This is a genomic window from Streptomyces sennicomposti (genome assembly GCF_019890635.1).
Classification (GTDB): Bacteria; Actinomycetota; Actinomycetes; order Streptomycetales; family Streptomycetaceae; genus Streptomyces; species Streptomyces sennicomposti.
Window position 1 is genome coordinate 1 of the sequence record NZ_JAIOAB010000030.1, and the last position, 57,006, is coordinate 57,006.

The 57,006-nt window shown below is 73.0% G+C and carries 51 protein-coding genes (1 of these 51 only partly in view); 29 read left to right on the top strand and 22 right to left on the bottom strand.

What is annotated here, in order from left to right:
- The first annotated feature begins 101 nt into the window (after positions 1 to 101).
- From rimM to K7787_RS18015, 14 genes are all read left to right on the top strand, one after another.
- Positions 102 to 716 carry a ribosome maturation factor RimM gene (gene rimM / locus K7787_RS17950; protein WP_043261345.1) on the top strand — a complete coding sequence of 205 codons (615 nt, stop codon included), beginning with the start codon at positions 102 to 104 and terminating at the stop codon, positions 714 to 716.
- Positions 716 to 1,549 carry a tRNA (guanosine(37)-N1)-methyltransferase TrmD gene (gene trmD, locus K7787_RS17955; RefSeq protein WP_009190872.1) on the top strand — a complete coding sequence of 278 codons (834 nt, stop codon included), beginning with the start codon at positions 716 to 718 and terminating at the stop codon, positions 1,547 to 1,549. The genes rimM and trmD overlap by 1 nt, the downstream gene beginning before the upstream one ends.
- A gap of 133 nt (positions 1,550 to 1,682) precedes the next feature.
- Positions 1,683 to 2,033 carry a 50S ribosomal protein L19 gene (gene rplS / locus K7787_RS17960; protein WP_009190873.1) on the top strand — a complete coding sequence of 117 codons (351 nt, stop codon included), beginning with the start codon at positions 1,683 to 1,685 and terminating at the stop codon, positions 2,031 to 2,033.
- A 45-nt stretch (positions 2,034 to 2,078) separates the two neighbouring features.
- Positions 2,079 to 2,888 carry a signal peptidase I gene (gene lepB / locus K7787_RS17965; protein ID WP_247721026.1) on the top strand — a complete coding sequence of 270 codons (810 nt, stop codon included), beginning with the start codon at positions 2,079 to 2,081 and terminating at the stop codon, positions 2,886 to 2,888.
- Entirely contained in the window at positions 2,881 to 3,975 is a 1,095-nt protein-coding gene (lepB, locus tag K7787_RS17970; protein WP_223002147.1) for a signal peptidase I, read from the top strand. The genes lepB (K7787_RS17965) and lepB (K7787_RS17970) overlap by 8 nt, the downstream gene beginning before the upstream one ends.
- Complete coding sequence (gene lepB / locus K7787_RS17975) at positions 3,863 to 4,873, top strand: signal peptidase I (RefSeq protein ID WP_169435638.1); 1,011 nt, start codon at positions 3,863 to 3,865, stop codon at positions 4,871 to 4,873. The genes lepB (K7787_RS17970) and lepB (K7787_RS17975) overlap by 113 nt, the downstream gene beginning before the upstream one ends.
- A gap of 109 nt (positions 4,874 to 4,982) precedes the next feature.
- Positions 4,983 to 5,759 (top strand): signal peptidase I, encoded by a 777-nt coding sequence (gene lepB, locus K7787_RS17980; RefSeq protein WP_223002149.1) that lies wholly within the window; start codon positions 4,983 to 4,985, stop codon positions 5,757 to 5,759.
- The gene (locus tag K7787_RS17985; protein ID WP_223002151.1) at positions 5,749 to 6,273 is read left to right on the top strand and encodes an NUDIX hydrolase; all 525 of its coding nucleotides are present in this window, start codon (positions 5,749 to 5,751) and stop codon (positions 6,271 to 6,273) included. The genes lepB (K7787_RS17980) and K7787_RS17985 overlap by 11 nt, the downstream gene beginning before the upstream one ends.
- A gap of 56 nt (positions 6,274 to 6,329) precedes the next feature.
- Positions 6,330 to 6,638 carry a DUF2469 domain-containing protein gene (locus tag K7787_RS17990; RefSeq protein WP_009190879.1) on the top strand — a complete coding sequence of 103 codons (309 nt, stop codon included), beginning with the start codon at positions 6,330 to 6,332 and terminating at the stop codon, positions 6,636 to 6,638.
- A 76-nt stretch (positions 6,639 to 6,714) separates the two neighbouring features.
- Positions 6,715 to 7,116, top strand: coding sequence for a YraN family protein (locus K7787_RS17995; RefSeq protein ID WP_164388063.1), 402 nt, complete (start codon positions 6,715 to 6,717; stop codon positions 7,114 to 7,116).
- The gene (locus K7787_RS18000) at positions 7,116 to 8,744 is read left to right on the top strand and encodes a YifB family Mg chelatase-like AAA ATPase (protein ID WP_223002153.1); all 1,629 of its coding nucleotides are present in this window, start codon (positions 7,116 to 7,118) and stop codon (positions 8,742 to 8,744) included. Before K7787_RS17995 ends, K7787_RS18000 begins: the two co-directional genes overlap by 1 nt.
- Positions 8,745 to 9,196: 452 nt before the next feature.
- Positions 9,197 to 10,450, top strand: a complete 1,254-nt coding sequence (gene dprA / locus K7787_RS18005) for a DNA-processing protein DprA (protein WP_247721027.1) — start codon at positions 9,197 to 9,199, stop codon at positions 10,448 to 10,450.
- Positions 10,451 to 10,758: 308 nt separating this feature from the next.
- On the top strand, positions 10,759 to 11,601 hold the full coding sequence (whiG, locus tag K7787_RS18010) for an RNA polymerase sigma factor WhiG (RefSeq protein WP_009190889.1): 843 nt from the start codon (positions 10,759 to 10,761) through the stop codon (positions 11,599 to 11,601).
- Positions 11,602 to 11,689: 88 nt separating this feature from the next.
- Entirely contained in the window at positions 11,690 to 12,247 is a 558-nt protein-coding gene (locus tag K7787_RS18015; RefSeq protein WP_009190890.1) for a TetR/AcrR family transcriptional regulator, read from the top strand.
- 97 nt (positions 12,248 to 12,344) lie between these two features.
- Here the strand turns inward: K7787_RS18015 and K7787_RS18020 are convergent, their stop codons facing one another.
- A complete protein-coding gene (locus K7787_RS18020; RefSeq protein ID WP_247721033.1) occupies positions 12,345 to 13,058 on the bottom strand; it encodes a murein hydrolase activator EnvC family protein in 714 nt (237 codons plus the stop codon).
- Positions 13,059 to 13,449: 391 nt separating this feature from the next.
- Between K7787_RS18020 and rpsB the strand changes: the two genes are divergently transcribed.
- From rpsB to K7787_RS18065, 9 genes are all read left to right on the top strand, one after another.
- Entirely contained in the window at positions 13,450 to 14,376 is a 927-nt protein-coding gene (gene rpsB / locus K7787_RS18025) for a 30S ribosomal protein S2 (RefSeq protein WP_223002155.1), read from the top strand.
- A gap of 162 nt (positions 14,377 to 14,538) precedes the next feature.
- Positions 14,539 to 15,375, top strand: coding sequence for a translation elongation factor Ts (gene tsf, locus K7787_RS18030; protein ID WP_009190893.1), 837 nt, complete (start codon positions 14,539 to 14,541; stop codon positions 15,373 to 15,375).
- A 207-nt stretch (positions 15,376 to 15,582) separates the two neighbouring features.
- Positions 15,583 to 16,341 carry a UMP kinase gene (gene pyrH / locus K7787_RS18035; protein WP_009190894.1) on the top strand — a complete coding sequence of 253 codons (759 nt, stop codon included), beginning with the start codon at positions 15,583 to 15,585 and terminating at the stop codon, positions 16,339 to 16,341.
- Between the two features lie 209 nt (positions 16,342 to 16,550).
- Positions 16,551 to 17,108 carry a ribosome recycling factor gene (gene frr / locus K7787_RS18040; protein ID WP_009190895.1) on the top strand — a complete coding sequence of 186 codons (558 nt, stop codon included), beginning with the start codon at positions 16,551 to 16,553 and terminating at the stop codon, positions 17,106 to 17,108.
- 131 nt (positions 17,109 to 17,239) lie between these two features.
- Positions 17,240 to 18,481, top strand: coding sequence for a phosphatidate cytidylyltransferase (locus K7787_RS18045; protein ID WP_169435677.1), 1,242 nt, complete (start codon positions 17,240 to 17,242; stop codon positions 18,479 to 18,481).
- A gap of 126 nt (positions 18,482 to 18,607) precedes the next feature.
- Positions 18,608 to 19,714, top strand: coding sequence for a dual-specificity RNA methyltransferase RlmN (rlmN, locus tag K7787_RS18050; RefSeq protein ID WP_019983143.1), 1,107 nt, complete (start codon positions 18,608 to 18,610; stop codon positions 19,712 to 19,714).
- Positions 19,715 to 19,982: 268 nt separating this feature from the next.
- Positions 19,983 to 21,059 carry a thiamine ABC transporter substrate-binding protein gene (locus K7787_RS18055; protein ID WP_223002157.1) on the top strand — a complete coding sequence of 359 codons (1,077 nt, stop codon included), beginning with the start codon at positions 19,983 to 19,985 and terminating at the stop codon, positions 21,057 to 21,059.
- A gap of 47 nt (positions 21,060 to 21,106) precedes the next feature.
- Positions 21,107 to 22,711, top strand: coding sequence for an ABC transporter permease (locus K7787_RS18060; RefSeq protein ID WP_247721028.1), 1,605 nt, complete (start codon positions 21,107 to 21,109; stop codon positions 22,709 to 22,711).
- Positions 22,711 to 23,730 carry an ABC transporter ATP-binding protein gene (locus K7787_RS18065; RefSeq protein ID WP_223002161.1) on the top strand — a complete coding sequence of 340 codons (1,020 nt, stop codon included), beginning with the start codon at positions 22,711 to 22,713 and terminating at the stop codon, positions 23,728 to 23,730. The genes K7787_RS18060 and K7787_RS18065 overlap by 1 nt, the downstream gene beginning before the upstream one ends.
- Positions 23,731 to 23,861: 131 nt before the next feature.
- On the opposite strand, the gene K7787_RS18070 is transcribed toward K7787_RS18065, so the two are convergent.
- From K7787_RS18070 to K7787_RS18095, 6 genes are all read right to left on the bottom strand, one after another.
- Positions 23,862 to 24,590 (bottom strand): LAETG motif-containing sortase-dependent surface protein, encoded by a 729-nt coding sequence (locus K7787_RS18070; RefSeq protein ID WP_223002163.1) that lies wholly within the window; start codon positions 24,588 to 24,590, stop codon positions 23,862 to 23,864.
- A 354-nt stretch (positions 24,591 to 24,944) separates the two neighbouring features.
- Positions 24,945 to 25,352, bottom strand: coding sequence for a VOC family protein (locus K7787_RS18075; RefSeq protein WP_223002165.1), 408 nt, complete (start codon positions 25,350 to 25,352; stop codon positions 24,945 to 24,947).
- Positions 25,353 to 25,484: 132 nt separating this feature from the next.
- Complete coding sequence (locus tag K7787_RS18080; protein ID WP_223002167.1) at positions 25,485 to 26,885, bottom strand: hypothetical protein; 1,401 nt, start codon at positions 26,883 to 26,885, stop codon at positions 25,485 to 25,487.
- Positions 26,867 to 27,610 (bottom strand): ABC transporter ATP-binding protein, encoded by a 744-nt coding sequence (locus tag K7787_RS18085; protein ID WP_043261355.1) that lies wholly within the window; start codon positions 27,608 to 27,610, stop codon positions 26,867 to 26,869. The genes K7787_RS18080 and K7787_RS18085 overlap by 19 nt, the downstream gene beginning before the upstream one ends.
- Before the next feature lie 332 nt (positions 27,611 to 27,942).
- Complete coding sequence (locus K7787_RS18090; RefSeq protein ID WP_027758274.1) at positions 27,943 to 29,322, bottom strand: aspartate aminotransferase family protein; 1,380 nt, start codon at positions 29,320 to 29,322, stop codon at positions 27,943 to 27,945.
- Positions 29,307 to 29,831, bottom strand: coding sequence for an Lrp/AsnC family transcriptional regulator (locus K7787_RS18095; protein WP_009190909.1), 525 nt, complete (start codon positions 29,829 to 29,831; stop codon positions 29,307 to 29,309). Before K7787_RS18095 ends, K7787_RS18090 begins: the two co-directional genes overlap by 16 nt.
- A 170-nt stretch (positions 29,832 to 30,001) precedes the next feature.
- Here K7787_RS18095 and K7787_RS18100 point away from each other — a divergent pair, with 170 nt between their 5' ends.
- Positions 30,002 to 31,441 (top strand): gamma-aminobutyraldehyde dehydrogenase, encoded by a 1,440-nt coding sequence (locus K7787_RS18100; protein WP_164390099.1) that lies wholly within the window; start codon positions 30,002 to 30,004, stop codon positions 31,439 to 31,441.
- 312 nt (positions 31,442 to 31,753) lie between these two features.
- Positions 31,754 to 32,968 carry a polyamine ABC transporter substrate-binding protein gene (locus K7787_RS18105; protein WP_223002168.1) on the top strand — a complete coding sequence of 405 codons (1,215 nt, stop codon included), beginning with the start codon at positions 31,754 to 31,756 and terminating at the stop codon, positions 32,966 to 32,968.
- A gap of 82 nt (positions 32,969 to 33,050) precedes the next feature.
- On the opposite strand, the gene K7787_RS18110 is transcribed toward K7787_RS18105, so the two are convergent.
- The 12 genes from K7787_RS18110 to K7787_RS18160 form a co-directional block, all read right to left on the bottom strand.
- On the bottom strand, positions 33,051 to 34,721 hold the full coding sequence (locus tag K7787_RS18110; RefSeq protein WP_223002170.1) for an NADase-type glycan-binding domain-containing protein: 1,671 nt from the start codon (positions 34,719 to 34,721) through the stop codon (positions 33,051 to 33,053).
- A complete protein-coding gene (locus K7787_RS18115; protein ID WP_009190913.1) occupies positions 34,718 to 35,293 on the bottom strand; it encodes a phage tail protein in 576 nt (191 codons plus the stop codon). Before K7787_RS18115 ends, K7787_RS18110 begins: the two co-directional genes overlap by 4 nt.
- On the bottom strand, positions 35,293 to 37,254 hold the full coding sequence (locus K7787_RS18120) for a putative baseplate assembly protein (RefSeq protein WP_019983130.1): 1,962 nt from the start codon (positions 37,252 to 37,254) through the stop codon (positions 35,293 to 35,295). Before K7787_RS18120 ends, K7787_RS18115 begins: the two co-directional genes overlap by 1 nt.
- Complete coding sequence (locus tag K7787_RS18125) at positions 37,254 to 37,697, bottom strand: GPW/gp25 family protein (RefSeq protein ID WP_019983129.1); 444 nt, start codon at positions 37,695 to 37,697, stop codon at positions 37,254 to 37,256. Before K7787_RS18125 ends, K7787_RS18120 begins: the two co-directional genes overlap by 1 nt.
- Positions 37,698 to 37,758: 61 nt before the next feature.
- Positions 37,759 to 39,666, bottom strand: coding sequence for a VgrG-related protein (locus tag K7787_RS18130; RefSeq protein WP_223002172.1), 1,908 nt, complete (start codon positions 39,664 to 39,666; stop codon positions 37,759 to 37,761).
- Positions 39,666 to 40,391, bottom strand: a complete 726-nt coding sequence (locus tag K7787_RS18135; RefSeq protein ID WP_009190917.1) for a CIS tube protein — start codon at positions 40,389 to 40,391, stop codon at positions 39,666 to 39,668. The genes K7787_RS18130 and K7787_RS18135 overlap by 1 nt, the downstream gene beginning before the upstream one ends.
- 41 nt (positions 40,392 to 40,432) lie before the next feature.
- Positions 40,433 to 40,855 carry a phage tail protein gene (locus K7787_RS18140; protein ID WP_009190918.1) on the bottom strand — a complete coding sequence of 141 codons (423 nt, stop codon included), beginning with the start codon at positions 40,853 to 40,855 and terminating at the stop codon, positions 40,433 to 40,435.
- 137 nt (positions 40,856 to 40,992) lie between these two features.
- Positions 40,993 to 41,115, bottom strand: coding sequence for a hypothetical protein (locus tag K7787_RS32135; protein ID WP_019983127.1), 123 nt, complete (start codon positions 41,113 to 41,115; stop codon positions 40,993 to 40,995).
- A 3,633-nt stretch (positions 41,116 to 44,748) separates the two neighbouring features.
- Positions 44,749 to 44,907 carry a DUF6760 family protein gene (locus K7787_RS18145; protein WP_019983125.1) on the bottom strand — a complete coding sequence of 53 codons (159 nt, stop codon included), beginning with the start codon at positions 44,905 to 44,907 and terminating at the stop codon, positions 44,749 to 44,751.
- On the bottom strand, positions 44,904 to 45,401 hold the full coding sequence (locus K7787_RS18150) for a hypothetical protein (RefSeq protein ID WP_164387430.1): 498 nt from the start codon (positions 45,399 to 45,401) through the stop codon (positions 44,904 to 44,906). The genes K7787_RS18145 and K7787_RS18150 overlap by 4 nt, the downstream gene beginning before the upstream one ends.
- Positions 45,401 to 45,844, bottom strand: a complete 444-nt coding sequence (locus tag K7787_RS18155) for a phage tail protein (protein WP_009190922.1) — start codon at positions 45,842 to 45,844, stop codon at positions 45,401 to 45,403. The genes K7787_RS18150 and K7787_RS18155 overlap by 1 nt, the downstream gene beginning before the upstream one ends.
- A gap of 55 nt (positions 45,845 to 45,899) precedes the next feature.
- Positions 45,900 to 47,519 (bottom strand): phage tail sheath family protein, encoded by a 1,620-nt coding sequence (locus tag K7787_RS18160; protein ID WP_164387431.1) that lies wholly within the window; start codon positions 47,517 to 47,519, stop codon positions 45,900 to 45,902.
- Between the two features lie 275 nt (positions 47,520 to 47,794).
- Here K7787_RS18160 and K7787_RS18165 point away from each other — a divergent pair, with 275 nt between their 5' ends.
- From K7787_RS18165 to K7787_RS18175, 3 genes are all read left to right on the top strand, one after another.
- Complete coding sequence (locus tag K7787_RS18165; protein ID WP_223002174.1) at positions 47,795 to 49,420, top strand: peptidoglycan-binding domain-containing protein; 1,626 nt, start codon at positions 47,795 to 47,797, stop codon at positions 49,418 to 49,420.
- A gap of 164 nt (positions 49,421 to 49,584) precedes the next feature.
- Positions 49,585 to 51,048, top strand: coding sequence for an RICIN domain-containing protein (locus K7787_RS18170; RefSeq protein WP_223002176.1), 1,464 nt, complete (start codon positions 49,585 to 49,587; stop codon positions 51,046 to 51,048).
- 1 nt (position 51,049) lies between these two features.
- On the top strand, positions 51,050 to 52,477 hold the full coding sequence (locus tag K7787_RS18175) for a ricin-type beta-trefoil lectin domain protein (RefSeq protein ID WP_169435661.1): 1,428 nt from the start codon (positions 51,050 to 51,052) through the stop codon (positions 52,475 to 52,477).
- Between the two features lie 55 nt (positions 52,478 to 52,532).
- Here K7787_RS18175 and K7787_RS18180 read toward each other — a convergent pair whose 3' ends face one another.
- The 3 genes from K7787_RS18180 to K7787_RS18190 all read right to left on the bottom strand — a co-directional run bounded on the left by K7787_RS18180 (position 52,533) and on the right by K7787_RS18190 (position 56,118).
- Complete coding sequence (locus K7787_RS18180) at positions 52,533 to 54,578, bottom strand: ATP-binding protein (protein WP_223002178.1); 2,046 nt, start codon at positions 54,576 to 54,578, stop codon at positions 52,533 to 52,535.
- Complete coding sequence (locus K7787_RS18185) at positions 54,575 to 55,273, bottom strand: Pvc16 family protein (RefSeq protein ID WP_223002180.1); 699 nt, start codon at positions 55,271 to 55,273, stop codon at positions 54,575 to 54,577. The genes K7787_RS18180 and K7787_RS18185 overlap by 4 nt, the downstream gene beginning before the upstream one ends.
- A 176-nt stretch (positions 55,274 to 55,449) precedes the next feature.
- Positions 55,450 to 56,118, bottom strand: coding sequence for a helix-turn-helix transcriptional regulator (locus K7787_RS18190; RefSeq protein ID WP_027758579.1), 669 nt, complete (start codon positions 56,116 to 56,118; stop codon positions 55,450 to 55,452).
- Positions 56,119 to 56,487: 369 nt separating this feature from the next.
- Here K7787_RS18190 and K7787_RS18195 point away from each other — a divergent pair, with 369 nt between their 5' ends.
- A protein-coding gene (locus K7787_RS18195; RefSeq protein ID WP_223002182.1) for a helix-turn-helix transcriptional regulator crosses the window boundary here: on the top strand, positions 56,488 to 57,006 show its beginning. It continues 2,895 nt past the right edge of the window; the window shows 519 of its 3,414 coding nt (coding positions 1-519); its start codon is at positions 56,488 to 56,490; its stop codon lies off the right edge, out of view.

The window sequence follows — 57,006 nt, forward strand, 5'->3', positions numbered from 1 at the left end:
GGCCGCGATGATCTCCCCGCGTGAGCACACGGCCGTCCCCGGCCCGAGCCGTATCAGTGGGAAAGTCGCACGAGCAGGATGACGACAGGAGAATTGGACACGTGCAGCTGGTAGTCGCACGGATCGGCCGTGCCCATGGCATCAAGGGCGAGGTCACCGTCGAGGTGCGTACCGACGAGCCGGAGCTGAGGCTCGCGCCCGGCGCCGTACTCGCCACCGATCCCGCATCCACGGGCCCGCTCACCATCGAGACCGGCCGGGTCCACAGCGGCCGCCTCCTGCTGCGCTTCGAGGGCGTGGGCGACCGCACCGCCGCCGAGGCGCTGCGCAACACCCTGCTCATCGCCGAGGTGGACCCGGAGGAACTGCCCGAGGACGAGGACGAGTACTACGACCACCAGCTGATCGACCTCGACGTGGTCACCGAGGACGGCACGGAGGTCGGGCGGATCACCGAGATCTCGCACCTGCCCTCGCAGGACCTGTTCATCGTGGAGCGCCCCGACGGCAGCGAGGTGATGATCCCGTTCGTCCAGGAGATCGTCACCGAGATCGACCTGGAGGAGCAGCGGGCCGTCATCACCCCGCCGCCCGGCCTGATCGACGACCGCGCCGAGATCGCCTCCGCACGCGACGCCGGGCAGGAGGCGCACGAGGCGGGACGGGAATCGCGCCAGGCGGACCAGGAAGCCCGCGGGTCCGGGGACGCGTCCTGATGCGCCTCGACGTCGTCACGATCTTCCCCGAGTACCTCGAACCGCTGAACGTCTCCCTCGTCGGCAAGGCACGCGCGCGTGGCCAGCTGGACGTGCGGGTGCACGACCTGCGCGCCTGGACCCACGACCGGCACAACACCGTCGACGACACGCCCTACGGCGGCGGCCCCGGCATGGTCATGAAGACCGAGCCCTGGGGCGACGCCCTGGACACCGTCCTCGCCGACGGCTACGAGGGCGGCGCGCACGCGCCCGCGCTGATCGTCCCGACCCCCAGCGGCCGGCCGTTCACCCAGGAACTCGCCGTCGAACTCTCCGAGCGCCCCTGGCTGATCTTCACCCCGGCCCGCTACGAGGGCATCGACCGCCGGGTCATGGACGAGTACGCGACCCGGATGCCCGTCTACGAGGTCTCCATCGGCGACTACGTCCTGGCCGGCGGCGAGGCGGCCGTCCTGGTCGTCACCGAGGCGGTGGCCCGCCTGCTGCCCGGCGTCCTCGGCAACGCCGAGTCCCACCGCGACGACTCCTTCGCCCCCGGCGCCATGGCGAGCCTGCTGGAGGGCCCCGTCTACACCAAGCCGCCGCGTTGGCGCGGCCGGGAGATCCCGGACGTGCTGCTCAGCGGCCACCACGGGAAGATCGCCCGCTGGCGCCGCGACGAGGCCCTGCGGCGCACCACCGCCCACCGGCCCGACCTCATCGAGCGCTGCGAGCCCGGGGCGTTCGACAAGAAGGACCGTGAGATGCTCTCCATCCTGGGCTGGGCCCCGGACCCCGAGGGCGAGCCGTACGGGCGATTTTGGCGCAGGGCCGACGACGTGGAAGAATAGGCCGCTGTTGTGCGCCGTCCGGCGTGCGCCCCTGCCACAGGGGGACACGACGCCCGCCCCGATCAGCACAGCACCGTCCCAGAACCTCTAGTTCCGTTGATGACCTGTGGCATCAACGAGGAAAGCAGACGAAATGTCTCACCTGCTCGACACCGTCGACGCCGCGTCGGTCCGCGACGACATCCCCGCCTTCCGCCCGGGCGACACGGTCAACGTGCACGTCCGCGTCATCGAGGGCAACCGCTCCCGTGTGCAGCAGTTCAAGGGCGTCGTGATCCGCCGCCAGGGCTCGGGCGTGCGCGAGACCTTCACGGTCCGCAAGGTCTCCTTCTCCGTCGGCGTCGAGCGCACCTTCCCGGTGCACACCCCGATCGTGGAGAAGATCGAGCTCGTCACCCGCGGTGACGTCCGTCGCGCCAAGCTGTACTACCTCCGTGAGCTGCGCGGCAAGGCCGCGAAGATCAAGGAGAAGCGCGAGAACTGAGCGCCTTCCGGGGTTCATGGCCGGGGCGGATAGCATTCCGCCCCGATGGACACCGAAGCACAGTCGATGGAGCGCGACCGCTCCTGCCGCCCCTGCGACGCCGGACCCGATGAGGCTCCGGACGCACAGGGCCGACAGGGGCGGTCGCGTTCGTCGTTGCGGGCGCGGCTCACCGGACGGCTCCCGGGCGGGCGGATCACCCTGGCCGCGCTGCTCTGCCTGGCCCTGCTGCTCCTGCTCAACACGTTCGTGGCCCAGCCGTTCCAGATCCCGAGCGGTTCCATGGAGCCGGGATTGAGGATCGGCGACCGCGTTCTCGTAAACAAGTTGGCGTACCGTTTCGGAGCCGGGCCGCGCCGCGGCGACGTCGTCGTCTTCGACGGCACCGGGTACTTCGGGGACTCCGACTACGTCAAACGCGTCGTGGGCGTGGGGGGAGACCACGTGGTCTGCTGTGACAAGGAGGGCAGGATCGAGGTGAACGGCCGGCCGGTCGACGAGTCGACGTTCCTGCACCCCGGCGACCGCCCCTCGGCGGTGCCGTTCGACGTCGTCGTGCCCGCGGGGACCCTGTTCCTGCTCGGCGACCACCGCGACGACTCCAGCGACTCCCGCGACCACCTCGGCTCGCCGGGCGGCGGCATGGTCCCGGTCGGCAACGTCGTCGGCCGCGCCGACTGGATCGCCTGGCCCCCCGGCCGCTGGACGCGCATCACCCGCCCCGACGCGTACGCGCGCGTGCCCGAGGCCGGTGCCTACGCGCGCGTGCCGGTGACCGGTGTCCACGCGCGCGTGGACGCGGTCGGCGCCCGGGACGGCGGGGTTCCCGCTGCGGACGGCGGCGTCCATGGGTAGCCGCGGCCGGCCACGCGGCGTCCCCGCGTCGGACGCCGCCGCGGGCCTGCTGCCCACGGGGGCCCGGCGCGCCTCCGGCCCGGCCGGCGGGCGCACCCGCGCCGAGCGGCGCAAGCTGCAGCGCAAGGTCAAGCGCAAGCGCAGGCGCTCCGCCGTGCGGGAGATCCCGCTGCTGGTCGGCGTCGCCGTGCTCATCGCGCTGGTGCTGAAGACGTTCCTCGTGCAGGCGTTCGTGATCCCGTCCGGCTCCATGGAGCAGACGATCCGGATCGGCGACCGGGTCCTGGTCGACAAGTTCACCCCGTGGTTCGGCTCGAAGCCGCAGCGCGGGGACGTGGTGGTCTTCCACGACCCGGGCGGCTGGCTCAAGGACGAGCAGCCGGCCAAGAAGAACGACCCCGTCGTCGTCAAGCAGGTCAAGGAAGGGCTCACCTTCATCGGCCTGCTGCCCTCCGACAACGAGAAGGACCTCATCAAGCGGGTCGTCGGCGTCGGCGGCGACCACGTCAAGTGCTGCGACGCGCAGGGCCGGATCACCGTCAACGGCGTTCCCCTGAACGAGCGGGACTACATCTTCCCGGGTGACGCCCCCTCCGACGAGCCGTTCGACGTCACCGTCCCGCAGGGGCGGCTGTGGGTGATGGGCGACCACCGCGGCAACTCCGCGGACTCCCGCTTCCACCAGGACTCGGCCTACAAGGGGACCGTCTCGCTGGACTCGGTGGTCGGGCGGGCCATGGTGATCGGCTGGCCGCTCGGCCACTGGAGCACGCTGAAGGAGCCCACGACCTTCGCCTCCGTGTCCGACGCGGCGGCCGGGTCGACCGCCGCCGCCCCGCTGTCGCATAGGGTTGCCCCCTACGATCCCAAGAGATCGGTCCAACTCCCGAGCCCTGCGGAACTCCCGCTCGTTATGGGAGTGGTGGGCCTGCACCGCGCATGGGGCAGGCGGCGGCACGGAGTGAGGAGTTGGCGTGGGGGATGTGGCGGTTGGCGCACGGTCCGGAGGCGACGGCGAGGAGCACCGCCGGCGCCCGGTGGGAGCGGCGGCCCCCGCCGCGGACGGCGCCGTGCCCTCCGGGAGTGACAGCGAAGCAGCCGAGGACGGCACGGTGACGGAGCACAGCCAGAGCGAAGAGCAGGGGACCGGCGGCGGCTCCCCGGAACCGAAGAAGCCGCGCTCCTTCTGGAAGGAGCTGCCGATCCTGATCGGTATCGCGCTGGTGCTGGCGCTGCTGATCAAGACCTTCCTCGTGCAGGCGTTCTCCATCCCGTCGGACTCGATGCAGAACACCCTCCAGCGGGGCGACCGGGTCCTGGTCGACAAGCTGACCCCGTGGTTCGGCTCGGAGCCAGAGCGCGGCGAGGTCGTCGTCTTCCACGACCCGGACGACTGGCTGGCCGGCGAGCCCACGGCCAAGCCCAACCCCCTGCAGAAGGTCCTCAGCTGGATCGGCCTGATGCCGTCCGCCGAGGAGAAGGACCTGATCAAGCGCGTCATCGGCGTCGGCGGCGACACCATCGAGTGCAAGAACTCCGGCCCCCTGCTGGTCAACGGCAAGGCGCTGAACGAGCCGTACGTCTACCCGGGCAACACCCCGTGCAGCGTGGACGACCAGGGCGGCCAGTTCAAGGTGACGGTGCCCAAGGGCTACATCTGGGTCATGGGCGACCACCGGCAGAACTCCCGCGACTCGCGCTACAACCAGACCGACGAGCACCACGGCATGGTGCCGGTCAAGGACGTCGTCGGCCGTGCCATCGTGCGCGCCTGGCCGATCAACCGCTGGGGCACGCTGCCGGTTCCCGACACCTTCGACCAGCCGGGCCTCGGCGAGCAGTCCTCGGCGGCGGGCGCCCTGACGGTCGCCCCGACCGGTGTGGCCCTCACCGCGGTCGTGCCGGTGGCGGTGTGGCGCCGCAGGCGCTCGATGAAGGCCCTGAACGGCACGGGCGCCACCACGACGCCCACCGGCGGCCGCTGAGCCGTCCGACGCGCCCCCGAGGGCCCCGTCCGGGGCCGTCGGGGGCGCGCGCGGTTGCGCGAAGAAGGGGGCTGCCCCGTTCCGGTACCGCCGGGTAGGGTGCGGGTCCATGGGTGGCGAGAGCACGACGCGTACGGCCCCGCTGAGCGGCGGCACGGGCAGGGCCCCGGCGGGCGGCAGGACGGGACAGCGGCTGTCCGGGCTGGCCGTGGCGCTGGGACTGGTGCTGTTCCTCGGTGGCTTCGCGTGGGCGGCCGTCGTCTACCGCCCGTACACCGTGCCCACCAGTTCGATGTCGCCGACGATCGGCATGGGCGACCGGGTGCTGGCCCAGCGCGTGGACGGCGACGAGGTGCGCCGCGGTGACGTCGTCGTCTTCCGCGACAAGACCTGGGTGGCCGACGCCCCCGTGGTCAAGCGCGTGGTGGCCGTCGGCGGCGACACCGTCGCCTGCTGCACCGACGGCAAGCTGACCGTCAACGGCAAGGAGATCGACGAGCCCTACCTCAAGGGCGGCGTCGCCGAGATCCAGGGCTTCCCCACCGTGAAGGTGCCCGAGGGCCGGCTGTTCCTGCTCGGCGACGAACGCCAGGGCTCCCTGGACTCCACCGCCCACCTCACCGACGCCGCCAAGGGCACCGTCTCCCGCGGCGACGTGAGCGCGCGCGTGGACGCCGTGATCTGGCCCGCCAAGGGCATGCTGGAGCGCCCCACCGGGTTCCAGGCGCTCGGCGCCCTCTCGCAGCCGGGCCCGCTGCGCACCGTCGTCGCCCTGATCGTGGCCGGCGCCGTGCTCGTCCTGGCCGGCGGCGCCTACGGCCCCGTCGCCAAGCTGCTGGGCCGCTCCCGCACCCGTGCCCGGACGGAGCCGGCCGGTGCCCGCTGAGCCCCGGGACGCGGGCGCGGACACCTACGCGGGCGGGCTGCGCAAGGTGGCCCGGGTGGTGCTGCTCGACCCGGCCGACCGCGTCCTGCTGCTGCACGGCCACGAGCCGGACGATCCCGCCGACGACTGGTGGTTCACGCCCGGCGGCGGCCTGGAGGGCGACGAGAGCCGTGCGGAGGCCGCGCTGCGGGAACTCGCCGAGGAGACCGGCATCACGGACGTGGCGCTGGGCCCGGTCCTGTGGCGGCGCCGGTGCTCCTTCCCGTTCGCCGGCCGCCGGTGGGACCAGGACGAGTGGTACTACCTGGCCCGCACCACCCGGACGGCGACCGCCGCGACGGCCCTGACCGAGCTGGAGCGGCGCAGCGTGGCGGGCGCACGCTGGTGGACCTGTCGGGAACTGGCCCGGACGCATGAGACCGTGTATCCGACCAGACTCGCCGGGCTGCTGCGGACACTGCTCGACGAAGGTCCTCCGGCCGAACCCGTGACCCTGGACACCGAAATCGTCTAGGGGCGCACGGGACTGGCGCACAATGGGGGGACCGTACGGCTGAAGGGGAACATGCCATGAGCGCCGAGGACCTCGAGAAGTACGAGACCGAGATGGAGCTGAAGCTCTACCGGGAGTACCGCGATGTCGTCGGTCTGTTCAAATACGTGATCGAGACCGAGCGGCGTTTCTACCTCACCAACGACTACGAGATGCAGGTCCACTCGGTCCAGGGCGAGGTGTTCTTCGAGGTGTCGATGGCCGACGCCTGGGTGTGGGACATGTACCGGCCGGCCCGGTTCGTCAAGCAGGTGCGTGTCCTCACGTTCAAGGACGTGAACATCGAGGAGCTGAGCAAGAGCGAGCTGGAGCTGCCGGGCGGGTGAGGTCCCCCGTGTGGGTGACGGAGTTGTCCACAACCGCCGAGTAACCCACCAAGATCCACTCGGTGGGCGCGGATGCGTGACGGTGGGCGCCGGAGGTGGTGCCGACATGAACACCCATCAGGCACGCAGCGCACTCGGCAGGTACGGCGAGGGACTGGCCGCGCGCCGGCTGGCCGCGGCCGGGCTGACGGTCCTGGCGCGCAACTGGCGCGACGGCAGGACCGGGGAGATCGACATCGTGGCCCGGGACGGCGACGTCCTGGTCGTCTGCGAGGTGAAGACCCGCAGGGCGGGCGGCTTCCAGCACCCGATGGCCGCGATCACGCCCGAGAAGGCCGCGCGGCTGCGCGGCCTCGCACAACGCTGGATCCAGACCCACGGCGGGGCCCCGCCCGGCGGCGTTCGCATCGACCTCGTCGGCGTCCTGCTGCCCCGGCGCGGGGCGCCGGTGGTCGAGCATGTGCGGGGGGCGGCCTGATGGGATTCGCACGCACGTGCTCCGTGGCCCTCGTCGGGGTGGAAGGCGTGGTCGTCGAGGTCCAGGCCGACCTGGAACCGGGCGTCGCCGCCTTCACCCTGGTGGGCCTGCCCGACAAGAGCCTGACCGAGAGCCGGGACCGGGTCCGGGCCGCCGTGGTCAACTCCGGCGGCGAATGGCCGCAGAAGAAACTCACGGTCGGACTCAGCCCCGCCTCGGTGCCCAAGGCCGGCAGCGGCTTCGACCTCGCCGTCGCCTGCTCCGTGCTCGGCGCGGCCGAACGGATCGACCCCCGGGTCCTCGCCGACATCGTCATGATCGGGGAACTCGGCCTGGACGGCCGGGTGCGCCCCGTGCGGGGCATCCTGCCCGCCGTGCTCGCCGCCGCCGACGCCGGCTACGAACAGGTGGTCGTCCCCGAGTGCGCCGCCGCCGAGGCCTCGCTCGTCCCCGGCGTCTCCGTGCTCGGCGTACGCAGCCTGCGCCAGCTGATCGCCGTGCTCACCGACGAACCCGTGCCCGAGGAGGAACCGGACGAGCAGGGCCGCCCGGACCCCCTGCTGGCCGGACTGCGCCTGCCCGGCGCCGGCTCGGCCACCGGCATGCACAGCGTGGGCGCCGCCCAGCACGACCAGGGACACGACCTCGCGGACGTGATCGGCCAGGCATCCGCGCGCACCGCACTGGAGGTCGCCGCGGCCGGCGGCCACCACCTGTTCCTGGAGGGGCCGCCCGGCGCCGGCAAGACCATGCTCGCCGAGCGGCTGCCCGCCGTCCTGCCCCCGCTCGCCCGGCAGGAGTCGCTGGAGGTCACCGCGATCCACTCGGTGGCCGGACTGCTGCCGCCGGGCAAGCCGCTGATCGACCTCGCCCCCTACTGCGCCCCGCACCACTCGGCGACGATGCAGGCGCTCGTCGGCGGCGGCCAGGGCATCGCCCGCCCCGGAGCCGTCGCCCTCGCCCATCGCGGCGTGCTCTTTTTGGACGAGACCCCCGAGTTCAGCAGCCACGCCCTGGACGCCCTGCGCCAGCCCCTGGAGGCCGGCCACGTGGTGATCGCCCGCAGCGCCGGGGTGGTGCGGTTCCCGGCGAAGTTCCTGATGGTCCTCGCGGCCAACCCGTGCCCCTGCGGCCGGTTCTCGCCGCGCCGCGACAACCTGTGCGAGTGCCCGTCCTCGGCGATCCGCCGCTACCAGGCCCGCATCTCCGGCCCGCTCCTGGACCGGGTGGACCTGCGGGTGGAGGCCGAACCGGTCACCCGGGCCGAGCTGGCGCTGCGCGGCGCCCGCGGCGAGTCCACGGCGGCCGTGGCCGGGCGGGTGCGGGCCGCCCGGGAGCGCGCGGCGGCCCGGCTCGCGGACACCCCCTGGCGGACCAACGCCGAGGTGCCCGGCCACGAGCTGCGCACCCGCTGGCACGCCGCGCCCGGCGCGATGGACGAGGCCGAGCGCGGCCTGGAGCGCGGGGTGCTGACCGCCCGCGGACTCGACCGCGTGCTGCGGGTCGCCTGGACGATCGCCGACCTGCGCGGCCACGCCCGCCCCGACGCGGGCGACGTGACGCTGGCGCTGCAACTGCGCACGGGAGTGCCGCGGGGCGTGCCGATGGCCATCGGGGCACCGGCATGAAGGGGGAGCGCGCCGAGCCACTGGAACGCCGGGGGCGCGTGGAGCGCGCCGAGCTTTTGGAGCGCCGGGGCGGCGTGGAGCGCGCAGAGCTTTTGGAGCGCCGGGGCCGCGCGGAGGGCACCGGGTTCCCGGAGCGCCAGGCTTGTGCCGAGCGCGCCGAGCCTCCAGAACGCCGGGACTGCGCGGAGCGCGCCGAGCTTGCGGAAGGCCGGGGCTGCGGGCAGCGCCCCGAAACCCCGGAGCGCCCCGAACCCCCGGAGCGCCGCGATCGCCCGGAGCGCGCCGAGCTTTCGGAGCGCCAGGGCCGTGCGGAGGGCACCGGGTTCCCGGAGTGCCAGGGCCGTGCCGAGCGCGCCGGGCTTCCGGTCCCGTCCCAGTCCAGGGACTTCTCTGATCTCCCGGAGCGCCGGGGCCGTGCCGAGCGCGCCCGGCTTGCGGTCCCGTCCGAGTCCATGGAGTTCTCTGATCTCCCGGAGTGCGCGGAGCGGCCGGAGCTTCCCGAACCGCCGCCCGAGCTTCCCGAGCCCTCGGAGCGCCCGGGCGGGGCCGGCGGGCGCGTGGCGGCGGGCTCCGAGCTGTCGGCGCGGGCCTTCCTCACCCGCGTCCTCGAACCGGGGGACGCGACCGGTGGCCGGTGGGTGCGGGAACTGGGGGCCGTGACGGTGGCCCGGCGGCTGCGCGACGGCGGGCCGCGCCTGGCCGGGGTCTCGGACAAGCGATGGGCCGGACTGTGCGCCCGGGCCGCGCAGGCCGACCCCGCACGGGACCTCGCCGCCGCCCGCGAGGCCGGCGTGCGGTTCGTGTGCCCCGGCACGCCCGAGTGGCCGGCCCAGCTCGACGACCTGGGGGACGCCCGCCCCCTCGGCCTGTGGGTGCGCGGCAGACCGAGCCTGCGGCTGTGGGCGCTGCGCTCGGTCGCCGTGGTCGGCGCGCGGGCCTGCACCGAGTACGGCGCCCATATGGCCGCCCACCTCGCCGCCGGTCTCGCCGACCGCGGCTGGGTGGTGGTGTCCGGCGGCGCCTACGGGGTCGACGGCGCCGCCCACCGCGGTGCGCTCGGCAGCTCCGGAGCCACCGTCGCCGTACTGGCCTGCGGCGTCGACCGGCCCTACCCGCGCGGCCACGCCGCCCTGATCGACCGGATCGCCGAGCAGGGCCTGGTCGTCGGCGAACTGCCGCCCGGCGACCATCCGACGCCGAGCAGGTTCGTCGTCCGCAACCGGGTCATCGCGGCGCTCACCCGGGGCACCGTGGTCGTGGAGGCCGCCTACCGCAGCGGATCGCTGGTCACCGCCCGCGCCGCGCAACGACTGGGCCGCCACACCATGGGGGTGCCGGGCCCGGCCACGAGCGCGCGCTCGGCGGGCGTCCACGAACTGCTGCGAGGCGGGGCGACGCTGGTCACCGACGCCGCGGAGATCGTCGAACTCGTCGGCGACATGGGCGAACTGGCCCCGGCCCGGCACGGCCCCGTCCTCCCGCGCGACCTGCTGGAGCCGGACGCCCGCGAGGTCCTGGCCGCACTTCCCGCGCGCGGTGCGGCGACCGCGGCCGACGTCGCCCGGGGCGCCGGGACGACGACGGACGACGCGATCGCGAGACTGTACGAACTCCGATCGCTTGGCTACGTCGAACGACACGGCGAGGGATGGAAGTTGACACGCCGGGCGGTGATCTCGGCGCGCGCGGGCCAAGGCGGTTGCTGACCGAGCGTGTTCGGCCGTCCGGGGGAACGCCGAAGGCTGCGGAAATTCCGGCAGTTGAGCGACCAGATCATCACTCACAGTAATCGAAGTGACCCGGTGGAGCGCGGTGCGGAACGAATCTGCGCACGCCCCACGCCTCGCCGTTCGCGCACCGCGACACTCCAGTCACGCTACGCTCACGGGGTTCCGACGCTGAGACCGACGAAAACCGGACCAGAACCGACCGAGACCGACGACTCGCCCAGGCGACCAGAAACCCCAGAAACCCACAAGCCCGCACTCCACGGCAGAACGGCACAAGGCGACGAATGCCCCAGCACACCTCCGGGTCCGACCGGGCGGCGCTCCCCCCAGCCGCCCGCGACGGTGGCAGCGTGCGGCCGCCCGCTCCCTCGACGCTCGACGAGCTGTGGCGGTCGTACAAGGCGACGGGGGACGAACGGCTGCGGGAGCAGCTCATCCTGCACTACTCGCCGCTGGTGAAGTACGTGGCGGGACGGGTCAGCGTCGGCCTGCCCCCCAACGTGGAGCAGGCCGACTTCGTCTCCTCGGGCGTCTTCGGGCTGATCGACGCGATCGAGAAGTTCGACATCGACCGGGAGATCAAGTTCGAGACGTACGCGATCACCCGGATCCGGGGCGCGATGATCGACGAACTGCGCGCGCTGGACTGGATCCCCCGCTCGGTGCGGCAGAAGGCGCGCAACGTCGAGCGGGCGTACGCGACGCTGGAGGCCCGGCTGCGGCGCACCCCGACGGAGACCGAGGTGGCCGGCGAGATGGGCATCGCGGTGGACGAACTGCACGCCGTCTTCAGCCAGTTGTCGCTGGCCAACGTCGTCGCCCTGGAGGAGCTGCTGCACGTCGGCGGCGAGGACGGCGACGGGCTGAGCTTCATGGACACCCTGGAGGACACCGCCGCCGACAACCCGGTGGAGGTGGCCGAGGACCGCGAGCTGCGGCGCTTTCTGGCCCGCGCGATCAACACGCTGCCCGAGCGCGAGAAGACCGTCGTCACGCTGTACTACTACGAGGGCCTCACCCTCGCCGAGATCGGCAACGTGCTCGGTGTGACCGAGAGCCGGGTCAGCCAGATCCACACCAAGTCGGTACTGCAGTTGCGGGCCAAGCTGGCCAGTTTCGGACGGTGACCGGCGGGGCCCGTGCCGGGGGAGTCACTCCCGTCCCGGGCGCGGCGTCCGTACAGTGGTCGACGTGCCAAGGATTCGAGCGGCCTCCGTGGCCGAGCACCGGTCGATGCAGCGAGCCGCCCTGCTGGACGCGGCGCGGACCCTGCTGTCCGAGGGCGGGACGGAGGCTCTGACCTTCCCCGCCCTGGCCGAACGGACGGGGCTGGCAAGGTCGTCGGTGTACGAGTACTTCCGGTCGCGGGCCGCCGTGGTCGAGGAGCTGTGCGCCGTCGACTTCCCGGTCTGGGCCGCCGAGGTCGCCGCGGCGATGGCGGCCGTGGCCGGGCCGGAGGCCAAGGTCGAGGCGTACGTCCGCAAGCAGCTGGAGCTGGTCGGCGACCGGCGGCACCGGGCCGTCGTGGCGATCTCGGCGAGCGAACTGGACGCGGGCGCGCGGGAGAAGATCCGCGCCGCGCACGGCGAACTCGTCGCCATGATCGTCGAGGCGCTGGGGGAGCTGGGCCACGGCCAGCCCCGCCTGGCGGCGATGCTGCTCCAGGGCGTCGTGGACGCGGCCGTACGCCGCATCGAACTGGGCGCGGCCGAGGAGCCGCCGGTGATCGCGGAGGCGGCCGTGGGGATGATCCTGCGGGGGGTCCGCGGCTGACGCTCCGGGGGAGGCGGCGCGCCCGATCTCGTCGAGGAGCGCCCCGTCCCGTACGGCTCGGCGGCGCTCGCTTCGGTGCCGGGGGCGGGGGCGGCCGTCACGCCGCCGTCGCTGCCCCCGGCACCGGCAGCAGTCTCGACGGGCCGGTGCGCAGCAGCCACGGCGGCAGGAGCAGCAGCGGGTCGAGATAGGCCTCGCCTCTGCGCAGGCCCCAGTGCAGACAGCCGCTCCCGCAGTGCGACCCGGAGGCGGGTCCCGCTCCCTGCACCGTGCCGACGATCTGCCCGGCCGCCACCCGCTCGCCCTCCCGCACCGAGGCCCGTACCGGCTCGTACGTCGTCCGCAACGGCGGCTCGCCCGTCCCCGACAGCTCCACCGAGACCACGCCGCGCCCCGCCACGGGACCCGCGAAGGAGACCCGGCCCGCAGCCACCGCCCGTACCGGAGTGCCCGGCGGCGCGCCGAGGTCCACGCCCCGGTGGCCGGGCCCGTACGGCGTCGCCGGCGGCTCCCAGCCCCGCAGCACCGGCGGCCGCGCCCCCACGGGCCAGTTCCGCCCCACAGCCGGCACGGACCCGCCGGCGGACACCGAATCATCGGCGGACACCGAATCATCGGCGGGTGCCGACCCACCGTCCGGGCCAGCTCCACCGGTCTGCGCCCCGTCCCCGGTCGGCACCGACCCACCGTCCGGCACAGCCCCGCCGGCCTGCGCCCCGTCCCCAGTCGGCACCGACCCACCGGCCGGCGGCGCCGCGCGAGCCGGGACCGCCCCGTCGGCTGCCTCCGCCGCACCACCCGCCCCCGGCATCAGCACCAGCACCACCACACCCGAAACCAGAGCCAGGACCAGTAGCCCCACCAGTCCCACCAGCCCCGGCAGCGGCCCGAGCCGCCCCTCCGCACAGCGCTTCCCGCGCATCCCAGACATGCCCACCACGGTGCCGACTCCCGCCGTCCGCCGCCGGGACCTGTGGACAACCGACGGGTTGTGGACAGCGGCGTCACCCGGCGCCTTCCGTGTCCCGTACACTTCTAGCGGCGACCCGGGTCACCGGGTCGACTTCGCACGCCCCGACACCCCGGCCGGCAACGGTCGGTGTCAGCGCCCCTCGGTCCTTCGCGGCAGGCGCACGCGGGCGTCAGGCGCGGGAGCCGTCCGGTTCCCGCGGCACAACCGAGAATGTCAAGGAGATACGGCCATGGCCGTCGTCACGATGCGGGAGCTGCTGGAGAGCGGCGTCCACTTCGGTCACCAGACCCGTCGTTGGAACCCGAAGATGAAGCGCTTCATCTTCACGGAGCGCAACGGCATCTACATCATCGACCTGCTCCAGTCGCTGTCGTACATCGACCGCGCCTACGAGTTCGTCAAGGAGACCGTGGCCCACGGCGGCACGGTCATGTTCGTCGGCACGAAGAAGCAGGCGCAGGAGGCCATCGCCGAGCAGGCCACCCGCGTCGGCATGCCCTACGTCAACCAGCGCTGGCTGGGCGGCATGCTCACCAACTTCTCGACCGTCTACAAGCGCCTGCAGCGCCTGAAGGAGCTCGAGCAGATCGACTTCGAGGACGTGGCCGCCTCCGGCCTCACCAAGAAGGAGCTGCTGGTCCTCTCCCGCGAGAAGGCCAAGCTGGAGAAGACCCTCGGCGGTATCCGCGAGATGCAGAAGGTGCCCAGCGCCGTCTGGATCGTGGACACCAAGAAGGAGCACATCGCGGTCGGCGAGGCCCGGAAGCTCAACATCCCGGTCGTCGCCATCCTCGACACCAACTGCGACCCCGACGAGGTCGACTACAAGATCCCGGGCAACGACGACGCGATCCGCTCCGTCACCCTGCTCACCCGTGTGATCGCCGACGCCGTCGCCGAGGGCCTCATCGCCCGCTCCGGCGTCAACGCCGGTGACAAGGGCGAGAAGGCCGCGGGCGAGCCGCTGGCCGAGTGGGAGCGCGACCTGCTCGAGGGCGAGAAGAAGGCCGACGAGGCTCCGGCCGCCGAGGCCGAGAAGCCGGCCGAGGCCGCCGAGGCTCCCGTCGCCGAGGCTCCCGTCGCCGAGGCTCCGGTCGCCGAGGCGCCGGCTGCCGAGGCCGAGGCCCCGGCCGCCGAGGGCGAGCAGCAGGCCTGACCCGTCAGCGTCAGCGTTGACGGCGGGAGCGGTGTGAATTCCGCTCCCGCCGTTCACCCGTAGGTCAGCGGCGCGTCAGCGGGCTCCCGCTCCATGGGCGGCGGGGGACCGCAGGCCCCCTGATCTTCGATCTTCCAGACTTCGAGAAAGATTCACAGACTCATGGCGAACTACACCGCCGCCGACGTCAAGAAGCTTCGTGAGCTCACGGGCGCCGGCATGATGGACTGCAAGAAGGCGCTGGACGAGGCCGAGGGCAACGTCGAGAAGGCCGTCGAGGCGCTGCGCATCAAGGGCCAGAAGGGCGTCGCCAAGCGCGAGGGCCGCTCCGCCGAGAACGGCGCCGTGGTCTCGATCATCGCCGACGACAACTCCTCCGGCGTCCTGGTCGAGCTGAAGTGCGAGACGGACTTCGTCGCCAAGGGCGACAAGTTCCAGGCCGTGGCCAAGGCCATCGCCGAGCACGTCGCCAAGTCCGCCCCGGCCGACCTGGAGGCCCTGCTCGCCTCCGAGATCGAGCCCGGCAAGACCGTCCAGGCGTTCGTGGACGAGGCCAACGCCAACCTCGGCGAGAAGATCGTCCTGGACCGCTTCGCGCAGTTCGCCGACGGTTTCGTCACCGCGTACATGCACCGCACGATGCCCGACCTGCCCCCGCAGATCGGTGTCCTCGTCGAGCTGGACAAGCCGAACGCCGAGATCGCCAAGGGCGTCGCCCAGCACATCGCCGCCTTCGCGCCGAAGTACCTCTCCAAGGAGGACGTGCCGGCCGACGTCGTCGAGTCCGAGCGCCGTATCGCCGAGGAGACCACCCGCGCCGAGGGCAAGCCCGAGGCCGCGATCGCCAAGATCGTCGAGGGTCGTCTGAACGGCTTCTTCAAGGACGCCACGCTGCTCGGCCAGCCCTACGCGCTGGACAACAAGAAGTCCGTCCAGAAGGTCCTGGACGAGGCCGGTGTCACCCTGAAGCGCTTCACGCGCATCAAGGTCGGCATCTGAGTCCACGGTCCGTACCGCGACGGACACCCGGCCCGGATAGGGTCGACAGCAGTCGTCCACGTCGCCCGCGTATGGCGCCACGCACGCGTGGGTGACGGACGACAGCAGATCTGACGAGGAGGCCATTGCCGAGCATGGGATGCGAAACACGCCCCACCGGCAATGGCCTTCTTCGCATGTGCACCACGTAACAGAGGCGGGATCTCAATGACCAGCAAGCCCCGGAAAAGCGACGACGGCAAAGTGACCGGCCGGTTTCTTCTGAAGCTGTCCGGAGAGGCCTTCTCGGGCGGCGGGGGCCTGGGGGTAGACCCGGACGTGGTGCACGCCATCGCCCGTGAGATCGCGGCCGTCGTCCGGGACGGCGCGCAGATCGCGGTCGTGATCGGCGGCGGCAACTTCTTCCGCGGCGCCGAGCTGCAGCAGCGCGGCATGGACCGCGCCCGCTCCGACTACATGGGCATGCTCGGCACCGTGATGAACTGCCTCGCCCTGCAGGACTTCATCGAGAAGGAAGGCGTCGACAGCCGGGTCCAGACCGCCATCACCATGGGCCAGGTGGCCGAGCCGTACATCCCGCTGCGCGCCGTGCGCCACCTGGAGAAGGGCCGCGTGGTCATCTTCGGGGCGGGTATGGGCATGCCGTACTTCTCCACCGACACCACCGCCGCCCAGCGCGCCCTGGAGATCGACGCCGAGGCGCTGCTCATGGGCAAGAACGGCGTGGACGGGGTCTACGACTCCGACCCGAAGACCAACCCGGACGCCGTGAAGTTCGACTCCCTCGGCTACAGCGAGGTCATCACCCGCGACCTGAAGGTCGCCGACGCCACGGCGATCACGCTCTGCCGCGACAACCGGCTCCCGATCGTCGTCTTCGAACTCCTGAAGGAGGGCAATATCGCCCGCGCCGTCAAGGGTGAGAAGATCGGCACGCTGGTGGGTGAACAGGCCGGCCGGGGCTGACCCGACCCGGCGGAGATCGCCCCGGCCCGACGACTCGCCCCGCCCGCGGCCCGGCACCTGTCCGGGGGACGGGCGGGACGGACCCGGGCCGGGGGATGGACAATGTCCTGCCGGTCGGGAACCGTGCAGGAAGAAGACGCGACGCAGCCGGCCGCCGGCCCCGACAAGGAACCGCGACCGGGCCTACTCAAGACACGCAGGAGCAAGTGGTGATCGAAGAGACCCTCCTCGAGGCCGAGGAGAAGATGGAGAAGGCCGTCGTGGTCGCCAAGGAGGACTTCGCCGCGATCCGCACCGGCCGTGCGCACCCGGCGATGTTCAACAAGATCGTGGCCGACTACTACGGCGCGCCGACGCCGATCAACCAGCTGGCTTCGTTCTCCGTGCCGGAGCCGCGGATGGCGGTCGTGACGCCGTTCGACAAGACCGCGCTGCGCAACATCGAGCAGGCGATCCGCGACTCCGACCTGGGCGTCAACCCCAGCAACGACGGCAATATCATCCGAGTGGTCTTCCCCGAGCTGACCGAGGAACGCCGCCGCGAGTACATCAAGGTCGCCAAGGGCAAGGGCGAGGACGCCAAGGTCTCCATCCGCTCGGTGCGCCGCAAGGCCAAGGACGCGATCGACAAGCTCGTCAAGGACGGCGAGGTCGGCGAGGACGAGGGCCGCCGTGCGGAGAAGGAGCTCGACGACACCACCGCTAAGTACGTGGCGCAGGTGGACGAGCTCCTGAAGCACAAGGAGTCGGAGCTGCTCGAGGTCTGATGAACGACTCTTCCTGGGGAGCGCCGCAGCAAGCCGGGTACTGGGGGCCCGCGGACGGTTCACCCGCCCAGGGGCCCGTTGCCGGAGGCCCCGCCCACGATGCGCCGCAGGGCGCCCGGCAGACTCGCCCCATGCCCATCGTGCCCGAGGTGCCCGCACACGGCGGTACCCAGGATGACGACCGGGGGGCCGTCCGCACGGACGGCCCTCTGTTCCGGGACGAGGCCCCGCAGCACCAGGGCGGCCGAGCCCCGCAGCCCCGGTCGTACGACCCGCGACAGCAGCAGCCGCAGCCCTACGCCGCGCAGCCGCACGCGTACGACACGCGGCACCCGGGCGGCCCGTACGGCATACCGGCCCAGCCGCAGCCGTACGAGATACCGCAGCACCAGCACGACCAGCAGCCGCAGTCACCGTCGCGGTCGCACCCGCAGCCGTACGAAGCGCCGCAGCCGCGGCCCTACGACACGCCGCAGACGCCGCCCGCCCACCGGACGGCGTCGCAGAATCCGGAGCCCATGCCCGACGCCCCGCAGCCGGCGCCCGCCCCGCAGAAGAAGAGCGCGGGCCGGGACCTCGGTGCTGCCATAGGAGTCGGTCTCGGGCTCGGCGTGGTGATCGTCGCCTCCCTGTTCATCGTCAAGGCGGTCTTCGTCGGCGTGATCGCCGTCGCGGTCGTCGTGGGCCTGTGGGAGCTGACCAGCCGCCTCCAGGAGCGCAAGGAGATCAAGGCGCCGCTGGTGCCGCTGGCCGTCGGCGGCGCCGCCATGGTGGTCGCCGGATACGTGCGCGACGCCGAGGGCGCGTGGGTGGCGATGGCCCTGACCACGCTCGCGGTCCTGGTCTGGCGCATGACCCAGCCCCCCGAGGGCTACCTCAGGGACGTCACGGCGGGCGTCTTCGCCGCCTTCTACGTGCCGTTCCTGGCCACGTTCGTGGCGATGATGCTCACCGCGGACGACGGCCCGTACCGCGTGCTGACCTTCCTGATCCTCACGGTGGTCAGCGACACGGGCGCGTACGCCGTCGGCTGGCGCTTCGGCAAGCACAAGCTCGCCCCGCGCATCAGCCCCGGCAAGACCCGCGAGGGCCTGTTCGGCGCGGTCGCCTTCGCGATGGCCGCCGGCGCGCTGTGCATGCAGTTCCTGATCGACGACGGCGCCTGGTGGCAGGGCCTGCTCCTCGGCCTCGCGGTCGCGGCCAGCGCCACCCTCGGCGACCTCGGCGAGTCCATGATCAAGCGGGACCTGGGCATCAAGGACATGGGCACGCTGCTGCCGGGCCACGGCGGCATCATGGACCGCCTCGACTCCCTCCTCCCCACGGCCCCGATCGCCTGGCTCCTCCTGGTGGCCTTCGTGGGCTCGGCCTGATCCGCGGACCCCACACGTAAGAACGAGCCCCCGCCGATCCGGTGGGGGCTCGTCTCACTCGGGCCACGCACGGCGCCCACCGGCCCGACCGGCCCACCCAAGTCGATCTGCGACACTGGATGCACCATGCCCAAGCCCGGAGAACTTACTTTCGTCGCCCCGCGCGGAGCCAAGAAGCCGCCGCGGCACCTTGCCGATCTGTCGCCTGCCGAGCGCAAGGAGGCCGTCGCCGCGATCGGTGAGAAGCCGTTTCGTGCCAAGCAGCTCTCGCAGCACTACTTCGCGCGGTACGCGCACGACCCCGAGCAGTGGACCGACATCCCGGCCGGGTCGCGGGAGAAGCTGCGCGAGGCGCTGCTGCCCGAGCTGATGTCGGTCGTGCGGCATCTGTCGACCGACGCGGGCACCACCCGCAAGACGCTGTGGCGGCTGTTCGACGGGACGCTGGTCGAGTCGGTGCTCATGCGCTACCCGGACCGGGTGACCATGTGCATCAGCTCGCAGGCCGGTTGCGGCATGAACTGCCCGTTCTGCGCGACCGGGCAGGCGGGCCTCGACCGCAATCTGTCGACCGCCGAGATCGTGCACCAGATCGTGGACGGCATGCGCGCCCTGCGCGACGGCGAGGTGCCGGGCGGGCCGGCGCGGCTGTCCAACATCGTGTTCATGGGCATGGGCGAGCCGCTCGCCAACTACAAGCGCGTCGTCGGCGCCATCCGCGCCCTCACCGACCCCGAGCCCGACGGGCTCGGCCTGTCGCAGCGCGGCATCACCGTCTCCACCGTGGGCCTGGTCCCGGCGATCCACCGGTTCTCCGACGAGGGCTTCAAGTGCCGGCTCGCCATCTCCCTGCACGCCCCCGACGACGAGCTGCGCGACACCCTCGTGCCCGTGAACACACGGTGGAAGGTGCGCGAGGTGCTGGACGCGGGCTTCGAGTACGCCGCGAAGTCCGGGCGCCGGCTCTCCATCGAGTACGCGCTGATCCGCGACATCAACGACCAGGCCTGGCGCGGCGACCGGCTCGGCCGGCTGCTCAAGGGCAGGCCCGTGCACGTCAACTGCATCCCCCTCAATCCCACCCCCGGTTCCAAGTGGACCGCCTCGCGGCCCGAGGACGAGAAGGCGTTCGTGGAGGCGATCGCCGCCCACGGGGTGCCGGTCACCATCCGGGACACCCGTGGCCAGGAGATCGACGGCGCCTGCGGTCAGCTGGCCGCCACCGAGCGGTAGGCCCCGGGGGCGACCACGGCCGCGGGCCGCAGGCGGTCGTACGGCGGCCGGGCGGTACTCTGAGCGCGTACACATCTTCATATTCCGACAGGGGAGCGCCACAGCGCTGAGAGTGCGGCACCGGCCGCAGACCCTCTGAACCTCGCCCAGGTCATTCTGGGTAGGAAGTTCGGTCATCACTCGAGCTGTTGCGCCCTGCCCGGACATCCCCGCGGATGCCCGGGCAGGGCCGCGTCTCTTCCTGGCCACCATCCAGGAGGAAAATCCAGTGCACACCAAGACGTTCGTCGCAGCCGCGGTCGGGCTGGGACTGGTCACGCTGTCCGCGTGCGGATCGTCCGGCGGCCAGAAGAGCGCCGCCGACTCCAAGACCGTGACCCTGGTCAGCCACGACTCGTGGAAGGCGTCCCAGAGCGTCATCACGGAGTTCGAGAAGTCCTCCGGCTACAAGGTCAAGGTCCTCATGGACGGCGACGCCGGGCAGGCCGTCAACAAGGCCATCCTCACCAAGGACCACCCGCAGGGCGACGTCTTCTTCGGCGTCGACAACACCCTCCTGTCCCGCGCCCTGGACAACGGCCTCTTCCAGCCCTACGAGGCGAAGGGCTCCGACCAGATCCAGCCGCAGTACCGGGCCGACGAGGCCAAGCACCGGGTCACCCCGATCGACACCGGCGACATCTGCGTCAACTACGACAAGAAGTACTTCGCCGACCACAAGCTGGCCCCGCCGGCCACCTTCGACGACCTGGTCGAGCCGCAGTACAAGAACCTCCTCGTCACCGAGGACGCCGCCGCCTCCTCGCCCGGCCTCGGCTTCCTGCTCGGCACCGCCGCCAAGTACGGCGACACCGGCTGGCAGGCGTACTGGAAGAAGCTGAAGGCCAACGGCGTCAAGGTCGTCTCCGGCTGGGAGCAGGCCTACGACCAGGAGTTCTCCGGCTCGGCCGGCGGGAAGAAGGCCAACGGCGACCGTCCGCTGGTCGTCTCCTACGCCTCCTCGCCGCCCGCCGAGGTCATCTACGCCAAGCCGCAGCCCAAGACCGCGCCCACCGGCGTCGCCGAGGGAACCTGCTTCCGCCAGGTCGAGTACGCCGGACTGCTCGCGGGCGCCGAGAACACCGAGGGCGGCAAGGCCTTCCTCGACTTCCTGGTCGGCAAGCGGTTCCAGGAGGACATGCCGCTGAACATGTTCGTCTACCCGGTGCGCCAAGGCGCCCGGGTCCCCGCGGAGTTCACCCAGTACGGCCCGCAGGCCAAGAACCCGGAGACCATGGCCCCCGGGAAGATCGCCGCCAACCGTGACCAGTGGGTCAAGTCGTGGACCTCGCTCGCGGTGAAGTGACCGGCCGGCGACGCCGCCGGCCGGGGAACGCGGCGCGGCTCGGCCTCATGGCCCTGCCCGTCGCGTTCTTCGCGGTGTTCTTCGCCTACCCGGTCGCCGCGATCGTCCGCCGCGGCCTACGGGTCGACGGCGCCTGGCAGTTCGGCAGGTTCGCCGACGTCCTCGGCGACCAGGGCATCCGGCACGTGCTGTGGTTCACCACCTGGCAGGCCCTCGCCTCCACCGCGCTCACCCTGCTCATCGCGCTGCCCGGCGCCTACGTCCTGGCCCGCTTCGACTTCCCCGGCCGCCAAGTGCTGCGCGCCGTGGTCACCGTGCCGTTCGTGCTGCCCACCGTCGTCGTCGGCACCGCCTTCCTCGCCCTCCTCGGGCACGGCGGCCTCCTCGACCAGCTGTGGGGCGTACGCCTGGACACCACCGTGTGGGCGATCCTCCTCGCCCACGTCTTCTTCAACTACGCCGTCGTGGTGCGCACCGTGGGCGGCCTGTGGGCGCAGCTCGACCCCCGGCAGGAGGAGGCCGCCCGGATGCTCGGCGCCTCGCCGCTGACCGCCTGGCGCAAGGTCACCCTGCCCGCGCTGGCCCCCGCCGTCGCCGCCGCCGCGCTCATGGTGTTCCTGTTCACCTTCACCTCCTTCGGCATCGTGCAGATCCTCGGCGGCCCCGCCTTCTCCACCCTCGAAGTGGAGATCTACCGGCAGACCTCCGAGATCTTCGACCTGTCCACCGCCGCCGTCCTCACCCTCGTCCAGTTCGCGGCCGTCGGCGCGATCCTCGCCGTGCACGCCTGGACCGTACGGCGCCGGGAGAGCGCGCTGAAGCTGGTGGACGCCGCCCTGACCGCCCGCCGGCCGCGCGGCGCCGGACAGTGGGCGCTGCTCGCCGGAGTGCTCGCCACCATCGCGCTGCTGCTCCTGCTGCCGCTCGCCGTCCTCGTGCAACGCTCCCTGACCGCACCCGGCTTCGGCTACTACCGGGCGCTCACCGACCCCGACGGCGGCGTCTTCCTCGTCGCCCCGATCACCGCCATCGGCACCTCCCTGTCCTACGCCGCCGCGGCCACCGCCATCGCCCTCGTGATCGGCTCCCTGGCCGCCGCCGCGCTCACCCGCCGGGACGCGGGACGCCTCGTCCGCGGCTTCGACGCGCTGCTGATGCTGCCGCTCGGCGTCTCCGCGGTGACCGTCGGCTTCGGCTTCCTCATCGCCCTGGACAAACCGCCGCTGGACCTGCGCCAGTCCTGGATCCTCGTCCCGCTCGCACAGGCCCTGGTCGGCGTGCCCTTCGTCGTACGGACCATGCTGCCCGTGCTGCGCGCGGTCGACGTACGGCTGCGGGAGGCGGCCGCCGTGCTCGGCGCGTCCCCGTGGCGGGTGTGGCGGGAGGTCGATCTGCCGATGGTGCGGCGGGCGCTGCTGGTCGCCGCCGGGTTCGCCTTCGCGGTCTCGCTCGGCGAGTTCGGGGCCACCGTGTTCATCGCGCGGCCCGACAACCCGACGCTGCCGGTCGCCGTGGCCCGGCTGCTGAGCCGCCCCGGCGACCTCAACTACGGGCAGGCGATGGCCCTGTCCACGATCTTGATGGTGGTGTGTGCCGTGGCCCTGCTCCTGCTGGAGCGGCTGCGGACCGCCGACCGGAGCGGGGAGTTCTGATGCTGCTGAGGCTGGAAGCCGCCACCGTCCGCTTCGGCGGGCGGGCGGTGCTCGACGCCGTCGATCTGGCGGTCGCCGAGCACGAGATCGTGTGCGTGCTGGGCCCCAGCGGCAGCGGCAAGTCCACGCTGCTGCGCGCGGTGGCCGGACTCCAGCCGCTGGACTCGGGACGGGTGCTGCTCGACGGCCGCGACCAGGCGGCGGTGCCGGTGCACCGGCGCGAGGTCGGGCTGATGTTCCAGGACCACCAGCTCTTCCCGCAGCGCGACGTCGCCGGCAACGTCGGCTTCGGCCTGCGGATGCACGGCACGGCGAAGGACGAACGGGCCGCGCGCGTCCAGGAGTTGCTGGACCTGGTCGGGCTGCCCGGGGCCGGCGGCCGGGCCGTCGCCGCCCTGTCCGGCGGCGAACAGCAGCGCGTCGCGCTGGCCCGCGCGCTCGCCCCCCGGCCCCGGCTGCTGATGCTGGACGAGCCGCTCGGCCAGCTCGACCGCACCCTGCGCGAACGCCTGGTGGTCGAACTGCGGGAGTTGTTCGGCCGGTTGGGCACCACCGTGCTCGCCGTCACCCACGACCAGGGCGAGGCCTTCGCGCTCGCCGACCGGGTCGTGGTGATGCGCGACGGCGAGATCGCCCAGTCCGGCACCCCGCTTCAGGTGTGGCAGCGCCCGGCGGACGCCTTCGTGGCCCGCTTCCTCGGCTTCGAGAACGTGGTCGAGGCGAGCGTCGAGGGACAGGTCGCGCTCACCCCCTGGGGCAAGGTGCCCGTCCCCGAGGGCTCCGCCGGGGGCGCCCGCACCCTCCTGGTCCGCCCGGCCGGCGTGCGCCTGGTCCCCGCCGGGGAGGGTCTGCGCTGCACGGTCGCCGCCCGCGCCTTCAAGGGCACCCATGTCGCCGTCCACCTCCAGCCCGGGGACGCGCCGCGTCTGGAGGCGGCCTGCGCGCTGCGGTCGGCGCCGGAGGTCGGCGCCGAGGTGGGGGTGGAGTTCGACCCGGCCGACGTCGTCCTGCTGGGCTGAGCACGCCCGGTAGGTCAACGCCCGGGCAGCGCGCCGCCGTTCCGCCCACAGCGCCCACGGAGCGGGTCAACGCCCGTGGCCCGCACCCTGCTTCGGGCGCGGGCCACGGACGCGGTGCGTGAACGGCGCTGTCAGCGACCGCTGCCCGCACCGCGGCGGCGCATGCCGTAGAAGACGGCGCCACCGCCGACGACGACCAGGGCGACGGCGATGCCGACGATCAGCCCGGTGTTGGAACTCGCCCCGGTCTCCGCGAGGTTGGAGTCACCGGCCGCGGGCGAGGGGGCGTTGTCCACGGTGGTGCCCGCCGGGGCGGTGCCGCTCTGCGAGGGGGTCGGCGTCCCGGCCGCGGGCGTCGAGGGCGCCGCGGAGGTCGCCGGGGCCGACGGGGTCGCGGTGGCCGGCTGCGAGGGTGTGGCCGGCGTGGACGGGGTGGCCGGCGTGCTCGGGGTGGCCGGCGCGCAGGCGGCGGACGGGGTCCTCAGGTTCGGCTCGATGTCCGCGTCGACCAGCTTGCCGCCGGCCTTGACGTGGACGCGGTACTCGGCGTTCGGCTCCCAGGCCTCGGCGAAGGAGACCGTGGCGCCCTTGGCGGTGCCCTTGACCGTCTGCGGGATGCCGATCCGCTTCACGTCCGCGCCGTTGTTCTCCAGGAAGACGGTGACGACGGCCGGGGTGCCGGAGGCGTCCTTGTCGGTGACGACGATGACACCGTTGCCATCGAGGCACTTGGCCTCGGCGGAGAACTCGCTGATGTCGCAGGCGAGCGCGGTGCCCGCCGTGCCGAGGGCGACCGCGGCGGACGCGGCGGCGACCCCCAGGACGCGCAGGGGACGTGCGGTGCGGCGGGATATCGACAAGATGGCCACTTTGCCCTTCACGGGAGGTGCGATTGCGGGGGGTGAAGGGGGTGTTGGGGCGGCCACCGGACGACGAGGAGTGCCCCGGCACCCCCAAGAGGCCCACATCTATAGGCGCTCGGTCAGCAGTGTCAACGCGCGTGTCCCCTATGGGCGTTGACTTTGCCCGTTCATTAACCGCCCGCATGTTTGGGCCCGTTGTGAACCGGTCCGATCCGGGCGGCTTGGCCGATCGGCCCCGCCCGGGCGCATCCCGCCCGGGCCGGAACGAATCCGTCCGGGGCGCCCCCCTCAGAACCGCCGCCGGGACGCTCCCCTGGGTCACCCTGCACCGCCGCCAGGACGACCCTGGGGTCAGCCCTGCACCGCCGCCGGGTCCATCCACATGACCTCCCAGGTGTGCCCGTCGAGGTCGTCGAAGGAACGGCCGTACATGTGGCCGTAGTCCTGGACCTTGTCCGACGCCGTGCCGCCGGCCGCGACCGCCTTCTCGACCAGCTCGTCCACCTTCTCGCGGCTCTCGGCGCTCAGACAGATCAGCACCTCGCTGGTGCGGGTGGAGTCCGCGATCTCCTTGTCGGTGAAGTCGGCGTAGCGCTTCTTGCCGAGCAGCATGGCGATGATCGCGTCGCTGATGACGACGCAGGCGCAGTCGTCGGTGGAGAACTGCGGGTTGATCGTGTAGCCGAGGGCGGTGAAGAACTTCTTCGCCGCGGCCACGTCCTCGGTCGCCAGGTTCACGAAGATCATCTGCTGGTACATGGTGGGGTCGCTCCCGTCGTGGGTGGTGCCGTGCGTGCCGTGCGCAGGGGTAGACGGAGCGGGCCCGCGGAACTCATCGGCGGTCCGCGGATTTCTTCCGGCGCCTTTCCCGGGGCGTCCGGGACGGCCGCCTCAGCGGGTCAGGGGCAGTGCGGCCAGGGTGGCGATGGCCCAGGTCAGCGGGGCGAACAGGGCCAGCAGGGCGGCGCTGCGCAGGGCGGCGGCCGAGCGCAGCACGGTGGCGGGGGCGCCCAGCCGCCGGAGCGCGGCGGTGGTGCCGACCCTGAGCTGCCGGGCCTCGACGGCGGCGGTGACCAGCGCGGCCACCGCGCAGCCGGCCACGAGCAGCGCGCCCAGCGCGGTGAGCGGACCGAAGCGGCCGGAGGCGCGGCCGTGCAGCGCGATCATGGCGAACGCCGCCGAGGCGACCGCGCACAGGACGCCGAGCGGACTGCCGATCCGGCCCGCCTCCGCCATCAGGACCCGCCCGGCCAGCAGGCGTACGGCGCCCGGCCGCACCGCCTGGAGCAGCCGGCCGCACAGATGGGTGAGGCCGGGACCGGCGAGGGCGAGGCCGACGGCGGTGAGCAGCCAGCCGGCGAGCACGGGCGCGGAACCGGCGGTGAGCCCGCCGGGCAGGACGGCGCGCGCGGCGTCGCCCGTGCCCCCGGCGTAGGTCTCGACGGTGAGCCCGGCGGCGAGCACGGCGATGCCCCAGGGCAGGCCGGTGGGGGAGCGGTCGGGCGGCAGCGGGCGGCCGGGGTCGTCGTCGGCGACGGGGGCGTCGGCCGGCCTCCCGTCGACCGCCTCGCTCCCGCCCGCCGTCCGGTTCCCTTCGGCCGTCCCGCTCCTGCCTGCCGTCCGGTTCCCTTCGGCCGTCCCGCTCCTGCCTGCCGTCCGGTTCCCTTCGGCCGTCCCGCTCCCGCCCGCCGTCCCGTTCCCGTCGGCGTGGGTCTCCCGGTCGTCGTCGGCCGTGCCCCGCGCGGTCCCGGCGGCGCGGGCGGGCGGGGCCTTCGGCTCGCGCGGGCGCAGGGCAGCGGCGACCGCGGCGGAGGCGACCGCCGGGACGGTGGCGAGCAGGAGCAGCGTGCCGGGCACCGGCAGCCGCTTGCGCGCGGCGAGGACCGTGTGCGGCGCGCCGTCGAACGGGAACGGCGGCCCCGGCAGGTCGCCGCGCAGCCAGAGGAAGAGCAGCAGCGCGAGCAGCGCGCCGAAGGCGCAGGACAGGGCGGTCGTGGCGGCCGAGACGGCCATCAGCCGGGCGGGGCCGAGGCCGAGCGCGGACAGTCCGCCGCGCGGCCGGGTGCCGGGGTCGGAGCGGGCGACCGCGACCGCGAGGTACGCCGTGGCGGCCAGCGGCACCGCGCACCAGGCCAGGCGCAGCAGCGCGGCGGACGGGTCTGCGGGGTGGCCGAGGGCGTGGCCGAGGCTGCACAGCAGCAGGAAGCCGGTGCCCGCCGAGGCCGCCACGACGGTCAGCCGGCGCAGCTGGACGGCGGGGTGCGCGACGCGGGTCAGACGGAGAGCGAGCACGCGGCCCGGCCTTCCGTGGTGTCACCGGCCGGTGGCAGGTGCACGGTCTTCACGCAGCGGCCGTCGAGCAGGTTCACCGTGCGGTCGGCCAGGGCCGCGGTCTCCGCGTCGTGGGTGGCGAGGACGACGGTGATGCCGTGCGAGCGGGCGGCGGTGGTGAGGGTGCGCAGCGCGTGGGCGCGGTCGGCGCGGTGCAGCGGGGCGGTCGGCTCGTCGGCGAACAGCACGGTCGGCGTGGAGGCGAGGGCGCGGGCGATGCAGACGCGCTGCCGTTCGGCCTGGCGCAGCTGGTGGGGGCGTTTGCGGGAGAGTTCGCCGGCGTCCAGGCGTTCCAGCCACTCCAGGGCGGCCACCTTGGCCCGGCGGCGGGTGGAGCCGCGCAGCATCAGCGGCAGGGCGGTGTTCTCCCAGACGTTCAGCTCCGGGACGAGCACGGGCGCCGGGTCGATCCAGCCGAACCGCTCGCGGCGCAGGCGTTCGCGGGCGAGCGGGCCGAGGGTGTGCACGGGGGAGCTGTTGAACCAGACCTCGCCCTCGCGCACCCGCACCATGCCGGACAGGCAGCGCAGCAGCGTGGTCTTGCCGCTGCCGCTCGGGCCGCCGACGGCGAGGATCTCGCCCTGCCGGACGCCGAGCGAGACGCCGGCGAGTGCGGGCGAGCCGTCCTTGTGGGTGTAGTGCAGGGCGCGTGCCCAGAGCACGTCGTTGTCCGGCGGGGCCACCATGGCGTACACCTCGGTTCGGATCAGAAATGCCGCGCGTTGCCGTACGGGTCCGGGATCCTTCGTACGAATCCCCCGTACGAGGGAACGAAGGCGAAGCCGATCGGTCACTGAACGCTAGGCAGCCGACGCCGGGAGCCCGGACAGCACACGGCCCCGGGCCGCCGTTTCCCACTCGAACGGACGGCTCCGGGGCCGGTGATGATCATCTGATCGGAGGCACGCGCCTCAGACGTACGCCTCGGGCACGCGTCTCGGACGTGCGCCTCGGGCACGCACCTCGGACGTACGCCGTGCGGCAGGCGCCGAGGCGCGCGCTTACCGCGACGCGTCGGTCACAGCTTGGTCCAGGCCTCCGTCAGCGTGGCGCGCAGGATCTGCTCGATCTCGTCGAAGGTCTCCTGGTTGGAGATCAGCGGCGGGGCGAGCTGGACGACCGGGTCGCCGCGGTCGTCGGCACGGCAGTACAGGCCGTTGTCGTACAGCGCCTTGGAGAGGAAGCCGTACAGGACGCGCTCGGTCTCCTCGTCGTTGAAGGACTCCTTGGTGTGCTTGTCCTTCACCAGCTCGATGCCGTAGAAGAAGCCGTTGCCGCGGACGTCGCCGACGATCGGCAGGTCGTGCAGCTTCTGCAGCGTCGACAGGAACGCGCCCTCGTTGTCCAGCACGTGCTGGTTGAGGCCCTCGCGCTCGAACAGGTCGAGGTTGGCGAGGCCGACCGCGGCGGAGACCGGGTGGCCGCCGAAGGTGTAGCCGTGCAGGAAGGTGTTGTCGCCCTTGTAGAACGGCTCGGCCAGGCGGTCGGAGATGATGCAGGCGCCGATCGGGGAGTAGCCCGAGGTCATGCCCTTGGCGCAGGTGATCATGTCCGGGACGTAGCCGAACTTGTCGCAGGCGAACATGGTGCCGAGGCGGCCGAAGGCGCAGATGACCTCGTCGGAGACGAGCAGCACGTCGTACTGGTCGCAGATCTCGCGCACCCGCTGGAAGTAGCCGGGCGGGGGCGGGAAGCAGCCGCCGGCGTTCTGCACCGGCTCCAGGAAGACGGCCGCGACGGTGTCGGGGCCCTCGAAGAGGATCTGCTGCTCGATCTGGTCGGCGGCCCAGCGGCCGAAGGCCTCGGGGTCGTCGCCGAAGAGCGGGGCGCGGTAGATGTTGGTGTTGGGGACCTTGTGCGCGCCCGGCACCAGCGGCTCGAAGGGGGCCTTCAGGCCCGGCAGGCCGGTGATGGACAGGGCGCCCTGCGGGGTGCCGTGGTAGGCGACCGCGCGGGATATGACCTTGTGCTTGGTGGGCTTGCCGACCAGCTTGAAGTACTGCTTGGCGAGCTTCCAGGCGGTCTCCACCGCCTCACCGCCGCCGGTGGTGAAGAAGACCTTGTTCAGGTCGCCCGGCGCGTAGTCGGCCAGGCGCTCGGCCAGCTCGACGGCCTTGGGGTGGGCGTACGACCACACCGGGAAGAACGCCAGTTCCTGGGCCTGCTTGAAGGCGGTCTCGGCCAGCTCGGTGCGGCCGTGGCCGGCCTGGACCACGAACAGACCCGCGAGACCGTCGAGGTAGCGCTTGCCCTTGTCGTCGTAGATGTAGGTGCCCTCGCCGCGCACGATCGTCGGCACGGGCGAGTTCTCGTACGAGGACATGCGGGTGAAGTGCATCCACAGGTGGTCGTACGCGGTTCGGCTGAGGTCCTTGCTCACGGTTATCGGGTTCCCCACATGTAGGTCTGCTTCTTGAGCTTCAGGTAAACGAAACTCTCGGTGGAGCGCACGCCGGGCAGGGCCCGGATGCGTTTGTTGATGACGTCCAGCAGGTGGTCGTCGTCCTCGCAGACGATCTCGGCGAGGATGTCGAACGAGCCCGCGGTCATCACCACGTACTCGACTTCCGACATGTCAGTCAGCGCGTCCGCTATGGCCTCGACATCGCCCTCGACGTTGATGCCGACCATCGCCTGCCGGCGGAAGCCCACGGTGAGCGGGTCCGTGACGGCGACGATCTGCATGACGCCCTGGTCCAGCAGCTTCTGGACGCGCTGGCGCACGGCCGCCTCGGAGAGGCCGACCGCCTTGCCGATCGCGGCGTAGGGCCGGCGGCCGTCCTCCTGGAGCTGCTGGATGATGGCGAGGGAGACGGCGTCCAGCTGGGGGGTGCCGTTCCCGTTGCGGGACTCGCGGGACGAGTCCCTCTGCTCTGCGCTTCGACTGGCCACGACCTCACTGTGCACGACGTCTCGACAGTTTCGCAAGCCTTGGGCGATGAAATTCGTTGTTTGAGTGCTCGCTGTTTGCGGATTTCGCAGAACTGGTGGCGACGGGGGTGTTGAAAACGTGGCCGCGCCGACTAGGGTGGGTGTCTCAGTGATTGGACACCTGCACCAGCCAAGGAGGGCCGGCAGTGAGCACCGAGCTGCGTCGTCTGCGCAACTACATCGACGGTGAGTTCCGGGACGCCGCCGACGGACGGACCACCGAGGTGGTCAACCCCGCGACCGGTGAGGCGTACGCGACCGCGCCGCTGTCCGGCCAGGCGGACGTCGACGCCGCCATGGCCGCCGCCGCGGCGGCCTTCCCGGCCTGGCGCGACACCACCCCGGCCGAGCGCCAGAAGGCCCTGCTGAAGATCGCGGACGCCTTCGAGGAGCGCGCCGAGGAACTGATCGCGGCCGAGGTGGAGAACACGGGCAAGCCCATCGGGCTCACCCGCTCCGAGGAGATCCCGCCGATGGTCGACCAGATCCGCTTCTTCGCGGGCGCGGCGCGGCTGCTGGAGGGCCGCTCGGCCGGCGAGTACATGGAGGGCCTCACCTCCATCGTGCGCCGCGAGCCGATCGGCGTGTGCGCGCAGGTCGCGCCGTGGAACTACCCGATGATGATGGCCGTGTGGAAGTTCGCCCCGGCCCTCGCCGCGGGCAACACGGTCGTCCTCAAGCCCTCGGACACCACCCCCGCCTCCACGGTCCTGATCGCCGACATCATCGGCTCGATCCTGCCCAAGGGCGTCTTCAACGTCGTCTGCGGCGACCGCGACACCGGCCGTCTGATGGTGGAGCACCCCACCCCGGCGATGGCCTCCATCACCGGCTCCGTGCGCGCCGGCATGTCGGTCGCCGAGTCCGCCTCCAAGGACCTCAAGCGGGTCCACCTGGAGCTGGGCGGCAAGGCCCCGGTCGTCGTCTTCGAGGACACCGACATCGAGAAGGCCGTCGAGGACATCTCGACGGCGGGCTTCTTCAACGCCGGCCAGGACTGCACCGCCGCCACCCGCGTCCTCGTCCACGAGTCGATCCACGACGAGTTCGTCGCCGCGCTCGCCAAGGCCGCCGAGGAGGCCAAGACCGGGCAGCCGGACGACGAGGACGTGCTGTTCGGCCCGCTGAACAACCCGAACCAGCTGCGGCAGGTCGCCGGCTTCATCGAGCGGCTGCCCGCCCACGCCAAGGTCGAGGCCGGCGGCCACCAGGTCGGCGACAAGGGCTACTTCTACGCCGCGACCGTCGTCTCGGGCCTCAAGCAGGACGACGAGATCATCCAGAAGGAGGTCTTCGGCCCGGTCATCACCGTGCAGTCCTTCACCGACGAGGACCAGGCCGTCGAGTGGGCCAACGGCGTCGAGTACGCGCTGGCCTCCTCGGTGTGGACCAAGGACCACTCCCGCGCCATGCGGATGTCCAAGAAGCTCGACTTCGGCTGCGTGTGGATCAACACCCACATCCCGCTGGTCGCCGAGATGCCGCACGGCGGCTTCAAGAAGTCCGGCTACGGCAAGGACCTGTCGGCGTACGGCTTCGAGGACTACACGCGGATCAAGCACGTGATGACGTCGCTGGACGCGTGACGCTCGGCGGGGCCGCCGGATTCGTCCTCGGGTGCGGGGAGCCGCCGTCGAAACGGCGGCCCTCCGCGCCCGCGGCGCGACCGGCGCCCGCGATCGCGTGGCCGCCTGGTGTTCGACCGGCGCCCGCCGTAGGACCCGCGACCCCGGACGGAGGACGGACCGTCCGGGGTCGCGTCGTGCCGTCCGGCGGGCGGCACGGGCTCCGGTCCGCCGCAGGGGGCGGGCGCTGATCGACAACGTGTCGCCTGTGCACCGGCGGGCTCGACGGAGCGTCGATTGTCCCGGTCCCGGCCGTCGCGGGATGCTGCGCCAATGCCCCGGACACCGATGACGCCCCCGAAGCCGCTCGCGAGCGTGCCCGCTCCCTCCCGCCGTTCCCTGCTGCGCGCGCTCGGCGCCGCGTCCGCGCTCGGCGCGCTCGCCGGCTGCGGGGTGCCCGCCGCCTACGTCCGGCCCGGCGAGCGCGCGGCCCCGGACACCTCCGCCACCGACAAGCAGCTGACCTGGTCGAACTGGCCGCTCTACATCGACACCGACGACAAGAACCCCAACCGGCGGCCCACCCTGGAGGCCTTCGAGAAGCGCACCGGGATCTCCGTGCACTACTCGGAGGAGATCAACGACAACGACGAGTTCTTCGGCAAGATCAGCCCCGCGCTGATGAACCACCAGAAGCCCGGCCGCGACCTCATCGTGATCAGCGACTGGATGTGCGCGCGGTTCGTCCGCCTCGGCTGGGTGCAGGAGATGGACCGCGCCCGCCAGCCCCACGTGGCCGCCGAGCTGGACCCGCTGCTGCGCACGCCGGCCTTCGACCCCGGCCGGCGCTTCACCGTGCCGTACCAGTCCGGCATCACCGGCATCGCCTACGACCGCCGCCGCCTCGGCCGCGAGATCCGCTCCGTCTCCGACCTGTGGGCGAGCGACCTGAAGGGCAGGGTGACCCTGCTGTCCGGGCTCGACGAGGCGTTCGCGCTGCTGATGCAGGGGGACGGCGTCGACATCCGGACCTGGAAGGCGGCGGACTTCCACCGGATGTGCGACCAGGTCGAGAAACAGGTGGCCCGCGGCCAGATCCGCCGCTTCACCGGCAACGACTACACCAAGGACCTGGTCAGCGGCGACGTCCTGGCCTGCCAGGCCTACTCCGGCGACGTGATCCAGCTCCAGGCGGACAACCCGGACATCCGCTTCGTCGTCCCCGAGGAGGGCGCCGAGCTGTGGTCCGACTCCCTGATGATCCCCAACCGGGCCGCCCACAAGACCAACGCCGAACGCCTGATCGACTACTACTACGAACCCGAGGTCGCCGCCGAGCTGGCCGCCTGGGTGAACTACGTGTGCCCGGTCCCCGCGGCCCAGGAGGTGCTGGCCAGGTCCAAGGACGAGGACACCGCCGCCCTGGCCGACAACCCCCTGATCTTCCCCGACGCCGCCATGCGCCGCCGCCTGGCCATCGCCCGCGACATAACGTCCACGGAACGCCTGGAATTCGCCCGGCGGTGGAACAAGATCGTGGGGTTGTAGGCCGAGACGTTCGGGTCCGGACAGCCCGAAGGCCCCGCAGGTGGCGGGGCCTTCGGGCTGTCCGGACCCGTGAGGGGGCGGCTCAGTTTCCGTTCGACGGGCCGAAGAACTCGATCTCGGCGATGGAGACCTGCTTGCTGGCCGAGGGCTGGTACGCGGTCTCCAGGATGAAGCGGACCGCCGAGACCTTACCCACCCGGAACGCGCGGCGCTGGCCGCCCGCGCCCTGGTCGAGGACGAGTTCGCGCTTCGTCGTCTTGCCGTCGGCCAGCGTGATCAGCGCCTCCACGCGGTGCGGCAGCGCCGACTGGGAGAGCTGGTCGGGGCGCGTGGACACTCCCGGAGTGATGATCAGGTCCAGCAGCCGGGTCGGCTCGGAGAACCGGGCCTCGATCCACTGGCCCTGGCCCGACTCGGACACCCCGGGGCCCCACCAGGTGTTGCTGAGCTTGTCGAAGGCCAGGTCGGGCTTGTGTCCCGGGTAGGAGCGGGACGCGGTGACCCGGTCCGGCGCGACCGGGGCACGCTTGGCGAAGTGGTCGCGGGTCGCCTGGACGCCCTGCGGGATGTGCACCGCCAGCACGATCAGCAGCGTCAGGACGACGGCCGCGACCAGCCAGGCCAGCACCCGGTCGAAGGCCCGGCGCAGGCGCGGCCGGTCGCCGGCCCAGGGGGCCTCGCGGTTGCCGGCCGCCGTCAGCCGCCGCCACCAGGGCAGCCGCCCCGGCGTCTGCCCGCCGCCGGCCATCGGCATCGCGCAGCGCGTGCAGTAGTGCCGGTCGGGCCGGTTGCGCGTCTGGCACCACGGGCACGGCGTCCCGCCGTCGGCGCCCAGCTCCTCGCCCGGCGCCCGTACGGTCTGCGGCCGCTGCGCGACCGGCCGGCCCGGCAGCACCGGGGCCACCGAGGGGGACGGCGCGGCCTGCGGCTGCGGGTCGGCGACCGGGATGAGCAGCTGCCGCGCCCGGTCCGTCATCCCCTCGCCCGCGCCGGGAGCCTGGGTGGTGGGGAGCGGGGTGGTGGGGTCGTTCTCGTCCACGGCCGGGGCGGGGGCGCCGGACGCGGGCACGGGGGGCTGGGGGACCGTGTCCGCCGACGGTGAGGTGCCGGGGGCGGGTGCGCCCGGGGTGGGTACGCCCTGGGCGGGGTGGGACGCCGGGGTCGCCGCTGCGGCGTCGTCGTTGTGGCGCGGCGCGGGGTCTGGGGCGCTGCCGGGTCCGCTGTCGGCAGCGGTGGCGGTGGGCCGAGGCGGGGTCCCGCCGGTCGCGGCGGCCGTCGCCGACGGTCCGCCGGTCGCCCCCGTTCCCGGGAACGTGGCGTGCGCCCCGGCGGGCCCGCCCGAGCCGCCGAAGCCGCCCGAACTGTCCGAGCCGCCCGGACCTGCCTCGGCCGTCGCCGTCCCGCCGGTCACCGGCGCACCAGTAGTCACGGAGGCCCCGGAGGCCCCGGCAGCGGGCACCGTCCCGTCGGCCGCCCGGCCACCGGCAGAGCGCGGCGTCCCGGCGGAACCCGGCGCACCGGCGGAGCCGGAGGCATCGGCGGACCCCGACACCTCGGCAGGCCCCGGCGTCCCGGCCGTGGCCGCACCGGCGGCCCCCGGCGTCCCGGCCGCCGCCCCCGCCGTCGCTCCGGCCGCCGCGCGCGGCGCGGCCGACCGGTCGGTCCAGCTCAGCACCGCCCCGCAGGCGTCGCAGAACGACTGGCCCGGTTCCGCGCGGGTGCCGCAGTCGGCGCAGTTCTGGGTGGTCGTCATCTCTCGGAGGTCCTTTCGGCGGGGACGGCGGCTTCCGTGGCGGTCACCTGAACCGTGTACGGCATATGGGCGGGGCGGGCGGCGGCGACCAGGGTGTCCAGGCGGTGCCGGTCCGCGGTGGTGGGGTGGGGCAGCCGCAGATGGACGTGCAGGCGGGGCCGCCGCTCGCCGGGCACCGGGCCGAGCGGGCGCGCGCTCCAGTCGGCCGCCCCGCTCTCGCTGATCTCCGGCGCCACGCCGAAGGCCAGCCGTACGGTCTCCGACAGCCCGCGCCGGGTCCCGCGGATGCGGTGCAGATACGCCGCGGCGGCCACCGCCGCGCGCAGCAGCGGCTCCGGTTCGCCGCCCTCGGTCTCCGCGCCGACCCAGCCGCCGAGCCACCGGACGAAGTCCAGCGGCGCGACCGAGGGCCGGAAATACGTGTCGAGGCAGTCCAGGACGCTCAGGATCGGCGCCATCACCTCGTCCAGACCGCCGACGAAGCGCTGCGCGAGGTCGTCGTCGGCGAACACCGCCGGCAGCATCATGCCGATCGGCGCGGACGAGCCGAGCCCGTCGATGGAACCCCGCATCAGGCACCGTCCCCGATCACACGCACCCGGTGGTCGAAGGAGAACACCAGCGAGGGCCGGGACAGGTCGATACGGTCGGTCGCCTCGCCGCGCTTGCCGGTCAGCGGGTCGGCCGGGTGCAGGACCACCTGGTCGACCAGCTCCACCCCCGGCACCCGCTGGAGCACCGCGAACACCTCACCGGACTGCACCGGCCGCCCGAACGGCCAGCCGGCCCCGTCCGCACCGCCGGTGAGCGGGTCGAGGTGCCGGTACAGCGCGTCGTGCGCGTCGCGGCGCACCCGGTCGGTGTCCACACCCCGGAAGGCGTGCACGGTCGCCACCACCGTGACCCCCTGGTAGTACGGCGGCCCCACCGCCAACCGGGTGCCGATCAGGCGCCGTTCGTCCAGATGCCGGGTGATCCGGTCCAGCAGGGCGTCACCGGGCACCAGTTGCTCGAAGCGCAGCCGGCCGCCCGGGTCCGCGACCGCCTGCGGCACCACCAACACCCGTACCGCGTACGCCCCGTGCTCGCCCTCCTCGCCCTCCAGGCAGGTGATCCGCGCCGTCTCCGGGGCGGCCCGGCGGGCCAGCTCCTCGTAGTCGCGCAGGGTCACCGCGCGCTCCTGGGCGCGCAGGGTGATCGGCGCGCGGACCTTCGCCTCCGCCACGGTCTCCCCGTCGACGCCGCCGCGCGCCGCCTCGCGGTTGACGACCTCCGAGACGTACGGGATCGAGGTGCGCAGGATCTGCACCGCGCCGCGGGCCACGTTGCCCGCGCGGCCGCCGCCGGTGCGGTAGCGGTGGGCGCGGATCGGCGCGCCCTTGGGGGCGACCGCGCCGAACTGGCGCAGCGAGCCGTCCGGTTCGCGCACCGCGGGGCCGAAGGCGATCTCGCCCGTGGTGGCGTCGAGGGTGATGTGCCGGTCGTCCGGCCCGGAGGCGGCGAAGTTCGGCACCACCCGCCAGTCCCGCCAGCCCTCGGGCTCGGCGGTCTGCAGCAGCAGCGGCGGATCGTCGCCGACCACGGGCGCGTGCGCCAGGCGCAGCCGCTGCCCCGGCAGCCCGGTGGACTCGCCGAGCGCCTCGTCGTACACCGTCTCGGCGTGCACGACGGCGGTGGTGCCGCCGACGGTGAACGCCTCGGCGGCCCGGACCGTCGGGGAGGTGGTGTAGAACGGCTGGCCGGAGTGGGGTTCGGTGACCCGGCAGCGCAGCCAGCCCGCCTCCTGCCCGGCGTTGCGGGACAGCACGTGCCCGCCGGGGACGTGCAGGATCACCTCGCCGGGCCGGTTGAGGCCGCCCGTGCCGTCCCGGTCCACCTCGCACGGCCGCCAGCCGTCCGCCGTCCACGCCTCCCACACCAGCGGCGGCTGCCGCGGGTCCACGCCGACGCCGTCCACCCGGCTGTCCAGGTCCAGCGCGACGGCGCAGTGCGGCACCGCCGCCGACAGGCCGAACAGCATGCAGTCGCCGGGGTCGGGGGACTCGGCGAAGCACAGCACGTCCTTGTCCTCCTCGGCCAGGTCGTGCGTGCGGTCGATCGCCGCCTCGCCCCGGTGCTGCACCAGCAGATGCCGCAACTCGCTCGGCACCACGCTCAGTTCGCGCTCGGTGGCGAAGACGACGGCCTCCTCGCTCTCGGTGCGCAGGGTGGCGACCTCGGTGCCCACCGGCACCGCCACCGGCTCCTCCTGCGGCGCCGCCAGCCAGAACGTCACGTCGGTGCGGGCCGCCGACGGCGGGAACAGCGTGATCCCGACCAGGTCCAGGAAGGCCAGATGGTTCTTCTCCGGCACCCGGTTGAGCCGGTAGACGATCTGGTCGGCCATGTGGGCGACCGTCTCGACCAGGGTGACGCCCGGGTCGGAGACGTTGTGGTCGGTCCACTCCGGCGCGCGCTGCTGGATGTAGCGCTTGGCGTCGTCGACGAACTGCTGGAAGCGGCGGTCGTCGAGGTTGGGGGAGGGCAGTGCCATCAGCGGTCGCTTTCCGGAGCCGCGGAGGGGCCGGGGCCGCCCTCGGGCTCGTCGTGGGACGGAATGACGTAGAAGGGGAAGACGAGGCTGCGCGGGTTGTTGGTGCCGCGGATCGAGTAGCGCACGTCGATGTAGAGGACGCTGCGGTCGCCGCCCGCCGTCACCTCCACGTCGTCCACCTCGATGCGCGGCTCCCAGCGGTCCAGGCTGGCGTGCACCTCGTGCTGGATACGGCCCGCGGTCTGCTCGTTGACCGGGGCGAAGACCAGGTCGTGGATGGCGCAGCCGAAGTCGGGCCGCATCGGCCGCTCGCCCGGCGCCGTGGACAGCACCAGCCGGATCGCCTCCTCGATCTCCCGCTCCCCGCTGACCAGCGCGATCCCGCCGGTCGGCCCGATCCGCAACGGGAACGACCACCCGGACCCGACGAACTGCTCGGCCATCAGCGCCCCACCCGCCTTCCACGGACCCGGCCACGACAACTACTGCTGGAAAAAGGCTGGTTCACGGGATCACCATCGGCACCGGGATGGTGGTCACCCCGAACACGGGCGAGGCGACCAGCGTCGTCGGCGCCTTGATCGTCGTGTTGACGGCCGAGGTGATCTGCACCGTGCCCCCGCCGGTCACGTTGGCGATGCCGCCCGCCGTCAGGTTCAGCGCGCCCACGGTGTTCACACCTATCTCGCCCGCCGCCCGCACGTTCACCATGCTCGCGCTCTGGATGTTCAGCGGGCCGCCGCTCTTGAGGGTCAGGCTGCGCGCGGCGGTCAGCGAGAGATCGCCGCCCGCCTCCACCGACACCGACCGGGTGCCCTTGATCGTCACCGAGCCCTTGCTGTCCACCACGATCTCGGTGTTCGTCCGGTCCAGGCTGATCGTCAGCCGCTTGTCCCCGGACACCAGCCGCACACCCTGCTTGCGGCCCCCGGTCTTCTGGCTGAGCAGGTCCATGCGGTTGCCGTCCCGGTCGGAGACGGTGTGCCGGCTCGCCTTCTTGCGCACGGTGTCGTGCAACGGCACGTCACTGACCACCGTCGGCTTGTCCCGGCCGTTGTACAGCCCGCCGATGACGAACGGATGGTCCAGCGCGCCCCGGTCGAAGGCGACCAGCACCTCGTCGTTGACGTCCAGCGGGAAGATCCCGCCCCCGTCCAGGCCGCCCAGCTGCACGGTCCGCGTCCAGTCGCTGACATACGTGTCGTCCAGCCACGGGAACTGCAACCGCACCCGGCCCTGCTTCAGCGGATCGTTCACGTCCGTCACCAGCGCGTTGGCCACACTCGGCAGCCGCGGCGCGGTGTCCGAACCGCCCGAGGCCAGCCCGTACAGCGAGCGCCACTGCCGCCCGCTGACCGTCACCCACACCTCGTAGTGCTTGCCGTCGCCGAACACGTGCCGCACCGACGTCACCGTGTACTTGCCCTCGAACGGCACGCCGACATCCGCCAGCGCCACCGGAACTCCCGGCCGCAGCAGGGGATTTCCCCGCGCCACGACCTCCAGCTCGCCGAACGAGCCGGTCACGTCGTCGGCGAGCGCGTCGGCCGCGAACTTCACCTCGTTCTGCTTGTCGTAGGGCGTGCCCGTCTCCACCAGCTTCGCCGCCCCGAACTTCCCGGCCGCCGCGCCCGGCGTGGTGCCGATGGTGATGCCCGGGTTGGCGGTGGCCGGCGCGGTCGCCGTCAGCTTCTTCTTCGTCGTCACGTCCCAGCCGCGTGCCTCGACCTTCCCCACCTGGTCGGAGGCGGTGACCGCGGCCCGCAGCCGCAGGATGTCGTGCCCGGCCTGGAGCACGAACGGGCTCTTCTCGCCGTCGGTGCTCGGCGAGGGCGCCCCGGAGGCCGACTTCGGCTTCACGAACTGGAACTTGCCCTTCGCGTCCACCGACATGACCATCTCGTTCTCGTCGGCCAGCCGCGCCAGGAAGTCCCAGTCGGTCACATTGGACTGGCTGATGAACTCGTACACCGTCCGCGTCGACTCGATCTTCCCGACCGGCACCCCGTCCTGCGCGGCCAGCTTGCGCGCGATGTCGGACGCGCTCTGGTTGCGGTACGCCGCCACCCGCCGCCGGCGCAGCAGCCGGTGCCCGAGGTCGTAGCCGCGGACGACGGTGAAGCTGCCCGTGCCGTCGTAGTCGGCCTCCAGGCCCGTGACCTCGCCGGTCAGCAGCGGATCGCCGGACCCGTCGCCGTCGGCCACCGGCGCCAGCACCACCTTGGTCCCGAACGTGATGCCCAACTCGCCCAGCAGCAGTCGGTAGGGGTCGCGGAAGGTCAGCCGGAACGCCGCCGGCACCCCGACCCCCTGGTCGACATAGCTGTCCACCAGATCGGAGGCGTACTCGGGCGGCAGCTTGGCGCCCCCGATCCGCACATCGATGACATTGGAGAACGCGGACTGCACCATCAGCCACGCACCTCCTCGGCGGCCGGCATGATCAGCTCGGTGCCGGTCCGCAGCGACTGCGGGTCGTCGATGCCGTTGACCTCGGCGATGGCCCGCCAGGCGGCCGCGTTGCCGTACTCCCGCCAGGCCAGCGACTGCAGCGAGTCGCCCGCCACCACCCGGTGCACCCGCTGCGCGGTCAGCGCGCCCGACGTCGGGTTCTGCCCCTTGGTCCGGCTCGGGATCTCGTGCAACTGCATCCGGCAGGTCGCCCGGATCGGCACGCCCGTCGTCCCGAACAGCGTGTAACTGGCCTCCACCGAGCTGACGTACGCCGTGAAGCGCGCCGTGGAGAACGAACCCCACTGGAAGACCACCCACGGCGGCGACGGCTGCTTGGCCGCGATGCTCTGCGCCGTCACCTCGCAGCAGGCGAGCAGCGACTCCACCTTCTTCAGCACGGAGTTGCTCGTCGGATCGTCGGAGGAGTCCAGGAAGACCTCCAGGCTCATCTCACGCGGCTCCGCGCCCATGAACTCCGGGAGCGGGCCCTTGCGTTCGATCTGGGCCGGGGTGACCTTCCAGTTGGCGCGGCGGGTCATCGACAACTGCGCCGGGTTGAAGTCGAAGCCGAACGTCTTGATGATCCCGCCGGGCGTCCTGCTCTTGCCCTTGGGCGGCTGATGGATCGCGAGCGTGGCCCGCACCAGGCTCTTGCCCGCACCGCCCCTGCTGCCTTTCGCCATGTCTCCGTATCCCCTCAGTCCGCTCCGTCAGCTCCGTCAGCTCAGTCCGTGAACCCGTGGTGGGCGATCTCCAGCACCTCGGTCGCCACGGCCGGGCTCGCGGGGTCGAGCGTGGGGCCCGTCCAGCTCACCGGCAGCACGTCGATCAGCCCCCAGCGCGCCACCTCCGAGCCGTCCGCGCGCAGCGCCGCGATCTGCGCGGTGGGCCGCTTGATGCCGGTCTGCACGGACGAGATCCACTTGGCGACCTTGGCGGTGTCGGGGGTGAGCGGGCGGGTCAGCCGGATCGTGGAGAAGGTCACACGTGTCGGCAGATGCCAGACGAAGCCGTTGTTGCCGCCCTCCTGGCGGTGCTCGACCTCCACCTGGGACGACAGGCCCTCGCAGCCGTTGAAGTAGCCGAGGCTCTCGCCGTCGATGCTGAGGGTGAACCAGATGGTGGAGCCCGGGTCCTGGCGGGACATCGAGGAAGGGCCTTTCTTTCGGCCGCCGTCGTTCCTGGTGGGTGCGGGCGGTGGGCGGTTCGGTGTGGGTGCGGTGTGCCGTGTTCGGTGCGTGATGCGTGGTACGTGGCGTGCGGTGGTCGCGGGCCGGCGGGTGCTTAGCGGCGTGGATCGCGGAGCTTGCCGATCCGCTCGCGGTCCAGGCGCAGTTCGGTGCGGATCAGCCGGGTGACGCGGCCGATGATCCGGTGCACCAGCTCGTCGAGCTGGAAGTCGGTCAACTCCCTCGGGTCGAAACCGCCCGGGGGGATCTCCGCGTACTCGGGAGGCGCGCTCGCGGATGAGGGCGCGGGCGTTCCGGGGGGCGGAGGCGTGGTCGTGCCGGAAGCCCGGGGCGGCGGGGGTGGTGGGGGCGTGGTGGTGTGCGCGGTGGCCGTGTGGGTGGGCGGCGGTGCGGCCGGGGGGTGGTGCGGTGCGGGTTTGTCGAGTTTCGGGGCGCGCTGGACCACGGGAAGCGGTGCGGGCTGTTGCGCGGGGAGCGGCGTGGGGGTGGGTGTGTGCGGTACGGGCGGCGGGGTGGGGGAGGTGAGGCGGGCCACAGGGAGCGGGGCGAGGGGGGCGGTCGGAGGCGGAGTTGCCGGGGCGGCCGCCGTTCGTTGCACGGCGACGGGAGTGGACGCCCGGGGGAGGGCGGGGGCCGCCGGGGTGACGAGAGGGGCGACATCGGCCGGGACCGTGGGCAGCGGCGCACCGAGGGGGGAACGACGCCGGGCGGGAGCGGCGGCTTCGGGAGCGGCCTTGCGCTGAACGGGCAGCGGGGGTGCGTCGGCGGGTGCGGTGGGGGGCACGGCAGATGAAGTCGGCTGCGGGGCAGGGGCGTTCGGTACGGGGGTGCCGTGGCCGATCGACGGGGCGGCCGGGGCGGGAGCGGTGGGGCGCGTGGGCCGGGGGGCGGACTCCGGGGTGTGCGCTGTGCTGCGTTGGATCGACTGGCCCGGCTGGCCCGACTGGATTGGCTGGATCGGCTGACGCTGCGAAGGCGTTTCCGGAGTGACGTGCGGTGCGCTCGGGGAGGACGCCGACGAGGTGGGCTGTGTCGCCGGGCGGGGGGACTCTGAATCGCCCGGCGAAGGCTGCGGGGTGGGTCGTTCCGATGCCGCACGGACCGCCGGGGCGGTCGTCCGCTGGACGGGAGGGCCGGGCCGGCCGGACGCGTCCGGACCGGTGGCTTGTGCGGTCGGCTGGGGTTGCGGAGCGGCTGGTGCGGTCGGCCGGGGTTGCGGGGTAGCCGGGGTGATCGTTTGCGGCTGTGGGGCGGCCGGTGCCGTGGGCCGCGCGGACACCGGCGCGCCGAGCCCGAGACGCGGTGCGGGACGGTCGGCGCTGCGCTGGACGACCGGTGCGGCGGCGGGCGCGGGGCCGCTCGCGGGGGCCGCCGGGCGCGGGGCGGCGACCGCGGGGGTGGCGGTCGGCCGGAGGGATTCGGCGGTCGGAGCGGCCGAGGGCCTGGACTGCTCGGAGGCGGCGGGGGCCGCCGGACGCGCCACAGGTGCGGTGGTCGCAGGGCCGGTCACCGGTCGCTGTCCGGCGGTGAGGTCCGCCTGCGTCCGCTGTACGGGGAGATCGGCACCCGGCGTGGGCGCGGCCTGCGGCGAGGGGGCCGTCCGGGCCGGGCTCACCGGAGCGACAGCGGGCGTGGCCGGGGGAGCGGCCGGGGCCGGTGCGGTGCCGGACTTCGCCCGCTGTACGGGTGCGTCCGCAGCGGAAGTCTTCGGAGGGCGGGCCGAGTCGACCGTACGGGAAGGGTTCGTGGGAGCGGCCGGGGCGGGCGCGGACGGCGCCGTACCGGAAGGGGTGGCCGTGGGCCGGGCCGAGGCGCCGGACTCGGGGGCCGGGCCCGACGGAGTCGTACGGCCGCTCTCGCCCGCCGCCCGACGCTGTACGACGGGCCGGGACCCTTCGGCCTCCACACCCCTACTCGCGGCGGCGGGCGAACTCCCGGCACTCGACGCTCCCGAACGCCGGGGCGCGGAGCCCGCCGAACTGTCCGACGCACCCCCGCTCCGCCGCTCGGACGCCCCGGAGACTGGACCGGCACCCGAGCGCCGTACGGCACCGAGCGCGCCCTCGCCCGCCACGCGCCCGGAGGCGGGCGGCGTGGCCGCAGGCAGGAGCGGAGGCTCGGCGGAGGCCACCGAGCCGGACGACGGCGGCGGGACACTGTCCCCACCCACCGAACCCTCCGCACCCGCAGGGCCTACCGCACCCGCAGGACCTGCCGACCCCACCGACCTCTGGACGGACGGCACCGGACCGGCGCTCTCGCCTCCGGCGGACGCCGACTGCGCCTTCGGCCCACCGGGCGACAGCTCGGCCCGCTGCACCGCAGGCACGGCGCGGCCGTCGCTCTTCGCGGCGGGCGCGGGTGAACCACCCTCCGTGTCACCGGAGTTACGCGCGCTCGCCGTCCCGGGCGCGGCGGCGGCCGGGGACGCGGCCATACGCCGGGACACGGGAAGCACCCGGCCGTGCGTCCGAGTGAGCGATGCCGGAGGAGCCGCAGCCGCCGTTCCCGTGCGGACGGGGCTCACGCGCAGCCCGGAGGAGGGAGGGGTCGGCCGGACCGGCCAGGCGGCCGGCCCCTGAGACGACACCACCGGTACGACGGGCACGCCCGCCGCCGGGCTCGCCCCCGCAGGAGCCCCCGCAGCGGAAGCCCCCGCACCGGCAGCCGCACCCGAGCCGGCGGCCGAGGCAGCCGCCGACGGCACACCCGCCCCCACCGAGGACGAACCGCCCGACGACGAACTCACCGAAGACGAACCCACCGCAGCAGAGCCGGACGCACCGGAACGAGCGGACCCGCCACCCGCACCGACCGAGGCAGCCGCCCCACCGCCGGACGCGTCCGAGGCCGCCCTGGCGACGACACCCCCAGGACCAGCGGTGTCAACGGACCTGGCGACACCCCCGGAGGCAGAGGCGCCCGCCGTCCCGCCACCCGGAGCCGCACCTGCGGATGACCCGGCCGCAGCCGAAGGCCGGACAGCCCCCGCCGCGACCACCGGACGGACCACCCCGCCGGTCGCCCGCGTGAGGGATGCTCCCGAACCTCCGGACGGCCGTACGGCCCCACCTCCGCCCGACGGCGTACCCGACGCCGACGACACGGACGTACCCACCACGGGCGACACGGACATACCCGACGCCGATGTACCCGACGCCGACGTACCCGCCACGGGCGACACAGACGTACCGGCCACGGGCGACGCGGAAGTACTCACCCCCGGCGACGCGGACGTGCGCACCCCCGCCCCCGGCGTTCCCGACGCCGCGACTCCCCGAGGCGGAAGCCACCGCAGCGGCACGGCCGGCGCCCGCTGCACCACAGGACCCTGGCCAGCGGCGGACGGCAGCGATGCCGACGGCAGTGCCGCCGCCGGCTGTTCCAGCCCCGTCACCGGACGGCCCGGCAACGGCTGCTGTGCCGTGCCGCCGCCGAGCAGCGCGCTGGAGCGGCCGTCCAGGACGGCGTGCGAGGCCGTGCCCATGAAGGCCGGGTTCTGCCAGGTGGGCAGCCGTCCGCCGAACCCGCGGTCGGCGACCCCGGCCGGGCTCGGGGCGAGCGCCCGCTGGATCGGCGGCAGCGCGGACCAGGCCGCGGGCGCCACCGCACGGCCACCACCCGCCGCCACCTCCCCGCCGGAAGACCCCGCCCCCGAGGACGACACCTCACCACCGGAAGAAACCGCCCCCGCGGACGACACCTCACCGCCGGAAGACACCGGCCCCTCACCGCCACCGGAGGACACCGACCCCGAAGACACCTCAGCACCCCCGGAGGACACCGCCCCCGGGGACACCTCACCCCCGTCGTCCGCCCGTCCGCGGAACCGGTCCAGGAACCCCACCGCTCAGCCCTCCGCCCCGGCGCGCGTCACCAGGGACGCGATCTCGCCCGTGTAGCGGCGGCGGTCATGGTGTTCCAGGTCCAGGATCTCGTCCATGCTCCAGTGGAAGTGGTAGGCCACGTACGCGATCTCCTCGTGCAGCCGGTCGGTCGCGTACGTCACGATTCCCCCAGGCGGCTCCCGCCGAGTTCCACCTCGAAGGGCTCCGCGCAGTGCGGGCACCGCACGGCGGCGCGGGTGTGTCCCTCCGCGTTGATCTGGCGGTAGAAGTCCTGGAGGAACGCCAGGTCGGAGGCGAACATGTTCTCCACGATCCCGTCGTGGACCATGGGCAGCGTGCCCAGCCGGGTGATGACCCGGCCGAGCAGCACGACCGACAGATACGCCGGGTTCTCCTGCACCCGTACGTCCCGCAGCGGGACCAGCTCGTCCCGCGCGGTCGACAGCCGCATCGTCCCGTCCCGGTGCACGGCGCCCGACTCGTCGACGTACCCGCGCGGCAACTGGAAGGGGAACTCGGTGCGCAGCGCCTCCTGCTGGACCTGCTGGACCGGGAGCTGCTGCTGCGGGGCCTCCGCCGCCTCCGGTCCGGGCTCCGCCGCGTCCGGGCCGGCGTACGCGACGGCGCCGCCGGCCCTGGCAGCCGTACGCCGCATTACTCGATGACCAGTTCTTCGAACGTGATCGTCACGGTCTCGGTGAGGGCGGCGGCCTCGCCGGCCTTGACCGTGCTCGCGTCGATCTTGCTGCACCAGGCGTTGCGCAGGTGGTAGCGCTTCACCGGGTTGTTCTGGAAGTCCATCATGATGATGGAGGCGTTCTTGCGGGCCGTGGTCATCTGCCCGGTGATCGACTGGTTGATCCACTGGGTGAACGACGCCGACTGGGTCATGCCGCGCACCACCGTGCAGGTGCCGTTCTTCTTCACACCCGGCAGGTTCTTGACCACGTTCTGGCCGCCCGGGGTGTTCTGCTGGTAGGTGATGACGTCCTGCTCGATGCTGAGGCCGCTGACCTCGGCCAGGTACTCGACCATCACACCGTCGATCTGGAGGCCGAAATTGTGCGAGGTGAGGGCGTCACCCGGCTGGAGACTCATGAGTTCGCTGTCCTTCTAAGGGTGTTGAGGGCGACGGGCGGAGCGGCGCTTCGGCCTACTCCTCCAACTCGCCGCTGCCGCTGGAGAACTGGGCCAGCCGGAAGATCACGAACTCGGCCGGCTTGACCGGCGCGATGCCGATCTCGCAGACGACCCGGCCGACGTCCACGGACTCCGGCGGGTTGGTCTCCTCGTCGCACTTGACGTAGTACGCCTCTTCGGGGCGCTGCCCGAACAGGGCGCCGCTGCGCCACTCGTTGACCAGGAACGCCGAGATGTTCCGCCGGATCCGGGCCCACAGCGCGTGGTCGTTGGGCTCGAACACCACCCACTGGGTGCCGATCAGGATCGACTCCTCCAGGTAGTTGAAGTACCGGCGGATGTTCAGGTAGCGCCAGGCCGGGTCGGAGGAGAGGGTGCGGGCGCCCCAGACGCGGATGCCGCGGCCGGGGAAGGCGCGGATGCAGTTGACGCCGATCGGGTTGAGCAGGTCCTGCTCCCCGCGGGTGATCTGGGTCTCCAGGTCGACCGCGCCGCGCACGACCTCGTTGGCGGGCGCCTTGTGCACGCCGCGCTCGGCGTCGTTGCGGGCCCAGATGCCGGCGATGTGCCCGCTCGGCGGGATCATCCGGGTCTGGCCGCTGCTCGGGTCGAAGGACTTGATCCACGGGTAGTACAGGGCGGCGTACTTGGAGTCGTAGCCGGCCGTCTCCTGCCGCCAGACCCTGATCTGGCGGGCGTTGAGCCCCGGCGGCGGATCGATGACCGCGACCCGGTCGCCCATCAGCTCGCAGTGCGCGATCAGACCGAGCTGGACCGCCTTGACGGCCTCCAGGTCGATCGCGCCGCGCTGGTAGGCGGCCATCAGGTCGGGCACCGCGACCATCGACACCTCGTCGACGGCCTCCAGGCCGCCGAAGCCGGTGCGGTCCGCGCTGTCGCCCAGGTACTCGGCCGGGCCCGGGTGCGTGTCGCGCGCCGGGTCGGCGGCCGGCACCGCGGGGACGGGTGCCGGGGCGGCCACGGTCACCGTCTGGTTGTCCGGACGGGCCAGCTGCGCGGCCGGCGCCGTCTCGGTCACGGTGATGAGCTTGGACCGCTCCTTGACCTGGGTGACGACGTAGTTGCGGCCGCCCTTCTTCGCCGTGACGTCGAAGGTCTCCACCGCCTTGTCGCCGTCCTTGACGATCAGCCGGAACCGCTCCGCCGGGCCCTCGCCCTCCGGGTCGGCGACCTCCACGCTCAGCGAGCCGCCGCCGGGCGCGGAGGCGATGGCGGTCACCGCGAACGTGCCGAGCTGGGTCGGCTCGGCGGCCGGCAGCGCGGCCGGAGCGGCGGAAGAGCCCACCGCGGCAGGGGACTTGGCGGACCGCCCGTTCGACGCGTCCGCGTCCAGGGCCGCGCCCTCGGCGGTGCCGCCGACCCGCACCACATAGGCGGCGGTGCCGCCGTTCTGGAAGAACCCGTAGACCGAGTGCGCCAGGTAGTACCCGTCGGTGAACTCACCGAAGGACGCGACGTACTGGCTCCAGTTGGTCACCAGCGTCGGCTCGTTGAGCGGTCCGGCCGGGGCGAGCCCCACGAAGGCCGCCACCGAGGTACCCACTCCCTCGATCGGGCGAGAACCGCTGGCCACCTCCTCGACGTAGACGCCGGGCGACAGGTAGGAAGGCATGCTCCGCGCTCCTCGGGGTACGAGTCAGGATCCGGTCCACCCTCGCGCGCGAACGCGTCGGCCGAAACGTCCCGCGGTGCCGGGGCGGGGGCACTCCCGTTGCCCACAAGGGCAGTTCGCCGTGCGCCGACCTGGGGCGTGTGTGCGCGCCCGCCGGGCCCCGGCCCGCTGAGGACGGCAGGCCCCCGGCCGGGTCCGGACGGGGTGACCGATCGGGCAGCGGCTGTGCGCGCAAGACTCCTGACCAGGGCGGAACACGTTCGTAGCGTCGTCGCGTGAGCCTATGGACTTCCCTCGAACCCGCGTCCGCGACCGTGGACCCCGGCAGCAGTACGCGTGTGCGGCTGCGGTTGCGCAACACCGGTGACGTCGTGGACGAGTACCGTTTCGAGCCGGTCGGTGACATCGCGCCGTGGACGACGGTGGAGCCGCAGACGCTGCGGCTGTACCCGGGCACGACGGGCACGGTCGAGCTGACCTTCGCCCCGCCGCGCACCCCGGACGCCACCGCCGGTCCGAACCCCTACGCGGTGCGGATCACGCCCACCGAGCACCCGGAGGCGGTGACGGTCCCGGAGGGAAACCTGACGATCACCCCGTTCACGGAAGTGCGGGCGGAACTGGTTCCGCCGACGGTGAAGGGCCGTTTCCGCGGTCGGCCCCGCCTCGCGGTCGACAACTTGGGGAACACCAAGGTGACCGCCTCGGTGAGCGGCAGCGACAACGGTGACCAGTTGTCGTACGACCTTCATCCGAGCAATGTGCAGATCGAGCCGGGCCGGGCCGCGTTCGTGAAGGCCACCCTCAAGCCGCGGAAGATCATCTGGTTCGGCGCGAAGGAGCAGCGGCCGTACACCCTGTCCGTGCAGCGGTCGGGCGCGAACCCACTGCCCGTGGAGGGGACTTACCTCCAGCGCGGCTTCCTGCCCCGCTGGCTCGCCACCTTCCTCGGTGTCGGCCTGGCCCTCAGCCTCGCCTTCGTCATGTTCTGGATCGCCTACAAACCCAACGTGAGCAGCGCGGCCACCGAGAAACTGGCGGAGGCCGCGGCCACCGCGCTGCCGACCGCCATGCCCTCGGTCGGCGCGTTGCCCGCCGGCGGGGCGTCCCGGGGCGGCGGGGGCGACGCGACGGGCGGAGACGACGACGGAGCCGGCCTCGCGCCCCCGGCGGGCGGAGACGGCGACGGGCAGGCCGAGGGGGACACCGCCTCCGGCGGCTCGGAGGCGAAGGGAGGCGGCGGCGGAGCCCCGGCGGAGGCGAAGAAGGACGCGCCTCGCGGCCCGCTCCCCTTCCGGCCGGGTGACGGACCCAACCTGTTCGTGCAGTTCGCGCAGGTCAGGTTGGCCACCTTCCCGGCGGACTCCCCGTGCCGGCTCACCGACCACCACACCGTGGGCATGATGGACACGGCGACGGTCGAGGCCCTGAAGTGCTGGCAGCGGCAGGTCGACGGCATCTACGACGGCGTCATGGTCAAGACGGACGGGCTGGGCAACCTGGGCCGCTCCACCATGACCGCCCTGCTGATGGCCCACCTCGGCAAGAACACGGCCGACATCCAGCCCGGCGAGGACAACCCCAACGTGGTGTGGTTCAACAGCGTGCTGCTGTGGGCCACGTACGACCGGATCACCGACAACGTGGTCACCACGCAGAGCCTGTTCATCCGGTCGAACATGCAGTACCTCCAGGGCGTCAAGCCCCGCGCCCACGCGCCCGTCAACGACGCCCTGAAGGAGCGGGTCAAGCTCTACCAGCGGGCGATGGGCCTCCCGGTCACCGGGACGGTGGACGACGCCACGTACCGGCAGCTGCACGGCGGCAGGATCGTCTCCCAGGACCAGCCCGGCGAGGTGACCGCCGGCGACTACCCGCCGCTCCCGGCGACGGACCAGTAGCAACCGGCGCGGACCGCACGCGATCCGCGGTGTTCCCGTACGGCCCGGTCGGCGCCCATGGCGGCCGGCCGGGCCCGGGAGGGTTGCCGTTCCCTCCCCTTCGGGCAGCGATCGTGCCCCGGGGACTCCTGACGCGCCGAGGGGGCCGGTCGTAGCGTCGACCGGTGAGCCTTTGGACTTCCCTGGAGCCGGCGTCGGCGACCGTGGACCCCGGTGGCAGTACGCGTGTGCGGCTGCGGTTGCGCAACACCGGTGACGTGGTGGACGAGTACCGTTTTGAGCCGGTGGGTGACATCGCGCCGTGGACGACGGTGGAGCCGCAGACGCTGCGGTTGTACCCGGGCACGACGGGGACGGTCGAGCTGACGTTCGCCCCGCCCCGCACTCCGGACGCCACGGCTGGTCCGAATCCGTATGCGGTGCGGATCACGCCGACGGAGCATCCGGAGGCGGTGACGGTTCCGGAGGGGAACCTGACGATCACCCCGTTCACGGAGGTGCGGGCGGAGCTGGTGCCGCCGACGGTGAAGGGCCGTTTCCGGGGGCGTCCTCGTCTGGCGGTGGACAACTTGGGGAACACCAAGGTGACCGCGTCGGTGAGTGGCAGCGACAACGGTGATCAGTTGTCGTACGACCTTCATCCGAGCAATGTGCAGATCGAGCCGGGCCGGGCGGCGTTCGTGAAGGCGACGCTGAAGCCGCGGAAGATCATCTGGTTCGGGGCGAAGGAGCAGCGCCCCTACACGCTGTCCGTGCAGCGTTCGGGCGCGAACCCGCTGCCCGTTGAGGGGACTTACCTCCAGCGCGGCTTCCTGCCCCGCTGGCTCGCCACCTTCTTCGGAGTCTTCCTCGCCCTCGGCATCACCTTCACGATGCTGTGGATCGCCTACAAGCCCAACGTCAGCAGCGGCGCCACCGAGAAGCTCGCCGAGGCCGGCAGCACACTCGCGCCGTCCCCCTCGGCCTCCCCGGTCCTGCCCGCCCCACCGTCCCCTTCCCCAGCGGAGCGTTCGCCCGAGGCGCCGGCCGGAGGTGACGGCGACGGCAAGGGCGACGGCGGCTCCGGCGGTGACGGCGGCAGCGGCGGCAGCGGCGGCTCGGGCGGCGCACCAAAGAAGGAGAAGCCCAAACCGGTCGTGCCCGCCTCGAACGTCGTGCTGCGCAACACCACGACCAAGAAGTGCGCGGACATCCCGGGCTACGACAAGGGCACCAAGGCCGGGCCCGTGCGCGAGTACACGTGTGACGGCACCTCGCACGACAACCAGCTGTGGGACCTGGAGGTGACGGACCCGAAGGGCGGTCCCGGCGGTGCGCCCCTCTTCCTGATCCGCAACGTCAAGGACCGGTTCTGCATGGACCTCGCCAATTACGGTGCGGCGCCCCTGCGCTCACCGATCGCCGAGTACACCTGCGACGGCACCACCGCCGACAACCAGCTGTGGTGGGCCGAGAAGCAGCCGAGCGGCGCCTACTGGATCCGCAACTTCGCCAGCGACAACAAGTGCCTGGACGTGTCGGGCTACAGCACGGGCGGCAACGACACCCCGCTCACGATCTTCGACTGCTCCAACACCGACGACCAGGAGTGGCTGATCATTCCCCAGACGTCCCCGGCGGGTGAGTGACATGTCCGGCCTGTGGACCTCTCTGGAGCCGGCGTCGGCGACCGTGGACCCCGGTGGCAGTACGCGTGTGCGGCTGCGGTTGCGCAACACCGGTGACGTGGTGGACGAGTACCGTTTTGAGCCGGTGGGTGACATCGCGCCGTGGACGACGGTGGAGCCGCAGACGCTGCGGTTGTACCCGGGCACGACGGGGACGGTCGAGCTGACGTTCGCGCCACCCCGCACTCCGGACGCCACGGCCGGTCCGAATCCGTATGCGGTGCGGATCACGCCGACGGAGCATCCGGAGGCGGTGACGGTTCCGGAGGGGAACCTGACGATCACCCCCTTCACGGAGGTGCGGGCGGAGCTGGTGCCGCCGACGGTGAAGGGCCGTTTCCGGGGTCGGCCCCGTCTCGCCGTGGACAACTTGGGGAACACCAAGGTGACCGCGTCGGTGAGTGGCAGCGACAACGGTGATCAGTTGTCGTACGACCTCCACCCGAGCAATGTGCAGATCGAGCCGGGCCGGGCCGCCTTCGTGAAGGCCACCCTCAAGCCGCGGAAGATCATCTGGTTCGGGTCGAAGGAGCAGCGCCCCTACACGCTGTCCGTGCAGCGGTCGGGCGCAAATCCGCTGCCCGTGGAGGGGACTTACCTCCAGCGCGGCTTCCTGCCCCGCTGGCTCGCCACCTTCTTCGGAGTCTTCCTCGCCCTCGGCATCACCTTCACGATGCTGTGGATCGCCTACAAGCCCAACGTCTCCAGCGGCGCCACCGAGCGGGTGGCCGCCGCCGGCAGTACGCTCGCGCCCTCCGCGGAGCCGAGCCGGCCGCTGGTCTCCGCGCCTCCGGAGCAGCCCAAGGAGCCCACTCCGGCACCGGCCGGGGGCGGGGAGTCGGAGAAGCCGAGCGGTGGGGGAGACACCGGGGCCCCGCCGCCGCACACCTCCGGTTCCTCCGGCGGGTCCGGCGGGTCCGGTGGTTCGGGCACGTCCGGTGGTTCGGGCGGCGGTGGCTCCCCCGCCAAGCCGAAGCCCAAACCCGCTGAGGCCGCAGGCCAGTTGATCATCGGACAGGGATCGAACCGCTGCGTCGACGTCACCGGCGGTGAGGACGGCGTGGGCCGCGACGGCACCCGGCTCCAGATCCGGGACTGCAAGCGCACCCCCAACCAGAAGTGGCAGTTCCTGGGCGACGGCACGGTGCGCTCGCTCGGTATGTGCATGGACGTGGCGTGGGGGTCCAAGGACGACGGGGCGGCGATCCAGCTCGCCCGGTGCAGCGGCAACCCGGCGCAGACGTTCGTGCTGAGCACCCAGGGCGACCTGGTGAACCCGCAGGCGAACAAGTGCGTGGACGCGGTGGACAACGGCACCGGCAACGGGACCAAGCTCCAGCTGTGGACGTGCGCCGGAACCCCCAACCAGAAGTGGCGGGTCCAGGACTGACCGCGCGGCGGCACCGACCACGCGGCGGCAGCGGGGCCGGTGACCGGCCCCGCGGCTACCAGGAGCCGTCCCCCGGCAGCAGCCGCCCCGCCTTGCGGTACTCGCGGCGGGCGCCCTCCAGCAGATCGGCCGCGGTGACCGTGCCGCCGCGGCCGGCGGCGAGGTACGCGGCGGTCACCACGGCGCTGCGGATGGAACCGCCGGCCAGCTCGAAGTCGGCGGACAGCGCGCCGAGTTCGATGCCGTCCCCGCACGGCACGTGGGACAGGCTGTGCCGCCACAGGGCCAGCCGCTGCCCGGCGTCGGGGAACGGGAAGTCGACGACCAGGTCGAGCCGCCGGGTGAACGCCTCGTCGATGTTGGCGCGCAGGTTCGTGGTGAGCAGGGCGATGCCGTCGAAGGACTCCAGCCGCTGGAGCAGATAGGCGCTCTCCATGTTGGCGTACCGGTCGTGCGAGTCCTTCACCTCCGAGCGCTTGCCGAACACGGCGTCGGCCTCGTCGAAGAGCAGCACGGCGTCGGTGCGGTCGGCCTCGGTGAAGATCCGCTCCAGGTTCTTCTCGGTCTCGCCGACGTATTTGTCGACCACCGAGGACAACTGGACGACGTAGAGGTCCAGGCCGAGTTCGGCGGCGACGACCTCCGCCGAGAGCGTCTTGCCGGTGCCGGACTCGCCGGCGAACAGACCGAGCACGCCCCGGCCCCGGCCGCCGCCCGCGCTGAGCCGCCAGTCGCCGAGGACGCGGTCGCGGTGGCGGGCGCGCAGCGCGAGTTCCCGCAGCTGGGTCAGGGGCCGTTCGGGCAGGACCAGGTCGGTCCAGTCGACGGCGGGGCGGATCCGGCGGGCGTGCTGCTCCAGGCCGGAGGCGGACTGCCGGCGGGCGGCGGCGCGCAGATGCGCCGCGGTCAGCTCGGCGCCCTCGAAGGCGGCGAGGTCCCGCGCGGCGCGGGCGGCCCGGGTGACCCGCTCGTCGGGCAGGTGGTACGGCGCGACGGTGGCGGCCAGGTCGAAGCCGGGCTCCGCCCCGAGGACGGCCGCCCAGGCGAGCACCGCGCCCGTGCCGCGCCGGGGCGCCTCCAGCACCAGCGGGTCGCCGGCCCCGTGGTCGCACCACTGGGGGTCGTACGGCCGGGTGCCGGTGATCAGCACGGGCACGCCGGAGGCCGCCAACTCCCGTACCAGGGAGCCCGGTTCCTCGGGCAGCGTGGCGAGGACGATCGCGGCGCCGCTCAGCCGGGCCTCGCGCAGCAGGTCGGGCACCCGGTCCTCGGGTCCGGCGAAGTGCAGGGCCGGGAGCCCGGCGGTGCGCAGGGCGGAGGCGGCGCAGGAGAGTCCGTCGCCCTCGCGGCTCTCGCGCAGATAGGCGGTGAGCGGGGGAGCGGCGGTGAGCCGGGCGGCCAGCAGATCGGTGAAGCGGGCGAACTCGTCGTCGGAGCCGTCCGTCTGAGGCGGTTCCGGCAGCGGGCGCAGATGCGCGGCGAGCGCGGGATCGGGGGTGTCGTCGCCGAGCAGATGCGCCACGACCCGGTCCGGTACGCGCAACGACCGGCTCAGCAGGGGACGTTCGGGCTCCTCCACGATGAGCAGCCCGAGCGAGACCAGCGGGGCCGTGGGGTGCAGCCGGGCCCGGGCGGTCGCCGAGTGGACGGGGATGCCGCACAGGTCCAGGGCGAGGGCCACGGTGGCCCGCCGCCGGCTCACGTCGTCGTTCAGATAGCCGTACAACTGCTCGAAGGCGCGGTCGAGGTCGGGGGCGAGGGCGATGACGAGGAGCGCGGCGTCCAGCTCGGTCAGACCGAGCCGCGCGCACAGTCTGGCCACCGGGTCCTGCGCGGGCGCGGGGGCGGCGGTCAGGTCATCGGGCGCCGCGCCGGGCGCGGGCTCCGCCGGGCGCAGCAGCCGGCGTACCGCGTCCTCCGACAGATACAGGCCGCGCAGCGGATCGCCGGCCGTGGGATCGCCCGCCGAGCGCTCCTCGACCAGCCCGGCGACCCGCCCGCGCAGCTCGGCGAGGCGGGTGAGCAGCGCGTCGGCGTCGCCGGGTTCGGGCGCCGGGACACCGGGGGCGGTGCGGTGCGCGGGGGTGGTCGGTGCGGTCACGGCGCGATGCCCGTTCCGTCCGCGCCGCGGGACCGGCGGGCCGCCGAGCGGGCTTCGCGCACCGCCGCCACCTGCGGGGGCCGGTGGGCGCGCTCCTCCGGCTCGGCCGCGTCGGCGTCGCCGTCGAGGCGGCGGACGCGGACCACCGCGCCCTCGGTGACGGGCGGGCCGGCGTCGTAGTCGGGGTAGGCGGGGAAGGGCACGGTGGTCACCAGGTCCAGGGACGGCTTGAGTTCGCCGCCGAGCGCGGACCAGATCTCGGCCAGCGACCGGGACTCCGTCTGGCTGCCGGCCACCGACAGCGGCACGGCCATGCCCAAGGCGCCCAGGGCGCCCGGGAGTTCCGAGGGGGCGAGCAGTTCGCGCGGCAGCAGGGTGGCCAACACCGCCGACAGGAGCCGGTGTTCGTCCTGCGGCTGCCGGGTCCACGCCGTCACCAGGTACGACAGCCGGAACCAGCGCGGCGGACGGCGCCGTTTCACGACCACGTCCCGTTCGTCCATCACGGGCAGCTGGCCGCGCTGGCGGCGGGCCACGTCCTCCCGGATGTCGTAGAGGTAGGCGTTGATCGTCGGCGCGTTGCGCCGGGCGGCCCAGTCGCGGGTCGGGGCGTCGAAGGCGACGTCGATGCCGGAACCGGCCAACGCCCCGCCCTCCAGCAGGGACTTGAGGACCTCGTCCACCTCGTGGATCACCGTCGCGCTCCCGCCCTGCCGTGCTCTGTGCCGCCGTCCGTCCGGCCGTGCTCTGTCCGCCGGTCATCCGGCCGTGACCGATCCTGCCCCCGCCCCGGCCGGGTCCGCAGGCGTGCCGGGGACGGCGGCGGGGCACACCGCGCTGCCCTGAAGGCCATCCGGTGCTGCCCGTCGGCTCAGATGTAACCTTCCTTGAGGGCGTACGCCACGGCATGCGCACGGTTGCGCAGGTGCAGCCGGGTGGTGAGCCCGTGGATGACGTTCTTGACGGTGCGCTCGGAGTACGACAGCTTGCCCGCGATCTCCCCGGTGTCCAGCCCCTCGGCGACCAGCCGCAGCACGTCCACCTCGCGCGCCGTCAGCCCGGAGACCGGCACCCCGGCGACCCCGGCCGCGTTGCGGTGCAGCGTGCCCACCTGGTCGATGAGCCGGCCGAGCAGGTCGGCGGGCAGGTCGCCGTCGCCGCGCGCGGCGGCGAGCACCGCCTGCACCAGGCGGTGCGCGGTGGCCTCGTGCCGCCACACGATGGCGCCCACCCCGCACTCGATGACATCGAGCAGCCCGGCCTCCCGCAGCGAGCTGACCACGAGCACCGCTCGCGCGCCCTCGCCGCGCACCAGCCGGCGCAGCCGGGCCAGGGCGGCCTCGTCGAGCGTGTCGTCCACGAGCAGCGCCACCGTGCCCGGCCCGGAACCCGACTCCTCCCGGAGGTCTACTTCGGGATACCGGCGCAGTTGGCTGAGTACCCCCTCGCGCAGGATCGGGTCCGTGGCGTGCACTGCCACCGGGGTCCGGTCGGCAGGGCCGGCCGTACCGGGGCGGGTGGTGCCGGATGAGCTGAGCAAGCGTCTTCCCCCAAGTCCGCGGGTCCGTCGCCTGTGTGGGTTCGGTGACGGGCGTGCGTCCTCAGATTCCTGCGGTAGAAGGGGCTCGCACAATCGTGGAACACCACGAGGGGCACCACGAGAAGAGGCCCGAAGGACCACGAGGTTGCCCGCGAGGGCGGCTTCGCCGGCCCCGCGGTCGGCACCAGTGGGCCTTGTCACGGCACCGCGCGGTGGCCAGGGACGTCTCCGTGTACGGACGGTGTCGCGGCCGGGCGCGGCGGCGGCGTCCGGACCGCAGCGGAGCAACCGAGTGAACCACCGCGACAGCGGGCGTGTACAGGGGCGTGACAGATGTGCGAGCGAGCGTATGAACGGGGATGTGGGCCGGTGTCCGACGGGCCGTTCGACCAGCCGCGCGAACACCGGGAGGCCGTCGAGCTGATCGCGGCCCGCGCCGCCCGCGCCCGGGCCGGCAGCGGCGCCCTCGTGGTGCTGCGCGGGGCGACCGGCACCGGCCGCACCACCGTCCTGGAGGCCGCCGGACGCGCTGCCGAGGCGCACGGCATGCGGGTGCTGCGCGCCCGCTGCTCACCGGGCGACGCCGCGGTCCCGTTCGCCGCCGTCCGGCAACTGCTCGGCGCGCGGGACGACTTCGGTCAGGCGGCGGGGGAGCGGGAACAGGCCGAGGTGCTGCGGCGGGCGCTGCACGGACACGCCGCCGAGGGGCCGCTGCTGGTGGCCGTCGACGACGTCCACCTCGCCGACGGCCCCTCCCACCGCTGGCTGGTGGAGACCGCCCGGCACCTGGACCGGCTGTCGCTGCCGATCCTGCTGGCCGTCACCGAACGCAGCCAGTACGACGTGGACGCGCCCCGCCCCGGCTTCACGCACACCCTGTCGCCCGCC

What these genes read in the sequence shown, in the direction of transcription:
- dprA (WP_247721027.1), top strand. Translation starts at nt 9,197, where the DNA reads ATGGAGTTCTCTGATCTCCCGGAGTGCGCGGAGCGGCCGGAGCTTCCC.
- K7787_RS18060 (WP_247721028.1), top strand. Translation starts at nt 21,107, where the DNA reads ATGGCCCTGCCCGTCGCGTTCTTCGCGGTGTTCTTCGCCTACCCGGTC.
- rlmN (WP_019983143.1), top strand. Translation starts at nt 18,608, where the DNA reads ATGCCCAAGCCCGGAGAACTTACTTTCGTCGCCCCGCGCGGAGCCAAG.
- rpsB (WP_223002155.1), top strand. Translation starts at nt 13,450, where the DNA reads ATGGCCGTCGTCACGATGCGGGAGCTGCTGGAGAGCGGCGTCCACTTC.
- K7787_RS18125 (WP_019983129.1), bottom strand. Translation starts at nt 37,697, where the DNA reads ATGGCCGAGCAGTTCGTCGGGTCCGGGTGGTCGTTCCCGTTGCGGATC.
- K7787_RS18160 (WP_164387431.1), bottom strand. Translation starts at nt 47,519, where the DNA reads ATGCCTTCCTACCTGTCGCCCGGCGTCTACGTCGAGGAGGTGGCCAGC.
- K7787_RS18115 (WP_009190913.1), bottom strand. Translation starts at nt 35,293, where the DNA reads ATGCGGGGTTCCATCGACGGGCTCGGCTCGTCCGCGCCGATCGGCATG.
- K7787_RS18175 (WP_169435661.1), top strand. Translation starts at nt 51,050, where the DNA reads ATGTCCGGCCTGTGGACCTCTCTGGAGCCGGCGTCGGCGACCGTGGAC.
- tsf (WP_009190893.1), top strand. Translation starts at nt 14,539, where the DNA reads ATGGCGAACTACACCGCCGCCGACGTCAAGAAGCTTCGTGAGCTCACG.
- K7787_RS17990 (WP_009190879.1), top strand. Translation starts at nt 6,330, where the DNA reads ATGAGCGCCGAGGACCTCGAGAAGTACGAGACCGAGATGGAGCTGAAG.
- K7787_RS18130 (WP_223002172.1), bottom strand. Translation starts at nt 39,666, where the DNA reads ATGGTGCAGTCCGCGTTCTCCAATGTCATCGATGTGCGGATCGGGGGC.
- rplS (WP_009190873.1), top strand. Translation starts at nt 1,683, where the DNA reads ATGTCTCACCTGCTCGACACCGTCGACGCCGCGTCGGTCCGCGACGAC.
- K7787_RS18140 (WP_009190918.1), bottom strand. Translation starts at nt 40,855, where the DNA reads ATGTCCCGCCAGGACCCGGGCTCCACCATCTGGTTCACCCTCAGCATC.
- K7787_RS18045 (WP_169435677.1), top strand. Translation starts at nt 17,240, where the DNA reads ATGCCCATCGTGCCCGAGGTGCCCGCACACGGCGGTACCCAGGATGAC.
- K7787_RS18110 (WP_223002170.1), bottom strand. Translation starts at nt 34,721, where the DNA reads ATGACGACCACCCAGAACTGCGCCGACTGCGGCACCCGCGCGGAACCG.
- lepB (WP_223002149.1), top strand. Translation starts at nt 4,983, where the DNA reads ATGGGTGGCGAGAGCACGACGCGTACGGCCCCGCTGAGCGGCGGCACG.
- K7787_RS18105 (WP_223002168.1), top strand. Translation starts at nt 31,754, where the DNA reads ATGCCCCGGACACCGATGACGCCCCCGAAGCCGCTCGCGAGCGTGCCC.
- K7787_RS18135 (WP_009190917.1), bottom strand. Translation starts at nt 40,391, where the DNA reads ATGGCGAAAGGCAGCAGGGGCGGTGCGGGCAAGAGCCTGGTGCGGGCC.
- K7787_RS18075 (WP_223002165.1), bottom strand. Translation starts at nt 25,352, where the DNA reads ATGTACCAGCAGATGATCTTCGTGAACCTGGCGACCGAGGACGTGGCC.
- trmD (WP_009190872.1), top strand. Translation starts at nt 716, where the DNA reads ATGCGCCTCGACGTCGTCACGATCTTCCCCGAGTACCTCGAACCGCTG.
- K7787_RS18155 (WP_009190922.1), bottom strand. Translation starts at nt 45,844, where the DNA reads ATGAGTCTCCAGCCGGGTGACGCCCTCACCTCGCACAATTTCGGCCTC.
- K7787_RS18150 (WP_164387430.1), bottom strand. Translation starts at nt 45,401, where the DNA reads ATGCGGCGTACGGCTGCCAGGGCCGGCGGCGCCGTCGCGTACGCCGGC.
- lepB (WP_223002147.1), top strand. Translation starts at nt 2,881, where the DNA reads ATGGGTAGCCGCGGCCGGCCACGCGGCGTCCCCGCGTCGGACGCCGCC.
- K7787_RS18120 (WP_019983130.1), bottom strand. Translation starts at nt 37,254, where the DNA reads ATGGCACTGCCCTCCCCCAACCTCGACGACCGCCGCTTCCAGCAGTTC.
- K7787_RS18085 (WP_043261355.1), bottom strand. Translation starts at nt 27,610, where the DNA reads ATGGTGGCCCCGCCGGACAACGACGTGCTCTGGGCACGCGCCCTGCAC.
- K7787_RS18020 (WP_247721033.1), bottom strand. Translation starts at nt 13,058, where the DNA reads ATGCCGGGGGCGGGTGGTGCGGCGGAGGCAGCCGACGGGGCGGTCCCG.
- whiG (WP_009190889.1), top strand. Translation starts at nt 10,759, where the DNA reads ATGCCCCAGCACACCTCCGGGTCCGACCGGGCGGCGCTCCCCCCAGCC.
- pyrH (WP_009190894.1), top strand. Translation starts at nt 15,583, where the DNA reads ATGACCAGCAAGCCCCGGAAAAGCGACGACGGCAAAGTGACCGGCCGG.
- lepB (WP_247721026.1), top strand. Translation starts at nt 2,079, where the DNA reads ATGGACACCGAAGCACAGTCGATGGAGCGCGACCGCTCCTGCCGCCCC.
- K7787_RS18000 (WP_223002153.1), top strand. Translation starts at nt 7,116, where the DNA reads ATGGGATTCGCACGCACGTGCTCCGTGGCCCTCGTCGGGGTGGAAGGC.
- K7787_RS18065 (WP_223002161.1), top strand. Translation starts at nt 22,711, where the DNA reads ATGCTGCTGAGGCTGGAAGCCGCCACCGTCCGCTTCGGCGGGCGGGCG.